At 39.3% G+C, this 53207-nt stretch carries 38 protein-coding genes, 1 pseudogene and 1 riboswitch (1 of these 40 cut by a window edge); of the genes and pseudogenes, 23 read left to right on the top strand and 16 right to left on the bottom strand.

Annotated features, from left to right (window positions below; all coding sequences use genetic code 11):
* Positions 1 to 739: 739 nt before the first annotated feature.
* Positions 740 to 3964, top strand: coding sequence for an NACHT domain-containing protein (locus tag HH214_RS21395; RefSeq protein ID WP_169610991.1), 3225 nt, complete (start codon positions 740 to 742; stop codon positions 3962 to 3964).
* A 359-nt stretch (positions 3965 to 4323) separates the two neighbouring features.
* On the opposite strand, the gene HH214_RS21390 is transcribed toward HH214_RS21395, so the two are convergent.
* Positions 4324 to 5028: a hypothetical protein gene (locus tag HH214_RS21390; RefSeq protein WP_169610990.1), complete on the bottom strand. Its 705-nt coding sequence runs from the start codon at positions 5026 to 5028 to the stop codon at positions 4324 to 4326.
* 298 nt (positions 5029 to 5326) lie between these two features.
* Between HH214_RS21390 and HH214_RS21385 the strand changes: the two genes are divergently transcribed.
* The 5 genes from HH214_RS21385 to HH214_RS21365 all read left to right on the top strand — a co-directional run bounded on the left by HH214_RS21385 (position 5327) and on the right by HH214_RS21365 (position 8447).
* Positions 5327 to 5596: a helix-turn-helix domain-containing protein gene (locus tag HH214_RS21385; RefSeq protein ID WP_169611251.1), complete on the top strand. Its 270-nt coding sequence runs from the start codon at positions 5327 to 5329 to the stop codon at positions 5594 to 5596.
* Between the two features lie 17 nt (positions 5597 to 5613).
* Positions 5614 to 5904: a hypothetical protein gene (locus HH214_RS21380; protein ID WP_169610989.1), complete on the top strand. Its 291-nt coding sequence runs from the start codon at positions 5614 to 5616 to the stop codon at positions 5902 to 5904.
* Between the two features lie 385 nt (positions 5905 to 6289).
* The gene (locus tag HH214_RS21375; RefSeq protein ID WP_169610988.1) at positions 6290 to 6841 is read left to right on the top strand and encodes a BfmA/BtgA family mobilization protein; all 552 of its coding nucleotides are present in this window, start codon (positions 6290 to 6292) and stop codon (positions 6839 to 6841) included.
* Positions 6842 to 6880: 39 nt separating this feature from the next.
* Positions 6881 to 7858 (top strand): DUF5712 family protein, encoded by a 978-nt coding sequence (locus HH214_RS21370; RefSeq protein WP_169610987.1) that lies wholly within the window; start codon positions 6881 to 6883, stop codon positions 7856 to 7858.
* A 205-nt stretch (positions 7859 to 8063) separates the two neighbouring features.
* Positions 8064 to 8447: a hypothetical protein gene (locus HH214_RS21365; RefSeq protein ID WP_169610986.1), complete on the top strand. Its 384-nt coding sequence runs from the start codon at positions 8064 to 8066 to the stop codon at positions 8445 to 8447.
* 156 nt (positions 8448 to 8603) lie between these two features.
* On the opposite strand, the gene HH214_RS21360 is transcribed toward HH214_RS21365, so the two are convergent.
* A complete protein-coding gene (locus tag HH214_RS21360) occupies positions 8604 to 8966 on the bottom strand; it encodes an RNA recognition motif domain-containing protein (protein ID WP_169610985.1) in 363 nt (120 codons plus the stop codon).
* A 9-nt stretch (positions 8967 to 8975) separates the two neighbouring features.
* Positions 8976 to 9362, bottom strand: a complete 387-nt coding sequence (locus HH214_RS21355; protein ID WP_169610984.1) for a helix-turn-helix domain-containing protein — start codon at positions 9360 to 9362, stop codon at positions 8976 to 8978.
* A gap of 230 nt (positions 9363 to 9592) precedes the next feature.
* Here HH214_RS21355 and HH214_RS21350 point away from each other — a divergent pair, with 230 nt between their 5' ends.
* Positions 9593 to 11113 carry a HEPN domain-containing protein gene (locus HH214_RS21350; protein ID WP_169610983.1) on the top strand — a complete coding sequence of 507 codons (1521 nt, stop codon included), beginning with the start codon at positions 9593 to 9595 and terminating at the stop codon, positions 11111 to 11113.
* A 177-nt stretch (positions 11114 to 11290) separates the two neighbouring features.
* On the opposite strand, the gene HH214_RS21345 is transcribed toward HH214_RS21350, so the two are convergent.
* Together HH214_RS21345 and HH214_RS21340 are read right to left on the bottom strand one after the other, a co-directional pair.
* Complete coding sequence (locus HH214_RS21345; RefSeq protein ID WP_169610982.1) at positions 11291 to 11950, bottom strand: DUF6624 domain-containing protein; 660 nt, start codon at positions 11948 to 11950, stop codon at positions 11291 to 11293.
* Between the two features lie 1001 nt (positions 11951 to 12951).
* Positions 12952 to 13113: a hypothetical protein gene (locus HH214_RS21340; protein WP_169610981.1), complete on the bottom strand. Its 162-nt coding sequence runs from the start codon at positions 13111 to 13113 to the stop codon at positions 12952 to 12954.
* Positions 13114 to 13234: 121 nt separating this feature from the next.
* Here HH214_RS21340 and HH214_RS21335 point away from each other — a divergent pair, with 121 nt between their 5' ends.
* Positions 13235 to 14197 carry a hypothetical protein gene (locus HH214_RS21335; protein WP_169610980.1) on the top strand — a complete coding sequence of 321 codons (963 nt, stop codon included), beginning with the start codon at positions 13235 to 13237 and terminating at the stop codon, positions 14195 to 14197.
* Between the two features lie 23 nt (positions 14198 to 14220).
* Here HH214_RS21335 and HH214_RS21330 read toward each other — a convergent pair whose 3' ends face one another.
* Together HH214_RS21330 and HH214_RS21325 are read right to left on the bottom strand one after the other, a co-directional pair.
* The gene (locus tag HH214_RS21330; protein WP_169610979.1) at positions 14221 to 14646 is read right to left on the bottom strand and encodes a hypothetical protein; all 426 of its coding nucleotides are present in this window, start codon (positions 14644 to 14646) and stop codon (positions 14221 to 14223) included.
* Entirely contained in the window at positions 14633 to 15394 is a 762-nt protein-coding gene (locus HH214_RS21325; protein WP_169610978.1) for a hypothetical protein, read from the bottom strand. Before HH214_RS21325 ends, HH214_RS21330 begins: the two co-directional genes overlap by 14 nt.
* Positions 15395 to 15408: 14 nt before the next feature.
* Between HH214_RS21325 and HH214_RS21320 the strand changes: the two genes are divergently transcribed.
* Positions 15409 to 15600, top strand: coding sequence for an NAD(P)-dependent oxidoreductase (locus HH214_RS21320; RefSeq protein WP_169610977.1), 192 nt, complete (start codon positions 15409 to 15411; stop codon positions 15598 to 15600).
* Between the two features lie 32 nt (positions 15601 to 15632).
* Positions 15633 to 15973: pseudogene (locus HH214_RS22365) on the top strand (NAD(P)-dependent oxidoreductase).
* On the opposite strand, the gene HH214_RS21305 reads toward HH214_RS22365, so the two are convergent.
* On the bottom strand, positions 15966 to 17858 hold the full coding sequence (locus HH214_RS21305; RefSeq protein WP_169610976.1) for a hypothetical protein: 1893 nt from the start codon (positions 17856 to 17858) through the stop codon (positions 15966 to 15968). The pseudogene HH214_RS22365 and the gene HH214_RS21305 sit on opposite strands and share 8 nt — an antisense overlap.
* A 642-nt stretch (positions 17859 to 18500) precedes the next feature.
* Between HH214_RS21305 and HH214_RS21300 the strand changes: the two genes are divergently transcribed.
* The 8 genes from HH214_RS21300 (at position 18501) to HH214_RS21265 (ending at position 32471) form a co-directional block, all read left to right on the top strand.
* A complete protein-coding gene (locus tag HH214_RS21300) occupies positions 18501 to 20525 on the top strand; it encodes a hypothetical protein (RefSeq protein WP_169610975.1) in 2025 nt (674 codons plus the stop codon).
* 1332 nt (positions 20526 to 21857) lie between these two features.
* Positions 21858 to 23678 (top strand): glycoside hydrolase family 30 beta sandwich domain-containing protein, encoded by a 1821-nt coding sequence (locus HH214_RS21295; protein WP_169610974.1) that lies wholly within the window; start codon positions 21858 to 21860, stop codon positions 23676 to 23678.
* 65 nt (positions 23679 to 23743) lie between these two features.
* A complete protein-coding gene (locus HH214_RS21290; RefSeq protein WP_169610973.1) occupies positions 23744 to 24640 on the top strand; it encodes an omptin family outer membrane protease in 897 nt (298 codons plus the stop codon).
* A gap of 565 nt (positions 24641 to 25205) precedes the next feature.
* Entirely contained in the window at positions 25206 to 25841 is a 636-nt protein-coding gene (locus HH214_RS22190; RefSeq protein WP_248282169.1) for a sensor histidine kinase, read from the top strand.
* Complete coding sequence (locus tag HH214_RS21280; RefSeq protein WP_169610971.1) at positions 25822 to 26580, top strand: LytR/AlgR family response regulator transcription factor; 759 nt, start codon at positions 25822 to 25824, stop codon at positions 26578 to 26580. Before HH214_RS22190 ends, HH214_RS21280 begins: the two co-directional genes overlap by 20 nt.
* Before the next feature lie 360 nt (positions 26581 to 26940).
* On the top strand, positions 26941 to 28272 hold the full coding sequence (locus tag HH214_RS21275; protein WP_169610970.1) for a TolC family protein: 1332 nt from the start codon (positions 26941 to 26943) through the stop codon (positions 28270 to 28272).
* A gap of 8 nt (positions 28273 to 28280) precedes the next feature.
* The gene (locus tag HH214_RS21270) at positions 28281 to 29339 is read left to right on the top strand and encodes an efflux RND transporter periplasmic adaptor subunit (RefSeq protein ID WP_169610969.1); all 1059 of its coding nucleotides are present in this window, start codon (positions 28281 to 28283) and stop codon (positions 29337 to 29339) included.
* Positions 29340 to 29351: 12 nt separating this feature from the next.
* On the top strand, positions 29352 to 32471 hold the full coding sequence (locus tag HH214_RS21265; RefSeq protein ID WP_169610968.1) for an efflux RND transporter permease subunit: 3120 nt from the start codon (positions 29352 to 29354) through the stop codon (positions 32469 to 32471).
* Positions 32472 to 32621: 150 nt separating this feature from the next.
* Here HH214_RS21265 and HH214_RS21260 read toward each other — a convergent pair whose 3' ends face one another.
* Positions 32622 to 34856 carry an ATP-binding protein gene (locus tag HH214_RS21260; protein WP_169610967.1) on the bottom strand — a complete coding sequence of 745 codons (2235 nt, stop codon included), beginning with the start codon at positions 34854 to 34856 and terminating at the stop codon, positions 32622 to 32624.
* A gap of 326 nt (positions 34857 to 35182) precedes the next feature.
* Between HH214_RS21260 and HH214_RS21255 the strand changes: the two genes are divergently transcribed.
* Positions 35183 to 37000 carry a glycoside hydrolase family 15 protein gene (locus HH214_RS21255; protein ID WP_169610966.1) on the top strand — a complete coding sequence of 606 codons (1818 nt, stop codon included), beginning with the start codon at positions 35183 to 35185 and terminating at the stop codon, positions 36998 to 37000.
* Positions 37001 to 37302: 302 nt separating this feature from the next.
* Here HH214_RS21255 and HH214_RS21250 read toward each other — a convergent pair whose 3' ends face one another.
* Both HH214_RS21250 and HH214_RS21245 read right to left on the bottom strand, forming a co-directional pair.
* Entirely contained in the window at positions 37303 to 37587 is a 285-nt protein-coding gene (locus HH214_RS21250) for a hypothetical protein (protein ID WP_169610965.1), read from the bottom strand.
* A gap of 73 nt (positions 37588 to 37660) precedes the next feature.
* Positions 37661 to 37948, bottom strand: coding sequence for a hypothetical protein (locus HH214_RS21245; RefSeq protein WP_169610964.1), 288 nt, complete (start codon positions 37946 to 37948; stop codon positions 37661 to 37663).
* A 285-nt stretch (positions 37949 to 38233) separates the two neighbouring features.
* Between HH214_RS21245 and HH214_RS21240 the strand changes: the two genes are divergently transcribed.
* Entirely contained in the window at positions 38234 to 39766 is a 1533-nt protein-coding gene (locus HH214_RS21240) for a DEAD/DEAH box helicase (RefSeq protein ID WP_169610963.1), read from the top strand.
* Positions 39767 to 39928: 162 nt separating this feature from the next.
* Here the strand turns inward: HH214_RS21240 and glgP are convergent, their stop codons facing one another.
* Complete coding sequence (gene glgP / locus HH214_RS21235) at positions 39929 to 41584, bottom strand: alpha-glucan family phosphorylase (RefSeq protein WP_169610962.1); 1656 nt, start codon at positions 41582 to 41584, stop codon at positions 39929 to 39931.
* 506 nt (positions 41585 to 42090) lie between these two features.
* A complete protein-coding gene (locus HH214_RS21230) occupies positions 42091 to 43008 on the bottom strand; it encodes a bestrophin family protein (protein ID WP_169610961.1) in 918 nt (305 codons plus the stop codon).
* Between the two features lie 230 nt (positions 43009 to 43238).
* Between HH214_RS21230 and HH214_RS21225 the strand changes: the two genes are divergently transcribed.
* A complete protein-coding gene (locus HH214_RS21225; protein WP_169610960.1) occupies positions 43239 to 45881 on the top strand; it encodes a PAS domain-containing protein in 2643 nt (880 codons plus the stop codon).
* A gap of 39 nt (positions 45882 to 45920) precedes the next feature.
* Here HH214_RS21225 and HH214_RS21220 read toward each other — a convergent pair whose 3' ends face one another.
* The 3 genes from HH214_RS21220 to HH214_RS21210 form a co-directional block, all read right to left on the bottom strand.
* Entirely contained in the window at positions 45921 to 46310 is a 390-nt protein-coding gene (locus HH214_RS21220; RefSeq protein ID WP_169610959.1) for a DoxX family protein, read from the bottom strand.
* A 118-nt stretch (positions 46311 to 46428) separates the two neighbouring features.
* The gene (gene metE / locus HH214_RS21215) at positions 46429 to 48735 is read right to left on the bottom strand and encodes a 5-methyltetrahydropteroyltriglutamate--homocysteine S-methyltransferase (protein WP_169611248.1); all 2307 of its coding nucleotides are present in this window, start codon (positions 48733 to 48735) and stop codon (positions 46429 to 46431) included.
* A gap of 182 nt (positions 48736 to 48917) precedes the next feature.
* A riboswitch (cobalamin riboswitch) is annotated at positions 48918 to 49160 on the bottom strand.
* 175 nt (positions 49161 to 49335) lie between these two features.
* Positions 49336 to 50517, bottom strand: a complete 1182-nt coding sequence (locus HH214_RS21210) for a metallophosphoesterase (protein ID WP_169610958.1) — start codon at positions 50515 to 50517, stop codon at positions 49336 to 49338.
* Between the two features lie 323 nt (positions 50518 to 50840).
* On the opposite strand from HH214_RS21210, the gene HH214_RS21205 reads away from it, so the two are divergent.
* On the top strand, positions 50841 to 51290 hold the full coding sequence (locus tag HH214_RS21205) for a pyridoxamine 5'-phosphate oxidase family protein (RefSeq protein WP_169610957.1): 450 nt from the start codon (positions 50841 to 50843) through the stop codon (positions 51288 to 51290).
* A 260-nt stretch (positions 51291 to 51550) separates the two neighbouring features.
* Positions 51551 to 53207, top strand: partial view of a heavy metal translocating P-type ATPase gene (locus HH214_RS21200; protein ID WP_169610956.1) — the 5' portion only. The gene runs 743 nt beyond the window's last position; 1657 of the gene's 2400 nt are visible here — the first part of the coding sequence; its start codon is at positions 51551 to 51553; its stop codon lies beyond the right edge, outside the window.

Below are 53207 nucleotides of genomic sequence, written 5' to 3'. Positions count from 1 at the left end.
AAAAAGGTCAAGTAGACGGAACTGTCCCCAACAAAATTCATTATGCCTACTGATTGGGAGTGCTAGCTAACCCGCAAATGCTATACAATGGATGCATGAGAGAGGGATAATTGCGTTTGTCAAATATTACCATTAGCGAAATAACCTCTTGTGAATTACTTAAATGTCCATCATAAACACGTAACAGGCAGCTTTAAAAAACTAAGAAGCTAGATTAGAATTTAGGATTTTTATATTTAGTTTACAGTAAATTGAGAAGCGCTCGTGCTGGAAACATCCATCATGCCTTCTTTAGCGCACATGCCAGTTGAGTATATTCAATAACTTGTCGATAGGTAGTACTTTCATGGGTGTCGCCATCTATATATTATGAGGTGTTCCTTATTTGTAATAAATTTACAATGAAAAATATATAAGTTGCAACAACTGTAAATTAAACCTATCACAATGGGCATACTGGATTTTACCGAGAGAGTGAAAGCTATTGAATTTATATCTACTAGACACTTAATCCTTAAATCATTTTTCGCAAGAATATGAATCAAATACAAAGTGTAATATTAACGAAGTTGATCATCAAGGGCGTTTGACAGTACAACGGTGACGATCAACTATCAATTAGACCCGTCTACCAGTTAGCGCAATATAAAAATGAATGCCAAATAAGATAGATATATATATTGGATCCCCGGTTGTCCACGTATCGGAGCGAGTATGCCTGCAATACATTGTAACACTCTTGGAAGCCTTACAGGTCAACGCTGTTTTGTTGGCAAACTTTCACATTAAATCGGTGCAGGTCGATTTGATAATTGGACTTGAAAATAGGCTTATCGTTGTTGAGATTAAAGGTGGCCATTTGGAGTTACAAGGTGATTACAACGGTAATTGGCAAATAAAAACACCAACCGGCGAGTGGAAACCGACTCGCAATTATTACGAGCAGGCCCTCACTGCAAAGCATGTTGTCAGAGATGCTTTAACTTTGATTACGCATCATAACATTGGCTACCCAGAAGCTCTTTTGCTTTTTTCGCCTCAGCTGAACAAAAACTCTAAGATTGTCAGTGGCGACCACAAAGTCAGTGTTAAAAATCTCCAAGACATAAAAGATTTTACCCCTTTTAAAAAAAACTTTGGCTCAACTTTGGAAAGTTGTCGTCAGTTGGCCGATAGGCTTAGTTTAGAAGCTGTTGAAGGTGTAAACTGGGCAATTAGTCCTGCTTATAAGCAGATTGAACAACAGCTTAGGAATTACGGAAAATTATATCGTTTATCCTATAGCGAAAATTTAGACAGTTTTATAGATTTCCAGTTTCGCTACAAAGAGGAAAATCTATCAATAAGTCAAATTAACTCAATTCACTTCTTTCAACATAACTTGCATATTGTTGGCCCATCTGGATGTGGAAAGTCAATGTTAGCACAAAAAATGGGCGAAATTGCGCTAAATTTTCGAATAATACCGATTTATTTACAGGCTTTACACTTCGAACGTCAGTTAGGTCCGATGATAGATGAGGAAGTTAAGTTGCTTGGCTATAACTCTGCGGCTAATTTGCTGAAAGACCGAGAACAATTAAACTATGATATTGTCCTAATACTTGACGGTATCAACGAATGTTCTGCTGTTCAACGGGCACAGCTAGTCCGCTGTGTGAAAATCATGTGTGAACGATTCCTAATCCGCACAATGATAATTAGTCAAGAGAATGATCCCCTCATCGCATCACTAAAATGCAATGTTTTCGAAGTTCAGTTGCCAAATCACGAATTGAAGAAAAAAATTGCTGGTAATGTAGTTGACCATGATACCTTAACATTGATCGAGCCGCTTCTTGAGATCGTTGAAACTGGCCTGGAGGCTCGTGTTGCGGGTGAACTGGGAAAAGAAGGGGCTAGTGCATTAAGCCGGTTCGGGTTATTCGACCTTTTTACTCGAAAAAAACTAGGTGGAAATTCAGCCGACGGAATCCTGGCATTAGACACACTTGCTGCCTACTTATTTGATCAATTAGCGTCTAGTACAACTGAACGCATTGTTGAGCGAGTTTTCTTGGAGGCGGGAATAAATAGTTCGATCATTGATGAATTAATAGATTCTGGCATACTTCGCCGCTATACAGACCGCTTAAGTTTTAGGCACGAAATTTTTTTAAATAATTATATTGCGGAAAGCATCGTGCGATTTTCTAAGAATCAACGTGATGCTGTTTTAAAAGCACTTTCCTCGCCAGTTAATTTCAATCGTAAAACACTGATTCTCGGTGCTGTAGATGACACTCAAATTTTGGCTCTAATACTTCTTGAGGTTGTTGATAAAGAACTGATTGCAGCTTGCTTTTTAGGTGAGTGCGGGAGATTTGCGCAACAATGGGTGAAAAATCAATTCATTTCAATATTTGATGGAATTAAAAATGAAATTAATGACTTTGAATTTGACGAAAAAAACAAAGGGTTATGGAACACAAAAATTAAACAAGAAACATTAACTTCTTGGAATCAGAGTAATTTAGCATTTATAGAGGCAGTTCCAATACTCTTTGAGAATGGGTATTTCTTTAACGATGTTTGGCCCTTGTTATCTCAACTTGACCAGCGGAATCTTGATGCACTGCCTACAATGTTCACTACTGAAATGAAAGGGCGAGATAAGCAGGATGTGATTGACGGTATTTTCGCTTGTATGTACCTTTCTTTGACCGGAAGTCCAGCTTTGGCTATTACACGGATTGTAAAGGTTCTGCACAATTTTCACTCATTTAACAACAACAAAAAATTTCTAATTCCTATCCGAGAATATTTGCGCAAAGAACCTACTCAGTCTTTCGGGCAAATTTATATCGCAACTTCTTTTTTTAAGTTAGGCGAAGATACCAAATTACTCTATCCCTACATTTTTTCAATTCTGAGTCAAAAATGGTGGGTAGCACCATACCACTTGAAACTAGATATATGCTGGTCTGTCGGTTATTGTTGGAGCAATGAATTGCAACGACTTGAACTGATCGATGCCGTTAACGAACTTGCCTCACATTACAGCTCCTTGCCCACAACTATCTTTGAGGCTTTACAAGCGTTAGGAGCGACAGAAGCTGACGAGGTAAACTATGAGCAAGTTACAAAAAAAGAAATTGAAAACTGCTTAGCTAACCTTGATGATGCGGAATACTGGCCGATGGCATATGCTGTTTATTACAAACAATTTGATCATCCTTACGGCAAATCTTATAGAATTCAACTTGATTCGCTTGAAGAGAGTGAGCTAAAAGCCATATTATTGATGGCTTTAAAAGGTAGTACTTATGACATTTTCGCCAGTGGTTTGGTGTCCAAGTTGAGTACGTTCGGCACAGTGAATGATTGCTTTTATTTGGAGAAGTTTAGAATGCCACCCGAAGAGCTTAATGGTTTCGCGCAAGAGCGGTCAGACCTTTTTTTCATTACACATGTAGTCATGGGTCAAATGGGCTATCAAATTACTAGTCTATTAGGGACATATGAAAGTGAGTTAGCAAACACCCTATCTGGAATTGCCGAGTGTGTATATAACCTTAATTCAATTAATTTGAATATAGTCGAACGTGTAAAAAGATGCCAAATAGCAATTAACTTTCTAAAAAGAGGTGATTCAAAGTATGTGGTCGACGGAATTTATTGGGCTGATTGGGCGATTAGGAGTTATAAACTGAACGATTCGACGAATGCATATCTACAGTTAGGGCTACCTGAAATGACCGCATTCTTTTGTCGCAAAGCCCTTAGTAATCCTGGGATTCAAAAGTCCATATTATTTAGTTGGGATGCACCTGAGGAAATTTTGCAACATGCGATCTATATGCTAGAATCAATTGGCGAAATTACCGATATAGCACGACTAAAAGAGTTTGTCAATCATCCAAAGTTGGGCAGATTGGCTATTGAGGCAATACAAAAGCTCGAACGTGTTAATACTTTTATGTAATTTTATGAATATTCAAATTGATTTTGTATTCCTTAGTCGATGAAGCACTTTTTTACCAAACCGCTGACTATTATTCCACGATTGATAAATATTGGGGGAATACCCTATTAACACCATAAGATTTTGCTCCCCTATTCGTTCAACCAGTGAAGATCTTGGTATTTGTAAAGCCCTATATAATTTAAATGTGTAGAAATTAAATAATCCTAATTCTAACTAATACATTAATCAGGCACTTTTTCATCAGCGGCATAGGTTGTAAAAATTATCAAATTTATTTTGCAATTTATTTTAATAATTAATTGCATTTGATTCCGGCTCCGTCCAAAAACCAGGCCAGCGCGAGGCTAAATCTTGCCCTATAATTTTCGTCTGTAATGTGGCCAGTTGTCAACCTGCTTAATCAGTATATTCGACGGTAAATCAGAGAAATGCTCTTCTACATAAACCTTAAAAACCTGAACCGTTTCCAGGTTGTACCATTCCATTGCGGTAAGGCAAAGCTCCGGCCAATTCTTAATGTGCAGCATAAAACTATACATTTGCACGTAAGGGGGAGCATCCTCAAAAGCACCGTCAATTAGTTCTTGATATAACGCTTTATCAAGCGTATTTTGCAGTTCTGTCATCAGGTCATAGGTAATCACATGCTTCGTTCCCCACTTAATGAGCTCAGCCATATTAGGTAGCTTTTTATCTTCAAAGAAAACGTATAAGTAATCTATGAACTCTACTTCCATAGCCTCACAAATGTCCCGGCTGAAGTAGGCGTACAACTTCCTGAAAGCTTCAAGGGAGAAGTCATCCTCCAGCTTACCAATGACGAACCTGATTACATCTTCTTCTTTTTTAGTAGCTAATGCTACATCCGGGCCTTTGGTACTACCATCAGGCAGCATAACTGCGAACCGTGGCTTTGTGAACAGCTCAAAATAATAGCTTTTGAAAAAGATGGTTTTACGCTCATAAGTCACCTGCACATATAGCGGATAAGTTGGCTGCCCATGGAAGTTTACCTCCTTAAGGCGGTCATTGAGGTAAGTTTTAAAACTGACTTTTTTCACTTTTTATAAAAATATTTTTCATGACATTTTGAGGGCTTCTGCTATCCTCCATTTTACTTTGGGTCAAATACCTGCAATTAGATTCAATCGAAGGATATCAAAATGAATGCTGGCTACAGCAAGCAGCAAAAGTTCAAACTTAATCATTTGTTTTGATATATTTTATACTATCAAAACAATGGTGTAAATTAGCTTATAATCAAGGTGGATGCGCCTTTGCACGGAGCAACAGTTGCTAATGTGCTAGGAGAAAAGCAACCCTACTATTTTATTATGCAAGATCACAAAGCTATGAATGATGACGTTAAACGAGTTAATTACAAAAGAAGATTTAAAGGCCTTCAAAGCCGAACTGTTGGAAGAGATGAAGAGCATACTTTCTCCTGTTAAAGCGCAGAGAAAGCAGTGGATCAAAAGTCAGGAAGTGCGCACGCTTTTAGACATTTCGCCCGGCACCCTGCAAAACCTGCGGGTAAACGGCACACTGACTTATACCAAGATCGGAGGTATCCTGTATTATAAGCAGGAAGATATCCAGAAGCTGCTGGACGGAAAGGGAAAGCCATGAGCCAGCTAAGTCCCATCATGGCATTCTATGGCAAAGCGCGGTTTGACGTGCGCCTGTTGCCCACGCATCAGAGCCTGTACCTGGCCCTGTTTTTTTTATGGCGGCAGAGCGGCAGTGCGGACCTGTTTACCATCAGCCGCAGGGAGCTGATGCCATTGGCCAGGTTGCAGTCTGTTGCCACTTATCACAAGTGCATCCGAGAGCTTAAAGCTTTCGGCTACATCGAGTACCAGCCGACTTACAACTACTATAAAGGCAGTCAGGTCAGTCTGCTATTAGGTGAGGAAAGGTGTGTTGATGTGGAGTAATAGTTATTTATATATCCATGTAGCTATGTATCTACTAGCAATGAGCAGACCCATCTCCCGGATAAGAAGCACGTTAATATGATGATGGAAAGCAATTCTTCGGTACTTTTTTTCATGGGTTTCCAGGGAGCCGTCCGCCATTTGGCGGCGGCACTCATACCCAAACGCGTCCTTTTCTTCTGGAAGAAAAGGAGCAAGCGGAAGTTGGGCAGAGCCCTACTTTGCTTGCCCTACGCTTCGCTACGGGGGTTTTGCGTATCCTCCGGGGATACTTTAGGGCGTTACTGCCAATCAGGGAAAGGAAAACAGGATACTTCTGGGTATCCTGTATATCAGTATATCGGCACAGCTGTGTAAACAGCTCATCAGTTTAAAAAGATTTACAATGGAAGACATCAATGTAAGATCAGTGAGATACCCTATTTTAGTTGATCAGAAGTTTGAAAAGATAGCCGTTAAACTTGGCCGCACGAAGCGCCAGGTCTTTATCCAGATGGTAGACTATTTTTACAAAAGCAAGAAAGACCCAATAGACTTGAATGATGAACTCCTCAAGAATGCACTGATAAAGAACCACCAGCAGTATATCGGCTTTATCAAAAGTCAGGAAAACATGCTGCTCATCCCTATCAAAACAGAAATGGACAGGGTGTCCGTCTCACAAGGAAAGATCATCGAACGCTTTAATACCCAAATAATCAAAGCTAATACCGACCTGCTGAATAACCAAAATATCCATGATCAAAAGCTTACTGCAATAGGAGTAAACATGGAAGCAGTACAGAAAGCGCTTAAAAGCAAAGAAGCCCTTAAGTCGCAGTTCCTATATATCCTGGACAGCTATATCAAGTCCCGCGATGCGTTTGGGATGATGACATCGGCCAGGGATAAAGAAGAACTGATCACAGCTACAAAAGCGCAGATCGGTTTATTATAATGGTTATTGAATTTCTTACTGTAGGGGTTACGGGGCAAAATGTTTATCAATATCACGGACAACAAGGAAGCTGCCAATAAAGGCAGCAGCGGCGGGCTGGTGCATTACCTCGAAAAGGAGAACCGGCTTGATTTTAAAGGGCAGCAGCCGGAATACTGGTTCAATGGACAAGGGCTCAGGATCGAACCTTACGAGGTCAAAGCAAAGATCGATGGTAATGTTGCCAAGCTGGGCAGAGACGATGCCAAGTTCTTCCTGGTCAATATTAGTCCTAGCCAGAAAGAGATTGCTTTTCTGATTGAGCAGTACGGTGAGGATGGTGCCAGGGAGCAAATGAAAGGGTTTGCCATTAGGGTGATGGATGCCTACGCGCAGAACTTCAACCGGGGCGGGGTTAACAGCCATGATGACCTGGTATGGTTCGCCAAGCTGGAAAACCATCGTTATTACAGCTACAAAGACCCGGAGGTGGGGCAAGGGTTGAAACAGCGCGGTGAACGAAAGGAAGGCGAACAAATGCATGTTCAGGTCATTGTCAGCCGTAAGGATGCCACGAATAAGATAAAGCTTAGCCCGATGAACACCTCCCGGGGAAAGAACGCGGAGCACTCCAGGAAGATGGGCCAGTTTGACCGGGTGGCTTTCAAGCAGAGCGGTGAGACACTTTTTGATAGTTTGTTTTCGTTCGACCGGCAGCTTAAAGACACCATGGCCTATGCCAATGTACAGAAGAACGGCGACCTGGCGGAGCGGGAGCAGGTGGGCGTATTAAATTCAGGTGCGTCGCAGAATAAAGAGGGTAGGTCGGACGCAAGCGAACTTGCCGAGGGTGTTGCTGAAGGGTTGTTGAAGGCTACCGGCGACATGCTGGCAACAGTAGGCAAGACAGCGGCTAGTTTTATAGAGGCAACGCTGGAACCGCTGTACATGCCGGGGGCGAATATCGTTCCTGATCATGACGACGGGCAAAGGAAAAAAAGAAAGAAAAAGTCCCTAGGGCAGCAGTACAGGCGTTAACTACGTAGCTATATAGCTACAGAGCAGCATAGCGCTATAGCGACAGGGCAGTATAGCTAAGCGTCACCCTGGGCTGGACCTGCGGGAAGCAAAAACAGGCAAGGACCAGCCAGCGGTAGCTGGTTGCCCTGCCTTATTACCAAAGCATATATTACACAAGTTGCATATTTTTGAGTTATACAATATTACAAGAAGGGTTATCATCATGGAAGTCGTACTGGACCAGCAGCAAAAGCCGCAAGGCGTTTTCTTAACGCTATTGGAGTGGGAACAGTTGCGCCATGGAATCAACAAGGCCAGTGAGCATTACAAGCTTATGGACAAACTTAGTGAAAAGGATATCTTTGCGATGGACGACCAAGAGTTCAAAGCCCACCTGGAACCAGTAATTACGGAAGCCGTACAAGCTTCACTTGACCAGGGGCTGTACTTTTCCTATTCCGCTGGTATTAAAGAAGACCCTGCCATGTTCATCCATGAATATAAAGATGGCAAAAGGGTGCTCATCAGGGTTGATGCAGCTAACGGTAGGGAAGAATATATCAAAGACCTGCAAAGCATGCTGCATTTCATGGTAAGTGAAAAGTAGGCAATAAAGAAGGGTCCGGGGCCAAAGACTCCACTGCGTCCGGCGCTAAGCACGCCGATCTCCGTTGCACCTTTAGCCTCGGACCAGAAGGCAGCCGTAAAATTTGCTACGCTCATAATACCGCTGCTTTGTTGTGAAAAAAATAGCAAAGCTGATTTACTGAAGTGGTCGCCGGAGTCGCTTAGCCCTAACAGGATTCGTAGGCGACTGTTGCATATTTCTAGAGTAGGAACCGGTTCGTGGCCGGAATCTTGACGTTATTGCAGGATTTACAGGCTGGTCTACATTAATCTTAACGGTTAGTTCCCGGCCTTCAAGTTCAAGCCCGTCCAAAGCGGCACTGGCCTTAACGGCACCCTCATCGGTAAGCATTTCGACAAAGGCATAGCCCTTGCAAATCCGGGTCTTTTTGTCGCGAACAATTTTAATCGTGGAGATGTCGCCAGATGGCGCAATCATTTGAGCCAGTTCAAGCTCAGTGCTTTCAAGGGGAAAGCCACTGACAAATAGCTTGACCATAGTATAACTTTATTTAGAATTTCTAAGTAGTTCAACCTTTTCGCGTTCGCTGGCTAAAAGGCGCTCTAATAGTTCTACTTTCTCATCGTATAGTTCGACAATTTTATCAATCGGGTTGAAAGTACAATGATGCCTGAAGTCGCCTGTGCTGCTATCATGGAAGCTATTAAAGTAATTAAATACAGCTTCCTCGCTAAAATTTTTAACGGCATCGGCTGGTACACCCAAAGCTTTTGCGATTTTATCTAGCACCTCATCCTCTATCTTTTCACTTTTCTCAATGTTGGAAACGGTTTGCTGGGTAACGCCCAAGTCGATTGCCAATGCTTCCTGCTTGATCCCTTTAAGTTCCCTGATACGTGCAATTTTGCGTCCGATGTGTAGTGTCTCTGCCATGATGGGTCAAATGTATAAATAAGTAAACAATGTGAAAAGGAGCTTAAGTTACACTGTAGCCTGTTTATGTAAATATAGCCATTAAAGCGTGTTTTGTAAAGCACAAATCGTTGCTTGTTATTCATAAAGGCTTGTTTGTATACTACAATGCACCTTTGTGATATACCACCGTTTCTCTGTTCAACTTTGTTTCAGCCGGTCAATGCAGGCCGCTGGTAAATGGCAAAGCAATGTACATAGGAACTTACGCCCCCTGGGAGAATGCGCCGAAACTGTTAAGGCACGATGAGATGATCAATCCGCTTAAGGTGGTTATCGACTTTTTTGAAATTGATGATATGGAAGGTCATGCCAAACACCTCAAGCAATGGCGTGACTACGCCGTAAGATTGGAGTACTATGTAAACGAGCGTAATGGCCCGGGCATGCTGCTTTACGTCTGGGAGGAACATGTTCGGCTGATGGAAGCCATGTTCCTGCTCTGGCATGAGCACCGCAATATTGTTTACAGGTATAAGCCGCCGACCGCTGAGCAGTTGGCCGAAGAACGAAGTACCTGGGATTACTTTCCAATGAACCTTGACGATAGCTGGCTGGCTAACCCATACCTGGTTATCCAAAAGTTCTTTGAGACCTACGATCTGGCTGTTTACCGCGATCACCTATATGAATGGCTGCATATGGCATTGACCCGGACGGAAAACCGCGACCCCGATTTGGATGCCGAAGAAGTAATCACAGTGTATGAAAACATCTTGGAGCTGTATGCGGCGGCATGGATTATTTGCCAGCGCAACAGTGACCGTCCGCACCTGAAAAGAAAAAAGGTGGACATATCGGTTCCATCCGGAATTCCTAAGCTGGCCACTAGCGAACCATTGGAACATCTCAATATTGCAGAGCAGGTAAGAGAAGCTTCAGAAATTGAAAACAAGATATTAACTCCGCTTTATCCAAAACCCAGCCCTGCGGGCGCTTTAGGATTGCAGAAGCTAAAGGAGGCCATTTTGGAAGGTTATCCTGCCGTTCAGCTCATCGTGTATTTAGGTTGCCACGCCGAGCCGTTTACCTACTACCTGCTGTTACTAATATCTGAGGAAGAAAAGACTGAAGAAGGACAATTGTGCAACGCCATAGAAGGGCACCTGCAAAGGCTTGCCCATACTCACATTATCCTGCACAAAGCTTCCAGTGCCAAAACAAGTCTAATAAAGGGAAGCCGGTTTTGGAACATGGCCTTAAGCCAGGGCCACTTAGTCTATCAGTCTAATAGTTTACAACTTGAGCAAACCGTTACCATCACGAAAGAGGTGCTTGTAGAGCGTGCGCATTTTCATTGGAACTATTGGGGCCAGCAAGGACACGAACTACTCAAAGGAGCAGCATTTTACCATGAGGGCGGCAATTATCGCCAGGCCGCCTTCCTGCTGCATAAAGCTACTGAGACTATACTTAAAGCGGTTATTCAAGCCGTTTTAGGTTACCGCATTCAGATGCACAACATCTCGCGGTTACTACGGCTGACCCTGCTTTTCACGGAAAGCATGAAAGACGTATTCCAGTTAGATACTCCGTCAGGAGTGAAAGACTTCACTTTTCTAAAGAACGCTTATGCACAGGCACACTACAGCAAATCTTTCGATCCTGACCAAGCAACCATTGCCGCCTTGAATGATAAAATAACCCTGCTTTACAGCAAAGCTGAAGCAGTTTATCAGTGCTACCTGCAACAACTTGAGGAAAACTTATAAACAACGATTACCGGCATTTACGACAGTTAGGCAAAGGCAGCATTATTTCTTACGCTGCATTTGCCTAACTGATTTTCTTCTTTATTGCCAGCAATTGCGGAAATTATTTATTGTACACAGTTTCAGCCCGAACCCGCAGGAAGTTTGCCTATATGATTGCGTTACTACAACGTATTTTTACATCACAATTTCATCCAGCCTTATTACTTTATATTTTACATCAAGGTTTGCTGCATTGTCTTCTACGGTATCTTTAAAACCTGCTTTTTTGCGGAGTGCATTTACTCGTTTTGGGTCTTTTATTGGCCATACTATCCACTCGTTCTTTTGTGTAGCTTTCAAAGTACGCATACTCATTTGGCTACCGTATACCTGCTCTTGGTTGTTATTCATCAGGTAGCGGTCAAGCAGCATGGCGTATAGACGGAAAGTCAATTCATGTGCCTCAGCAGCTTTTTTAATTACTGGGATATAATTATCAATCTTTTTACTATGCTGTATAACATACCAAGCTGCCTCACTGGTACTATCTCCGACTAGGCTTTTACCTGGATAGCCGTAACGATTAAATATAGCTTCAACAAAAACGGTGTTAGCAGAATCGATATTTTTTTGCAGCTTACTGTAATAATTAATAGCCTGACTGCTGCTTATTCCTAAACTTTTTGTTATGGCAGTGACCTTATCAGGAGTCATTAACCAGGTTAAAGTATCGCGGTACTTTTGGTCTAGAATCATCACGCTATCCAGTTGCTTTTTTAAAGTGGAATTAAAGGGGTTTTGTGCCTGTGCAATGAGGCCGGTAAAGCACAATAAAGTGATGAGTAGGGATTTCATAACAAATAATTTATTTAAAACTAACATCTTAGTTTTAAGATTATTGTTTTGCGGGAATATTGTTACAAATTATAAACAGCTGATATATAATCATGATCATAGACGATAGTCAACAGCTTTTCTTAAGCGTGTTAACTAATTGCATTTTTCCTGGAAGTCGCCTAAAAAAGTACTATATGACTTGGTACTCATTTTGCACCACACTTTTTGATACACCCAGTGTTTTGCCTCTGCTATAAATATGCCTACAAATGAAAGACACCAATCAGCAAGGCAGGCCTCTCCATTTCGTCACGCGCTAACGCGCTATAGTTCGCTACGCGGCCAACTTTGTTTTTAAGTACTATAGGAGTGAAACTCACTGTGTTCGTAGCACACCTGCTATTTGGGACGCAAAAAAAGCTAATGTACCGCTTATGCAAGGGTAGGTACCGCATCAAGACCTCAGTGATTCAATAAAAAAGGTTGCAATGATTTGTTTTTCAGCGGCACTTTTGCATTTAAGACTTCTTAAACCACATTCTCGTAATTTTTCATCTTATCGCAGCCACAAAGGTCAGTTCCATTCAGAACCTGTAAAGGGTATATAAACAGCTCTGTTCGCTACGCTGCCTTCGCTGCCCTTTACAGAACCTGCCTGGAAGCTGCCGAAGTTGTTTAAGCATTAAGATACCGGAATGCTAAGCGTAAACTATGTAATTTAAATTAGTAGCACTGCCGGTTAAATACTACAAAATTCCGGCGATTACTTTATTGCACAGGATTTAAGATTTAATCATCTTAATTTTCCTCATTGGAATGGCAATTAAATTCATTACTTAACGGCCAATATATAAGGATAACATCCAAAGGCTGCACCTCCACTAGTTGTTGCGCTGGAACTGATCTGCGTGTTAAAAATAAGCGCCAAAAGAAAGCACTAATAAAACTGAAGCGGCTAACGAATTACGCGGCCAAAGGCGTTTATGCTGTTTCACACCCTGCTCTTGTTCTAGGTTCGCTCAAACCTTGTCAAACGTATGCAGACGTTCGGCTTCACCCATTAATTCTGAGCCTTGTTCCGTAAAATCCAGGTACCAGGTTTCTATTAAAGCGATTTCTTCTACACTGGCGGTGCCGGCTTTATACTTATTTAAAAGAATCGTGATGTCTTTTTCTTCCATATATAATAGTAAAACAAACTGTAGATATGGAGCGGGGTATTCAGAATTAAAACAAATTTAATTATTTGTTAATGCGTACACATTTTATCGTGCTTTACCTGAAAACATTAACTTAGGTGCAATGAAACCTATCTTAATTTTCCTTGCAGGACTGTGTTTTTTCACTTTATCACAAGCACAAACAATTCAAAAAGATAAATCCGCGGCAAATTCAGCAGTGGTAAGCATCAAACAAACTGATAGCCTTAACCTGGAAATTGAAAAAAAAGAGATCCAGCTCAATCAAAAATTACAGGATGCTACGCAAACGATTAATTATCTAAATTCTGTCATTGGCAGTTTTGGGCAAATATTGACTATCCTCGGCATCTTTATCGCTGTCGTGGCGCTCGCGTTACCGATTATTATGTATCAGTTTGGTATCAAGCCATCACAACGCGCACTCAAAGAACTGGAATCTAATATCGATTCCAGGTTATCGGCCTATCTTAAAGAAACCCGTAACAAAACGATCAATCAGGCCTTGGACGATATGGAACATGGTAATCTGGAAAAGAAAAACCAGGCCATCGCTTATTTATCTATAACTCACCCCGAAGGCTTATCCGATCAGCAACGCTTTAAAATTTATTCCCTTCTTGTAAAAGGTAGTGATCTGCCCGCCGTGAGAACAAACCTCGGGTTCATCCTGGGGACAACTAAAAATGAATATGCCGACCTGATTTTTAAAAACCAGGTTATGCTTAAAGATCCGGTATTAAAAGCTATGGCCTACATGTATTACAGTAAGACCGGTTTTTTGAATTATCGTGAAACGATTGCGGAATTAATTAATTCAGCCGAAAAGCCTATTGAAAAATTTGTCACCTTAATCACCATGCTGGGCCAGCATTCTCATCAGGATGTTCTCACTTTAATAAACGATGAAAAATTACTTGACCTGATCGCTTTAAGTGAAATGGACAATGTTATGCAACACGCCATTTTCGTACTCGAACACCAAAAATTAACAAAAGAGCAAATTGAGCAGTCTTATTTGCAGCAAAAGAGCGATCAGATCGCCAGTGGCAATAGCATACTGTAAGGAAAAAGTAAAACGATGACCCGTTAGTGATCGCTATCAGAAGTTTGGGATTGAACCTCAACTTCTTCGGTCAGCTTTTTCATGGCGCGCAAAGCTGCATTCAGGGTCTTTAAATATTTCAGGTGCTTTCCCTGGGTCTGCGTCTGATGATTAGCGAACTGTATCAGATTAATGTTCATGACCCGCAGTGTAATCACGCTCTCCGTCCAGCTCCAAACTTTCGTATCAGCCGCTGGCCACAGGATATGAGAGGTATTATGTGCTAAGAAAGCGGTGTATTGTTCTGGGGTAACTTCAAATGCATCTAACGCCTGCTCCCGGCTCATCAGCCCGCGCTCCTCCGCATGGCGCACGCTGGCGCACTGCCGTTCCAGCTCATAATCAGCGTCAGCGAACAGTTCCTCACCGATATAAGCACTTTCCGTAAGACGATATTTATTGAGAGACATATTTGTTAAAGTTAGTCATTTCCGATTCATTTGTCAAGTCGATCTGTCCATGCCATGAACTTGCCTTCAATACCGACTTCATATAGCTTATCCTTGCCCAATACTCTAAGGGAAACGGCTGATCCACAAAATTGTTGTAATGGTCATCATAGTAACCCTGAATCACCGAGAATCGTTCAGTTGTAAGCTCACGCTTCGCCCGCGCCAATATCTTATCCACCTCGTCACGCCGGGTTGCCTTAAAACCAACCCTTGCCCATACATAGCCGCCGTCTTCCAGCGTCGCATGAACCAAGATCTTCCGTATATTCATCGCCACATAAAGGTCGAACCAAGACTTCAATATTTTTATTCCCGTACCCTGATGCCGGTGCTGTTCCGGTATGGTGAAATAATCATGGTGAACAACAACCCCCTGTTCCGTGCAACGGAAAGTACGGGAAAGACAAACGCCTGTTTTTTCAACGAAAGCATCCTTTGAGCCAAAGTAAAAATTAATGTGTGGTGGCGGGTCAGTAAGCGTCCATTTGCGTGTAATCGCTGTAATAGCCATCGGCCCTAATAGCGCATCGGCCTGGGCTGACACCTCGGTAGGGTTAAAGCCGGGGAAATTCTTTTCAAGGAAAGCTTTAACATCAAGCCCATTTTCGACTTTAACTACAAAACCAGGTATTTCCATCAATAGTGAAACAGGATGAATAAAGAAACAAAGATGCCTAATTTCACACATATTACCACCGAAAGCCATAACTTTAAAACCGGGTGCTGGCAAACCACCGTGGCCACCGACCTCAAAGGCAAAACCGTCGGCATCATGGCTTAGGCCGGGTAGGCCAAAAGTTAGCCCCCTATGCCAAAGCATTCGACATGAAAGTGATCGCTTGGAGTGAATACCTAGCCACCGAAAAAGCCGCCGAACACGGCGCTGTACTCGTAATTAAAAAAAGCTCCTAAAATGGTCGGACTTCGTAACACTGCACCTCGTATTGAGTGACGGCTCCCGCAACACCATCGGTCAAGCCGAACTGGCACTCGTGAAATCATCCGCCTATCTTATCAATACCTCACTTGGCCCGCTCGTTAATGAAACCGCATTAATCGAAACCTTAAGAACAAGAAAATCGCTGGCGTAGCATTAGACGTTTATGATACCGAACCGCTACCAGCCGATTACCCTCTGCGAAAGCTGGATACTATATTGGCCACACCACACGTAGGCTACGTTACGGAAGATATTTACCGAGTGTTTTATGGTGATACGGTCAAGGTAATTGAGGAACTGTTGCGTGAAAGATTGACTTTGATTTATGGAAATGACTTTATCTAACATCTTTAATGATGTAGCCTTTTTTATCTAAGTCTTTTGTGAATTTCTCCTTAAATCCAAAATGACTTAAAGCGGTCGACACAGCTTGTAACACATCCTCATCCTTAATTTTATACTCCGGCATCCATTCTTGGATATAGCCTAGATATCGTTCTAAGAGCAAATAGGTTTCCTTTTGAGTATCACTGGCATCGTCTTTAACGTAAGCTTGCAGGTGATCGAACTTAGCTATGATTGATAACAACGCTTTTTTATTACCAGCATCCTCTGTAAAACGGGCCATCGTATGATAAGCGATTGCTTTGACGATATTAATTACATAAGCATTAAGCTTACCATTTCTAAATAAATACTCGAAAACGTCCAACTCATATTGCAAGGGTACTTGGCTTTTAATATAAATCAACTCCTGTGTCGTCCCGTGCCCAAACGGGTAAACGCTTGATGTTATCTCGCTATCTGTTAAAGTGATAAACTTTTGAAAAAGCGAAACCAAGTAAGAACCATTTCTTTGAAGGAGGTGCACCACCGTATTTCGGGTATTTTTTGAACTGACTATTTCAGCGTTAAGAACTCCAAAAAACAGTGCTATTTCCTTATATAAAAAAAGCTTTTTATAAGTAAATACCAGTTCAAAGATGTTGTTGAGTTCATAATAAGTGGAACCAACAAAAAAACTGTTCTTGTCGGTCGGAAAACGCTCACCTTTAGGATAGTCGTATTTGACCGCTGGAAAATAAACGTCGATTACTAACGTCCACCATTTACGCAAAGTACTGATAATGGTTTCGCTTACTCCGTCTTCATTAAATTGTAGCGCTTTTAAAAAGAATTCTTTCATAACTACCATGAAGAGAATACCATCGTAATGATGGTCGGACTGTTGAGTCGGATTAAAATCTTTAAAATTCCGTATGTAAAATTCTTCTAATTCAAGCTGAAAATGAATGATCATCAGAGCCGCATTTTCGTTTCGCTCTTTAATAGCAACTGGGAATAGATTCCGGGTAAGCTCGTTGAGTTTATGGTAAAACTTGTCAGGATGAATTTCCTGTTGGACCGGGTAATCAGCATGCATTTTTTTCAAATGATCTAGGCAACCTTTCTTTATGGATACGATAGTTGTGCGGTCAAAATCTTTTATCGCCGCGGTACCGATTTCTATCAACAACGTAATGGGGTCGCGTTGCAGGTGTGCGTTCTCATTACCGTCTTTCCATAAGATATTGACGTGATAACTGATAGACCAATCCCCGTTAAACTGGCTGATCAATTGCCGGATATTGTCACGGTTTTGAGAAGAACGCAACAATAAAATCAACGTAGGTATGATTGATAAAACCAGAACTACCGAAACTATAATGGAAAAAATAAATAAACTATCACCATAGGCATCCCTCGCAGCACCTTCTTTTAAATAACCGCAGGTATAAATCAGTAACATCATATCCCCGATAAAAAGGGTGAAAATGAACTTGATGTACTTGCTAGTAAAAAACTGCACAAATGCGAACCGCCCAAAGTATTTATAGAACACATTGAACGAGAGTACGATAAAGGAAAATACGATACCAACAAAGATGCTGACCGTTCGTAGGGTATTCTCAGAAATATATAACTCTGTTGCTAAGCTGGGAATTGCAAAATAGTAACCGGATTTATTTAGGGTAGTATTAAGAATAGTAACAACAAAAGCTAAACTTAAAAGCACCCAATAATTTAGAAAAATAAATTCCTTAACCCGCCATTGGTGATTCAATCGAAATTGCATGCGGTAGAATTGTCTTATAAAAAAACGCCAAACCAATAATGGCAACCAAATTAATCCCTTAATGATTTTATTTTTTAGAGGTTCATTTGGTTCAGTGTTTTCCTCACTTTTCATTCAGTGATCATTTAGGATTATGCTATAAACATACAGAAAACAATACAAATAATGTGAAGTAGCAATTTCCCAAATCTTTCTAACCTGAAAGGTAAGCCAACTTTGCAGACGGTACCATCATATATCTAATAACGCTTCGCATCAAACAAAATGCGCCAATATAATCCGGCCTTTCCTCATAAGCCGTAAACAAATCATAACAAAGCGCAGCATCCTCACTTTAAGAATTCAGCATCACGCACCACCACATCAGGGCCATTCCTGCGCTTAATCCAGGCCCTGGCCTACTTCACTAAAAAAGCATTATTCGTTATCACCAAAAAAGCAAAATATATTTTTAAGCATGTCTGTAAAATGCCAATATTTTTAGCATAGCTTTGAAATCCGAAACTGAACAGAACATGCCCGATACTAAAAAAGATGTCATCAACTAGCTGCAAAAAGGCATCTTGCAATTGGAGGGTTACACGCCGGTATATGAAAGTATAGGGGAGATAGGTGGTTTAAGTCATTAGACTTTTGATAATTTGCTTCCAACGCAAAATGACTATGTTAAGTAAGCTAAAATGATGTCAGTGAGGTTTTATATATTTAACCAGTGTTACGGTTGTGTATTATAGCTTATCGAATAAATCAAAAAATATGATAGTGCCTGTTAAAAATATCGTCGAAACTGTTGATTTGACACCCAACGACGCATTTTTGCCATTATTTGAGTGTGTAGTTAATTCGATAATCAGTTTAATACAATCCCATCAGACTGATAAAGAAATTCAAATAAAAATAATTCGGGGAGATTATCCGCAACAATTGTTGTTTGGCAATAATATCAAAACTATCAATTCCATTATCATCACAGATAATGGCACGGGATTTAACACTGACAATTTTGAATCTTTTGAAACACCGTTTACAAAAATAAACAAAAAATACGGCTGTAAAGGTGTTGGGCGCTTCACCGTTCTTGCTGCTTTTAAATCCATCCACATAAAAAGCAATTATTTTCAAGATGAACAATGGATGTTCAGGGAGTTTAGCTGCGATTCAGAAAATGAAATCACGCCCATAAGCCTCCCGGAAATATCATCATCTAAAAAAGCTACCACCACTATAGAATTGTTAGACTGTTTTAATCCTATAATTAAAGATCGGACAGCAATAACTATTGAAGAAATATCCCGGAAATTAATGCAACATTGTTTGATATACTATCTAAGCAATGAGTTACCGAAAATAACAATACTTGATATTGAAGATAATACTGCCGAAGTAATTAATGATCTATTCTCTAAAGTTTCAAAAGAGAATGAACGTGAATTTAAGGTCGGTAATCATACGTTCAAAGCATACATAACTAAAGTTCCCAAAGAGAATAACAGGAAGAATCACTACATCTATTATTGTGCGAATTCTAGAGTGGTGCAATCCAAAAGTATAGGTAATATTAATGGGCTATTTAGCTACCCCATAAACCAAAACGGCCAGCTGTACTTTTTGGACGTTTATGTTGTGTCCGATTACCTTAACAAGAAAAACTACCAAACCCGTAATGGTTTCTCAATTTCCCCTGAAAAGCAGGACGGTTTGTTTGGTGGGTCTGAAATTTCGTTTGAAGAAATCGAAGCTGATTTATTAACTGTGTTAGAAGATGAATATGAGAGCCACGTAAAGGAATCATCACAAAGAAGTATAGCTGAAGTTCAAACCTATATCAGCTCAAAGGCATTGAGATACAATAGTTTGAGATATAAGCCTGAATTATTGAAAACCATACCTCCAAATTCTTCTGAGGATAAAATTGAAGAATATCTGCATAAAATCTCTTTTAACGCAAGGAGGAATATAGATAAGAAGCTTCAAGATTTCATCGAGAATAAACAAGTGAACGAAGATGCAATTCAGAAAATTAAACAAGATATTCAGGAAAAGACTGCCTATGATATTGATAGTTTAGCTGATTATATGATTCGACGTAGGGCGATCATAGAGTTATTTGATAAATTCCTTGAAGCAGACAACAATGGTAAATACCGGCTTGAAGAGGATATTCACAATATTATTTTCCCGATAGGTTTTACAAATGACGAGATCAGTTATGAATCTCATAATTTGTGGCTATTGGACGAAAGATTTGTCACTTATAAATTCATTGCTTCAGACAAATCAATAACCTCATTAAGTCAAAAGAAAAGCAGTAAAGAGCCAGATGTAATTTGTCTAAACGAAAAGCCGATCATGTTTGATAACCCGATTAGTTTCGGTGATAAAAGCAATGGTGAGGTCAACTCGATGGTTATATTCGAGTTTAAACGTCCCGGAGATGTTGCCCATCAAAAAAAGAAAAACGATTACCGTTGGGAGTTTTCCGAACTTATTGAGCCGTACTTCGACGATTTCCTGTATTCTGTAGACAAGAAAAATTACAAAGGCAAGCATGTGGTTGTGAAAAAAGAAACTCCAAAATTCGGGTTTATTATTCTTGACGTGATGCCGCCGCTGTTAGAGCAATTTAATACCGATAAGGGCTGGAATAAAACTCCATTTGGAACTTTCTATAAAATAGAACCTAATAAGAATTTACACATCGAAGTTATGACGTTTGCCAAGCTTATAGAATATGCTCGTAACAGACACATTCCATTTTTTGATAAACTATTCGGGAAGTAATACTAAGTTAGTGAGCTTTTTGTAAATTTCAACAAAACAATCAAGTACTACTTTTTTATACTTAAGCTAAAAAATCTGATGAGATCGAATAAAAAAAATGGTTCGAGAAGCGCACAGTTGGGTGGAGGCATTTTAGGCACACAATACTGGGCTTGAATCTAAACTTTGATAATTTAATCGAGATGCGACTGGTCTACAGTTTCGTCCCTAGTCTGGGTTCGAATTGTAATTAAATAAAATTCACTGGAAACCCATCAAATTAATGGTTAGATATTAATATTGGCTGTTTAATTTGTTTATATTTGAATTAAGATTTACGAAGGTAAAGGAAGTTGCGACATCTGTGGCGTTCAATTATCTCATGGTGCTTAAGTAGCTATAAATCAAACGTATACAGAGGCAGGTTCGAATCCCTCCCTCACCGCTGAAAAGATTCATTTAATTTATTTAAAGCCTTTAAGTAAAAACTTAAAGGCTTTTGTTATTTAGGATCAGTTTGGTAGTACAAACATGACCCAAAATCTTTTCTTATACAATACATCAGGTACACTGTTTAAAGTTGAAAATGTTGTGCTATAGTAAACTAACTATTTAGCACAGTAGCTTATCTAAAAGGGCGTTTAACCAATTACTCTCAAAGATGTCCAAATAGAACTGTTCTAAGTAAATTTTTAAAACCCTCAACAAAAAGCAGAAATTTATCAAGGCCCATAAATAAGCCCAAAGTTCATTAAAATGCTGTTTGATGTGATATGAAGGTCTTATTTATTCAAAAGGCAAATGCTTTAGCTGTCATTTAATCATTAAGAAACTAGATATAGCTGAGATGAAAAAGCAAAAAGATGAAAAAAGTTTATTAGGAAATAAGCGTATTAGTATTTCAATATAAATCTTTTGGGTATTTATGATATGTTATTCAAATACAGTTAATTGTGTTGAATTTTTAGCTTGGTATTTATGCGTTTTAATATTTATTACCACTTAAAATATTAGTGATTTACTTCATAAATGCACTTGATTTTCTCCTCTATATTTTGATAAGTTTGCTTTTAGTTAACAGCTAGCAACATCCTTTTTGCTTCTTTAACGGAACCAATTTTACCTATTAATTAACAAAAATGCGATATCAGCAGGCTGGCTAAGTTTGTTTGTACAATCATTACCTGCATTTCAAAATAACCTAATGTTGAATCTACAATCGTGTGGTTCGATATTCTGATTATTTAATTAATTATTTACCTAATCACCAGAAATCTATGACTTAAACAAAAGCAGTTCCTTTCTAACTAATCAGACCTACACATTAATTAACAACCAACTAAAAATCATTTTATGAGAAGAAAGCTTTATTTACTGTTTTCAATTACAACAGCGCTTTTAGCGTTGTATTCCTGTAAAAAAGATATCCATAGCTCACCAACCGGAACGGACGATAACAACTCAACTATTGCACGTGCCAACGAATCAGTGAGTATTTGGATGACTACCGGCGACCAAAGCAAGCTTTTGCAACAGCAAGGCAATGTAACTTTTGCTGCCGATGCGGGTACCAACAACACTACTATTACTGTAAACGAAGGCACTACCTACCAGGGTATTGATGGTTTTGGTTTTACATTAACTGAAGGTAGCGCCAAGTTAATCAGCGGCATGTCTGCTTCGGCACAAAGCTCTTTGCTTACTGAATTATTTAATGCATCAAGTGGCGTAGGATTATCTATTGTTCGTATTGGTATTGGTGCAACTGATTTAAGTGAATACTCATACTCTTATCGAGACGGAGCATCGTTCAGCTTATCTGGTCCAGACTTAACCTACACTATACCGATTTTAAAAAAGATATTGGCTATCAATTCAAGTATAAAAGTTTTAGCTACACCATGGTCGGCCCCGATGTGGATGAAAACTAATGGTTCTTTTACCGGTGGTACACTTAAAGCAGAAAATTATGAAAGTTACGGTCAGTATTGGCTGGATTACATGAATGCCATGAAGGCGCAAGGTATAACTATTTGGGCTATAACACCGCAAAATGAACCCTTAAATGCTAACAATGAACCTAGCATGACGCTTACTAAGGAAAATGAACTTGGATTAATTAATGATTACATAGGGCCTAAGTTGCGTGGAGCAGGATTTAATTGTAAAATTATATGCTATGATCACAACTGCGATAACACCGACTTTCCGACTTATGTAGCTAGCAATAGTTCTTATGTTGATGGTTCGGCGTTTCACTTGTATGCAGGTGATATATCAGCCTTAACTACAGTGAAAAATGCTACAGGTAAAAATGTATATTTTACAGAGCAATATACTGGATCTAACGGTAGCTTTGCGGGCGATTTATCCTGGCATGTTCAAAATGTTGTTATAGGTTCTATGAACAACTGGGCACGAACTGCTTTAGAATGGAATTTAGCCAGCGATCCTAATTCTGGGCCTCATACGGCTGGCGGAAGTACCAATTCTAAAGGTGCACTTACTATTAACGGTAGCTCAGTTACCCGAAATGTAGGTTATTACATCATTTCACATGCATCAAAGTTTGTTCGTCCTGATGCGGTACGTATTTCTTCAAACAACTCTGGTAGCATTCAAACAACTGCTTTCAAAAACAGTGATGGTACTAAGGTGTTATTGGCTTTAAATAATGGCTCATCAACCATATCTTTCAAAGTAAAATGGGGTAGCCAATCATTTACTTATTCCTTACCGGGTGGCGCAGTAGCTACATTCAAATGGTCGGGTACACAATCTTCTTCTTCATCAATACCTATCGGACAAAACGTTACCCTAAAAGGCATCAACAATTTATATGTAAGCAGTGAAAATGGTACTCAGGCTATGAACTGTAATCGATCATCAGCATCTGGCTGGGAAACTTTTACGGTGGTTGATGCCGGCAATGGTAAAATCGCGCTGCAATCGCAAGGTAAATATGTATCTTCAGAAAACGGTACACAAGCTATTACTTGTAATCGAACTTCCATAAGCGACTGGGAAAAGTTTGATTGGATGGTAAATGCAGATGGCAAAATATCGTTAAGAGGAAACAATGACAAATATGTATCTTCCGAAAATGGTACGCAAGCCATGACCTGCAATCGTACATCTATATCAGGATGGGAAGCTTTTGGGGTTAATCAATAAGTTTTTTTAAAATAATAGTTAATCAGCTTTAAAAAGTTTAAAGTTGATTAACCTTTTTGTTATCTATGAAAATACTTTTACCTGTTGTTGCTCTTATTTTAAGTTGGTCTTCTGTACAAGCACAAAGCGGGGTACCTTTAGTTGATTTAACACTAGCTGGCGGTTACGAGTCTGCTAACTTGCATTGGGCTATTGCTGGTAATGCAAATGGTCAGTCACCAAATATTTATTCTGAGCTTAAATGGCATTCGGTAAGTGGTACTTTGCTCAACCCTCAATTGCAAATTAATGTTACCAATAAATGGTTTTTAGCAGGTGAATATGCAAAATGCTTTGTTAAAGCAGGCCATGCTACTGATGCTGATTATGCTAATGATAACCGCGAGATGCAAACTTACAATGCGTTATTAGATAGTGATGAAGGCCATCTAATTGATTATCGTATTTATACAGGCTACCAAATTTTGTTATTGAATAAGTTTACATTATCTGCTTTTGCCGGATATACTACGAGTAAAGAATACTTGTTTTTGTTGCAACATGCAGAAGATGTTTCCGGCCAGAAAAATCTTCGTTCCATATACCAAACTCAATGGAAGGGTGGATTAATAGGTCTATCTGCTGTTTACCAAATTTTTTCTAAAGTGAATGTTCGAGGCATTTTAAGGTACAGCCAATTGAAATACCATGCTTCAGCCGACTGGAACTTAATAGATGCTTTCCAGCATCCCGTAAGCTTTGAGCAACATGCTAATGGCTTTGATTTAGGTGCATCTTTAACTTGCACCTACCAGTTTAATCATTATTTGTCTTTGTTTGTTACAGGAGCATACAGCAAGGCACAAACCGGAACTGGTGTTGATAATCTATATCTTGACTTTGGAAGTACTCGCACAACACAGCTCAATGGAGTAGATAAACAGCTTAAAAGTTTCATGTTGGGGACAACTGTGCATTTCTAAAAAGTTACTAGTCGTATAACGTGTAATTATTACTGTTCCCGACTTTTCTTTGGTAAACTATAGGTGCTATCAAGAATGTTCTTTAATAGCGAAAATGTACACTTCAAGCTCTAATTTGTACAGGTAACTTCTTGTATTTGCAGTACATCAAACTGAGTAGTTATTTTTGTGTATGTCTCAAGCTTATCAGCTAAAGTGGTGTTTTACGCTTATCGGAATTTTGGCAGTTGGTACTCTGCTGATGAGGTTTGGCGATTTTCAGCTGATTAATGTTTCACAATACGTTGTTTATACATTATCGCTAGCTTTTTATATTACAATATGTTGGTTCACTCATAGCTACTTTTTACTTCATAAACTGGCAAAAGTTAGTGGAAGTACGCGAGCACTAATTAGTATTATCTTTACTCTTTTAGTTGCTTTTATGCTAAGCTATTTGGTGGGCACCTATGTGCCGGCTCGCTTCTTGCTTCCTGAAATGGTGTTTAAAAAAACGCTTGCCGATTTTATTAAGCATGCAATTGGATCACTTTTTCTCAGTTTAATCTGTTATAGCGTGTTTAACATGATTTTTACTAATGAGATTCTGCAAAAAACAAAGTTGGAAAACGAGCAGTTCAAGCAAGCTCATCTACGTGCACAGCTTATTTCCTTACAGCAGCAAATTAGCCCCCATTTTTTATTTAATTCACTAAGTACTTTAAAAACCATCACGCACGAAAGTGACACTAAAAACTTTGTAGTACAGCTGTCCCATGTTTATCGTTACCTGCTCAATTTTAACAATCATCAGGTAACTAAACTTTCTGAAGAGCTGAAGTTTATCCGATCATACCTGTATATTCTTCATCAGCGTTTTGAAGGTTCACTTGATATTACTATTGAGGTACCCGACAATTACCACAATTGCTTGATTCCACCGTTATCTATTCAGCTTTTGGTTGAAAATGCAATAAAACATAACATCGTTTCGCCCGATATGCCGCTCGGTATTCTCATTCATGTAAATGATAAACAGGAACTTATTATTGAAAACACTCTTCAGCCTAAAAAATCTCCGGTTGAAAGTACCGGATTAGGTTTGCAAAATATCAATGATAGGTTTCGCTTGTTGTTTAACAAAGAAATCAACATTAATAAGGCTAATGGAACTTTCACGGTCATTTTACCACTAATTAGCTATGAACATTATTATCATTGAAGACGAGCTGCGCACGGCTAAAGACCTTAAGGCTACATTAGAGAACATTGATCCTGAAATTATTATTGTTGATATCCTGACGTCTGTTGCGGCTGCTATCAAGTGGTTTCGTGAGTACCCGGCTCCCGACCTTATTTTTTCTGACATACAGCTTGGTGATGGACTTAGCTTTGAAATATTTAAGGAAATAAAGATTGAAACACCTGTTGTTTTTTGTACAGCCTTTGACGAGTATGCTATCAATGCGTTTGAATCCAACAGCATAGATTACTTGTTAAAACCTATAGAGGAAGATATGGTGGAGCGAAGCTTGCAAAAGTTTAAACGTATCAAAGAACACTATTCTGGCAGTTCTTACACTACTAACCTGAATAAGGTTGTATTGCAATTGGATAATAAATACAAACAATCTTTTTTAATACATCATGGCGAAAAAATTACACCAGTAAAGGTTAATGAGCTTGCTTTTGTATATGCGGCCAACGGAATAGTTACCCTACATACGTTTGATAATCATGATTATGTTATGCAGTGTACCATTGATCAGATGGAATCCATGTTGAACCCACAAAATTTTTTTAGGGCTAATCGGCAGTTTATCCTTAACCGTAATGTAATTCAGAATATTGAACATTATTTCAATCGCAGATTAGTGGTTAAACTTCAATGTGCAACTCCTACAAAAATTATCATAAGTCGTCTTAAAGCTCAAGACTTTCTAAGCTGGTTAGAACAGTAATAATGCTTGTCTATCCTGTAAATTCTTTACTGTTTTAATAAATCAAATCGAAGCTTTTGCCAATACAAGTTTCTGCTTTTATTATGTATAAAGCGCTAAATTTTATATACATAGTGATCATGTGAGTATAGATGTTCGAAAAATTATAAGGTACGATGGTTAACATTTTAAAGCAATAACAACTTATTATAACACGCCACTTCAAACTTGCTTTTGCGCATTCCAAATCTTTATTTGTGCATTTCGTTCAATTAAGAAGCAACATAAACTCCTATTAATCTACTTTCGTATCAGGAATCGGCCGGCTAATCTCCATTATTCATATTAAAGGTTGTTCCTATGTGCTTTGTGCAATATTATATGAGAATAAAACTTTTTTTTACGCTTCTTGCCATTGTACCCCTATGCACTTCAGCGCAGTCCACTTGGACACTGAAATCATGCATTGAGTATGGCTTGAAAAACAATCGCAGCAACGTAGTATATGCCAATGAAAAAAAGGCGGCTGATGCTAGGGCAAAGGAGGCGTTAGCGGCCTATTTGCCTTCCGTAAGCTTAAATGGTGAACTTGATAATAACCTAAAGCCACAAGTAACGGTTATTCCGGCTGGTATATTCAGCCCTACAGATATTCGTGTAGCTTTCACCAAAAAGTTTAACACTACTGCTACTGCACAGCTGGATCAAACGCTTTATGACCAGTCATTACTTAATGGGCTTAAAGCAAACAAGTACAATAAACAGCAAGCTGAACTAAATCAGCAGCAAAATGATGAAAATATCATTTACAATATTAGTACAGCTTACTACCAAATTTTTGTTTACCGTGAACAACTGGCACTACAACGTAGCGATCAGGAGAACTACCGTAAACAGATGGAGATTCTTGGCTTGCAGGTAAAAAAGGGTGTTACGTTGCAAAAAGATCTGGATAAAGTTACGGTAGATTATAACAATTCGTTGTCGCAAACCCGGGTGGCTGAAAGTAACTTGGCACTTGCCGAAAATCAGCTCAAGTATGAGATGGGTTATCCTATATCAGGTAGCCTGCCCGTAGATAGTACTGCTGCCAGCACAGAGTTCAGTTTGGTTCCTATGGCAGATAGCGCTTCATTTTTAGCAAGTAAACGTACAGATTACAAACTGTCAGAACTGGATGTAAAGCTTTATTCCATAGATGAAAGTCGTATTAAGGCGGGTATTTACCCAAAACTAACGGCATTTGCCCGATATGGTTCAACCGGGTTTGCTAATTACCTGGGCCCGGCCTTATCAAACCAAATACCATTTGCAATTGTAGGCTTGAAGCTTAACTTTCCAATACTTGATTTTTTTAAGCGAAATGCGCAATATAATCAGGCTAAGTATAAACGATTAAATGCAGTTGAAACACTGAAGCTGAATGAAGGTAAATACCAGGTAGAGTTTGAAAATGCTCGTACCAAGCTGATTAAGCAGCAAGGTGATATTGATAACAACAAGCGAAATATTGAACTGGCAAAATCCGTGTTTGCAGTTACAAACTTACAATATCAAAAAGGTACAACTGACCTAACCGATTGGTTGAATTCACAGAATTCGTTGAAAGAAGCACAGAACAACTATCTTAATTCATTATATAATTTTCTGCTGGCCAGAATGGATCTTGAAAAAGCCGCAGGAACGTTAAAGACATTTTATTCTTCTCTATAAATCCTTACATGAAAAGTAAATACATTATTTGGCTGGTTGTTGTCATTCTTGTAGCACTGATAGCTTATAAGCTGGCGGTTAATAAAAAAGAAATCAACGAGAAAAACAAGCCAGTGCAGACAGGCAATGTTAAAATTCCGGTGAAAGTAGCAACAGCAGAAGAGCAAACACTGGAAATCAACATTATGAAGACTGGTAACCTGACTCCATTTAAAGAAGTAAAAGCGGTTGCGGCAACTGGTGGCACCTTACACAACTTACGCTTTAACCTTGGGGATCATGTACAGGCAGGGCAAGTGCTGACTTATACCGATACCCGTGCGCTACAGTTAGATGTTCAGAAAGCTCAAACTAATGCGTCCAAATTGCGTGGCGATTTAAATACTTATACTGAGTTGTTGCAAGGCAATGCGGCTACGCAAGAAAAAGTAAATGATATACGTCAGAATTATTTGGATGCCGTAAACCAGGTAAATCTGGCTAAAAAGAACTTGAGTGATGCAGTTATTAAAGCGCCTACAAGTGGAATTATTGCTGATAAGAAAGTGGAAGAAGGAATGGTAGTGAACGCCGGTGCTGAAATTGCAACTATTGTTAACCTTTCCAGAGCTAAAGTACAGGTAAATCTTACGGAAACAGAAGTGTACCAGATAGTACAGGGTCAGAAAGTAAAAATAACTACAGATGTTTATCCCGGTAAGGTGTTTAATGGAATTGTTTCTTTTATCAGTCCGCAGGCAGATCAAACCCACAACTATCTGGTAGAAATCCAAGTTGATAACACCCAAAAATCATTACTACGCTCAGGTACTTTTGTGTATGCTGATTTTTCCAGAACAACACACCAGCAGTTGCTGATGATACCCCGCGAAGCTCTTACCGAAAGTGTAAAGAATGCTTCCGTGTTTGTAGTTCAAGATGGTATAGTACATCTAAAAACCGTACAAACCGGTACCGAAACAAACGGCAAAATACAAGTAGTTAGTGGTTTGAATACAGGAGACCAAATAGTTACCTCCGGCCAGATTAATTTAAAAGACGGCAGTGCCGTTAGTGTATCTAAATAAGCAGATCAACTCATGTCGATAGCAGAAATTGCCGTTAAGCGGCCTTTACTTATCGTTGTAATATTCACCATACTGATTCTGTTTGGCATAGAATCATACTTTAGTTTAAATTACAACTTATTACCTAAACTGGATGTACCTACGGTGACAGTAAATACCGTTTATGCAGGTGCATCGGCAGTCGAGGTAGAAACTTCTGTAACCAAAAAGCTGGAGGATGCTTTTGCTTCGGTTGAAGGGCTTGATAAGATTAGCTCAACCTCACAGCAGGGGGTATCGCAAATTATCATACAATTTAAAAACGGAACAAACATTGATGAAGGTGAAGCTAACATACAACGTAAGGCCGATCAGGCACAAAATAACTTGCCAGACAATATTGATCGTCCGATAGTAAATAAAGTGAATTTGGAAGAAGCCCCCGTTATTAGGGCAGGGGTTACCTCCAAGCAGGCTTCTAAACAGTTATATGATTTTGTTGATAAACAACTTCGCCCAATATTACAGAACGTTGCAGGTGTAGGACAGGTGACCATCATTGGTGGTGATGAGCGCGAAATTCAAGTTAATATTGACCAAGGCAAGCTACAGGCTTATGGCATGAGCATAGCCGATGTAACTAATGCGGTAAATAATGCTAACCAGTCGTTTCCAGCAGGGAGTATTGAAACCCGTAACCAGCAGTTATCCATTCAGTACGATGCCAATGTAAACTCGCTTGATCAGATTCGCAATCTTATTGTAAGGCAGCAGCTGGGTGGTGGCAGTATTTACCTGAAAGATGTGGCTGAGGTGGTAGATGCTACCGCTAAAACTACAGCTATCAACCACATTAATGGGTTGCCATCTATCGGTATTCAAATCGTTAAGCAATCTGATGCCAATGCGGTAAATGTAAGTAAGCAGGTTAAGGCCGCTTTCGCGCAGATGGAAATGCAGTATACCAGTGAGGACCTGAAGTTTACTGTTTCGTCAGACCAATCCACTTACACCCTGAAGTCGGCAGATGCAGTAATGGAAGACTTGTTCTTGGCGGTAGTTATTGTAGGTGTGGTAATGATGGCTTTTTTGCACAGCTTTCGTAGTTCTATGTTTGTGATGGTGGCTTTACCATCTTCTATTATTCCCACCTTTATTGCTATGCACCTATTAGGTTTTTCACTGAACTTGATGACGCTGATGGCCATGTCGTTGGTGGTAGGTATCCTGGTGGATGACTCTATTGTGGTACTGGAAAATATATACCGGCACTTGGAAATGGGCTCAGACCGGGTAAAAGCTGCCATAGAAGGCCGTAGCGAAATCGGCTTTACAGCTATAGCCATTACATTAGTTGACGTAGTAGTGTTTTTGCCGCTAGCACTTGCTGGTGGAACAATTGGACAATTATTACGCGAGTTTTCTTTGGTAGTGGTATTCTCTACCCTGATGAGTTTATTCGTATCATTTACCATTACCCCGCTATTAGCTAGTAGATTCGGCAGGCTAGAAAAATTAGACCCTAATACCTTGTGGGGTAAATTGAACCTCGGTTTTGAACATGTTATTGATGTTACTACAGCTACATACGGTAGCTGGCTTCATGTGGTATTGCATAAAAAGCGTTGGCTACTTTCAGGTGTAATTCTGCTTATTATCGGCTCTTTTGCGTTGGTTGGTGCTGGCTTTGTTGGTGGTGCTTTTATTCCAAGCGGTGATCAGGGTGAGTTATTAATTAATCTAGAACTAGCTCCATCAGCCTCCATTTACCAAACTAACCAAATTACCCAGCAAGTAGAAAAAATGATTATGGCCAGGCCTGAAGTAGAAAAAGTATTTTCAAGTATTGGGTTTGTAAGTGGGGGCGTTGCGGGTGCTGGAAACAATGCTAACTTGGCAGAAATCACCGTTACGCTGGTTGATAAAGAACGCCGCAATATTACAGCCACTGATTTTGGAATTATGATGCAGCGTAAACTAAGTGCTGTAATTCCTGGCGTAAAAGTAACTGCATCGCCAACTTCTATTACTGGAACAGCCAACCAAGCACCAATCCAGATCGCTGTTAAGGGCGTAAACTTAAAAGATGTACGTTCGGTTGCTGAACAGTACGAGAAAGTTGTAGCCAGCGTACCCGGAACTCAGTTTGTTAAACTATCCGTAAAGGACCCTAAACCCCAGGTGGAAATTAAGCTAGATCGCGAGAAAATGACAGTTCTTGGCTTGAATGCAGCGCAGGTAGGCGGTGCTTTGCAGAATGCATTTAGCGGTAATGATAAAAGCAAGTTCAAGCAATCTGGAAATGAATACGACATCTTAATCAGCTTGGATGAATATAATCGGTCAAATATCAATAACGTAAGAAGCCTACCCTTTGTAAATGGCGACGGACAAAGTTTTGTACTCAGCCAGTTTGCAGAAGTAAAGCAGGGTATTGGCGAAAGCGTATTAGAGCGGAGCGACCGGTTAAATTCAATTACGGTAAATGCTAACGTTGCCGGCAGACCGAGTGGTACTATCGTATCTGACATCAAAACTAAGGCACAGCAAATCCAATTGCCCGAAGGTGTTTCTATCGAGTACTTGGGCGATGCCAAAAACCAGGCCGATGCTTTCGGAAGCTTAGGATTAGCGCTGATTACGGCAATCGTATTGGTGTACCTGGTTATGGTAGCTTTATATGAAAGTACAATTTATCCCTTTGTGGTATTGTTTTCTATACCGGTGGCCTTGATTGGAGCTTTACTAGCTTTAGCGTTGAGTATGGAAACACTCAATATTTTTTCAATAATTGGTGTGATTATGCTGTTAGGCTTAGTATCTAAAAATGCAATTCTGATAGTAGATTTTACTAACCACTTAAAAGAGCAGGGACGGCCTGTTGAAGAAGCTTTAGTTGAGGCTGGTAAAGAACGTTTACGCCCAATTTTGATGACTACATTGGCTATGATTTTGGGTATGTTGCCTATCGCATTGGCTAGTGGAGCCGGTTCTGAAATTAAGAACGGTATGGCTTGGGTAATTATTGGCGGTCTGACCAGCTCCATGATACTAACTCTTTTTGTAGTACCATCCATGTACCTGATTATAGAGAAGCTGAAAGGCAGATTTCAAAACAACAAGCAATCGAAAGCTAATTTGAGTACCATTTAATAAAAATCAACCTTCATATATATAGAAAGCCGGATAAGGTAGCACATCGACAGTTAAGCTACCTTATCCGGCTTTTATATGTTAAGCTGATTTTGTACGAAAATTACTTAATTTACAAGCAGGCTTGAAATTTTCAAATGTTTAAATACATTAGTTTAGCAGCTGTGCGGCCTCATACCTTTTAAAGCTTACATAAAAGTGGGAGCCTTTACCTGGTTCACTTTCCAACCAAATTTTGCCATGATGTTTTTCCAGTATGCGCCTAACAATAGCTAAACCTACGCCTGTACCCTCGAATGTATTAGCATCTTCAGCGCGGGAAAATAACTCAAAAATCTTTTCGTGTTCATAGTCAGGTATGCCTATGCCGTTATCCGCAACTTCATAAGTTATAATGTCGTCTTTGGTAGAACCACTTACCGTAACAACAGGTTGATCAGCGTTTTTAGAATATTTTACAGCATTGCTAAGCAAATTAGAAAATACCTGAAATATCATCATTTCCTCTCCTTGAATTTCAGGCGTGTTCCCAATATTCAATTCAAGGTTAGGGTTTTCGGAAGCAACAAGAAGATCATGGCGCAAGTCATCCAGCATTTTCAGCATATTAATAGCTTTAATCTGTATTTTAGATTGCCCTACACGAGAGTATTGCAAAACCTCTTCTATCATGGCTTGCATCTTGTCTGCGCCTTGTTGAATGCGCATTGCCATGTTTTTTATTTTAGGTTCTAAATCTGATTGCCTTCCAATAAGTTGTGAGTAGCTTTTAATTGTTGTTAGTGGATTTTTGAGATCATGTGAAATAGTATAGCTGAATGTATCTAATTCAGCGTAGGCTTCACGCAGCTTCTCGTTTAATACCCGCAGCTCGGTAGCTTTACGGCTAATGGCATAATTTACCTCATCACGTAATTGCTGAGCTGCTTTAATATCATCATTAGTCCAGGTTGGTGAAGTACCCGTAACTTGTTCTTTCCAAACTTCAAAAGAGGTACGCGGAGAAATGTGCAAAATGTTGTTAGCATCATATTCTCCCGGTTTCTGCGGATTACCGGCCCAATTTACTGTTGTGATTACTTCAGGCCGAAACCATATTAAATATTCTTTAAGTTCTTTTGATAATTTGCAAGCCAATAAGCCGCTGGCTACATCTTTATACTTTTCTGCTAAAGGATAAATTTGGGGCAGTTGGTTGGTTTCAAAAACGTCGTCTTGCATTTGATCGCCCAACCAGCTAATCAGTTGCTCTACGAAGCTTTCATCAGGTACCGAACCTATTATGCTTAATTTGTTTTCGTACAGTAAGGCCGCTCCGCCAGAAGATACAGTATCCTGCAAAGTTACTTCGTGCTTTAACAAAGCTTCTTCTACCGGTATATTTCTTAGCAGCAAACGGGTAATGCCCTCAATGGCATCTCTGCGTTTGTAGGTACTTTGCTGATCTTCTTCATGCTGCCTAAAGCTTAAAGCTGAGGAGAGAACTTGTCCCACAAGTCGGGCTGATTCACGCTGCTGGTAGTTGATAAACCGTGGCGTATAATTGTGACAAGCAACTAAACCCCATAACTCATTCTGATGTAATATGGATACGCTGAAACTAGAGGCAACACCCATATTTTTTAGATATTGAATATGAATAGGTGAAACTGCCCGTAATGCATTGCACGTCATATCCAAAGACTCTTGCACGTGTTCTGGTAAAGTAATAACTGCAGATGGCTCTTGCTGTACATCAGCAATTAAACGTGTTAGGTTTAGCTTATATAGTTCACGCGCTTGCTTCGGAATGTCAGAGGCAGGATAATGTAAGCCAATCCAAGATTCAAGGCTATTTTCTTTGTCCTCTGCCACAACTTCACCATGTCCATCTTTATGGAACTGGTAAACCATTACACGATCGTAGCAAATAATTTCCCGTATTTGCTTAGCTGCATTAGTTAATAATAAAGAAAGACTTTTGTCAGCCAGCATCTCAGATAAGGAACGGCCAACAGCCTGTTGTAAGTTACTTTGTAAATCTGAAATCTCCGGCTCAAATTCCAGTACATAGAAACTTGCACTTTGACTAAGTATCAAGTTAAATTCTTGCCCTTTTACCTCTACCGCATATGGGTTAGATGGTCTGAACTCATTTCTTCGCTTAGCAAAACCTATGGCTTGCCGGATAAAGCCCGGTTGTGCTTCCTGTAAGAACATTTCTAATGTTTCAATCTCTTTACCCAACAATGTGGCTGCTTCAGCACCAAGGAAGGAGTAAATGTTTTCGCTACAGAATGCAATTTTATAGCTTGAATTAACTGCAACCAAAAAGCCATGAGATTGAATTTTTCCAGGAATGTGAATCGGCTCGCGGTCACAGTTGGTCAGATCGACTTGAAACATATATTATTGAATGTGCTAATATTAAAAAGGGAAGCTTTAATGTAAAATTAATAGTATAAAATGTAAGATTGTCAGTTTACATGATAATACCAACGTTATAGGTTGATGTAAACTGTGCAGTATTTATTTTAAGTTTATGCCTATTGCGTTTTGCAATATTTATACCAATGCTGTAGCTTATTAGTTTGCATAAATAGTTTCTTTTTTTAAATTTTATACTTTAACCGCATACGTAAAAACGGTTAAATTTATAAAATAGTCTTGTAAAGATTATGCTACCCATTACTCATCGGGCAACAAGAAGTAATTTTTACTGTTAACCTTTAATGCAACATCAATTTCGACCCTATCAGCCTATTGAAAATTATGGTATTATAGGAGACCTAAAAACTGTAGCACTGGTATCTTTAAACGGTTCTATAGATTTTATGTCTTTCCCACGTTTTGATTCACCTACTATTTTTGCGTCCATGCTGGATGCTCAACAAGGCGGTTATTTCGGCATTGAGCCACAGATGAGTGACTTCAAGAGCAAGCAAATGTATCTGCCAGGTACCGCCATCCTATTAACCCGATTTTTTTCTGATGCTGGTATTGCAGAAATTATTGATTTCATGCCGCTAAATGTTGATGATAAAGATTGCACCAGTACAATCGTCAGAAAAGTAATCGCCATACGAGGATCAATCACTTTTAAAATGCATTGTTCACCTCGCTTTAAGTATGCGCAAAATGAGCATAAGAGCGAACTTAAAGGTGACCAAATCATATTTACTGCTCAAAATGATGGAAATGCCAAGCTGCGCCTGATAGCCGATGTGCCGTTGCAAATAGTGGATGAGGATGGTTATGCAGAGTTTACCATACATGAATCGAATACAGTTCATATAGTGTTAGAATCGGTAGAAGTAGGACAGGAGGATGCTTTTAAAGGAATAGGATATTATGCCAAACATGCTTATGAGCAAACCATTTTAGGCTGGCGTAAATGGGTGAGTAAATCAACTTACCGTGGACGATGGGGAGAGTTGATTTTCCGTTCGGCTATCACGCTGAAGCTGCTTACCTCACACCAGTTTGGCTCTGTTGTAGCAGCGGCAACTTTTGGTTTGCCTGAAGCTATTGGCGGTAACCGTAACTGGGATTACCGCTATACCTGGATCAGGGATGCGGCTTTCACTATGTATGCTTTTTTACGATTAGGCTTTTATGAAGAGGCAACTGATTTTTTACAATGGATACTGAAAGTAAGTAAAGAAAGCAAGTTGCAGCTTATTTATGGTATTGATGGCCATACCGATTTACATGAGAAAGAATTAGAGCATCTGGATGGTTACAAAGGTTCAAAACCAGTGAGGATAGGCAATGCCGCCAGAGATCAGTTGCAAATAGATATTTATGGCGAGTTGATAGACACCATTTACATTTACAATAAATCCTATAAGCCTATTACTTATGAGTTCTGGTCGGTAGTTTCACAGTTTGTGGAAGTAGTTATAGAAAGCTGGCGATTGCCCGATCATGGTATATGGGAGATCAGGAATGATAAAAAAGAATTTCTACATACCCGGCTGATGTGTTGGGTGGCTATGGATAGAGCTATTAAAATTGCAGAGCACCGTTCATTTCCGTTCCCGGAAATGGATTGGAAAAATACTCGCGATGAGATTTATAATGATATTTACCATAACTTTTGGAATGAGAATTTAAAAGCTTGGGTACAATACAAAGGAGCTAATGTGGTTGATGCAAGTGCTTTATTAATGCCTTTACTGCACTTTATTGCACCTAATGAACCACGGTGGTTATCTACTATGGAGGTAATTGATCAAAAACTCCGGCTCGATGTGCTGATTTACCGTTATCAAAATTCTATTGAAAAAATTGATGGTTTAGAAGGTGAGGAGGGTACCTTTAATATGTGTTCCTTCTGGTTTATTGAAGCGTTAGCCAAGAGTGGTCAGATAGATCGTGCTATAGAGAATTTTGAAAAAATGCGTGGCTATGCTAATCATCTCGGGTTATTTAGTGAAGAATTAAGTAGGTCAGGTGAACATTTGGGCAACTTTCCACAGGCGTTCACACATTTGGCTTTGATTAGCGCAGCATTGGAAGTAGATAAACAAGTAGGCCGCTTGCTGTAACTTATGAGTTTGAGGCAGTAAGCGTACAGTTTGATAATCTACTCGTTGTTAGTATACCTGCTGCCTCCTTTTTTTCTGAATACTAAAAATACAGCTACTGCAAGTATTATGATTACAGCAGGAATAGATATGATGAGTGACATAATATAAAAGATTATAAATGGAAACAGATACTCTGTTTATGGTTCAACATTGAATACACACTTCTGTTTGCTTGAATTACATTCTTTGCATTTGAATAATAAAAGTACACAAATAATGTGCGAGCCAGAGCGTTCGTTATTAAAGCTTAAGTTTTTTTACTATTTTTCGTCCTCTATATTATCCTCTTCACTGTCAATCACCATCTCTTTTTGGTTGTTGGTAATTGATAAAGTGATGAGGTGGATATCATCTGGCGAAAACTTTTCGTCACCTTCATAATGATATTTACCATTTTTAAATACTAAACGTCCTAAATTTTTACCCTTTTCAGAAAGGCTATAATTAGCATTCCGGCTTTTTGAACCTTTTGCTTGCTGTTCAGGTGTTACGTCTAACTCCCGTTTTATTCCCTCTTCTTCTAATACAATTTTATAGCTGTCCATATATAATAATTATTGTGCCTCTTTACTAATCTTGATAGTACTACTATTATTTACCAAGCAATTAGGTAAGAAGTTACTTCTTTTTTCTTTCTACAAACTTGTGAAAGGTGCTGGTTTCAGCATCCGCCTTCTTATCTTGGTAAAGTAGGTCTAAATTATTTTCATCAAAGTTTTCAAAAAATTCATCCCAAGTAATTTCTTCAAAGCTGTCGTTATGGCTATGTTCAGGAAAATGAATACGCAGTACGCCGGACTCTTCACTTTTACCTGTGTTTTTAATTTTGGCAGGTACACCACCGCGTTTTTCTGCCCATTGTTGTATTTTTTTGTGATCGTGTGTTGTTGCTGATTCGCTGCTCATACTATTTTTAATTATAGATTAAATTCTCCAACAACGTATTTTTGATTTTGGTTTTTTTCTATCAACAGAAACTTTGATTCATACACCACTCTAAATGGTAGTTTAAAAGCTTGCAGTTGAGTATTAAATTTTGAAAAAATTTAACCGTCTCACTTCATCAAGGTCGCATTTTAATAAATACAAATTGTAATAGATTTTGCATTCCGAATTCTTGTTTGGCTGTATTCTTGATTATAAAAATATGAATCCTAAAGTGATTCATATTTTTATAACGATACTGACAAGATGGATAATATTACTACCAATACTACAGAAAAACCTTTAACAGAACTTTACGACTATCAGCAAGCTGACATTAACACGTTGTTTAATAAGCTAGAGCAAGTGCCTGCTAATTACAAATTATTATATCAGTTACCTACCGGTGGCGGTAAAACGGTGATCTTTTCGGAAATTGCTAATCGGTTTTTAAATAAGTATGATGGAAAAGTAATCATCTTAACCCACCGTCAGGAACTGTGCAACCAAACCTCATCAACATTAAAAGGTTTGGGTATCAAAAACAAAGTAATTAATAGTGCAGTAAAAAAAGTTAGTAAAAAAGACCATTACCGCTGTTATGTAGCTATGGTTGAAACCTTGAACAATCGTATTAACGATGGATTGGTTGATACCAGCGAAATTGGACTAGTTATTATTGATGAAGCACATCACAACTCCTTTCAAAAACTTTTAGATAAGTTCGAGAATGCAAAAATCATCGGCGTTACTGCTACACCATACAGCTCGGATATAAGCTTGCCGATGCGTGAAACCTATAATGAGCTAGTCATTGGTGAAAGCATTGGCTCGCTGATTGAGCAAGGTTTTCTGGCTAAACCCACTGCTTGGCGTTATGATGTAGAATTAAATACTTTACAAAAAACAGCACATGGCGATTTTACCGTTAGCAGTTCGGATGAACTTTATGCCTCACCAGCTATGTTAGAACTGTTGTTGCATGCGTATGAAGAGCACTCCAAAAATAAAAAAACTTTAATTTTCAATAACGGTATTTTTGCTTCTAAAGCCGTGTGCCAGATGTTTAACGATGCTGGTTATCCTGCCCGGCATTTGGATAATGAAACTTCGGCAGAAGAAAGGGCAGAGATTTTAAACTGGCTCAAAAAAACCCGGGGCGCTATACTTACTTCTGTGTCTATTTTAACTACAGGCTTTGATGAGCCTACCGTACAAAGCGTAATCTTATATAGGGCAACTACTTCATTAACCTTATATCATCAAATGATAGGGCGTGGTTCCAGAAGATTGCCTCGAAAAAAGGATTTTACCATTATAGATTTAGGCAATAACGTTGACCGGTTCGGGGAATGGAATGCCTCGGTTGATTGGCAGTATATATTTGAACACCCGGAAGAATATTGTGAAAGTATTCATAGTCAGGTTAGTCATGATTCTCATACCATGCCGTCTGATATGCGTTCTAAGTTTCCGAACAGCTTGGAAATTTCTTTTGATATGCAGAAAGCCTATCATGATGCCGTTGAGGATAACAAGAAACATAGTACTGTCATAGCTGATTCTATACAGCAGCATGTGCTTATGTGTGCTGATAATAGCGATACGATTACTGATGCAATTGCACTTTCAGAAGAGCTAGACAAAGAGATTGTCTGGAGAGTAAAACAGTATGGCAAATGCTTAGGTAAAGTAACTAAAAACTATCTGGAATGGCTACAAGAAGATTATAAAAATAAACTCAAAAGCCAGATCCAAGAGATTATGACACAACGGGCAACGCAAAAGATTGCCGTTTGATAGTCAGGAATATAATATATTAGACAAAGGAAAAAGGTGTTACCTGTTTGTAGCATAACACCTTTTTGCTTTGGTCATTTAGTAAAATTAAGCAAGAAGGTAGATTTACTAAATGACCAAAAAGGAGTATATAAAAAGATACTCGTTATCATACACGAACAACTATGCAGTATGATAAAGCTTTTCATAGTATTCTTGAGCTAACCGGCTTGCTTCAAAAGTCGGGACAACATCAGTAGTTGCTTGCTTTAAAATATTTAACCATTCTGATTCATTTTGATAATACATCGGTAATACAATGTTTTCTAAACTATTCATTAGGTTCTGGTTTTCAATACTGTCCTTTTCTTGAACGGATAGTTCATCAGGTGCCGGTTGGATGAGAAAACAATTTTTACCACCTTGTGCAAACTCAGGTACCCAGCCATCAAGCATAGAAAGGTTTATGGCGCCATTCATAGCCGCACTCATACCGCTGGTGCCCGAAGCTTCTCGGTACATACGTGGATTGTTGAGCCATACATCTGCACCTTTTTTCAAGGCAGCTGATAATGCCAATTCATAGCCGGTAAGTACCGCACAATTCTTAAATGGTCGAGCGCGCTCGATAATGTGATTAAATAATGCAATACCTTCCATATCCTTAGGGTAAGGCTTGCCCGCCCATATAATTTGAACAGGGTATTGTGTATTGCTAATCAGGTGTATGAATCTATCCCAATCTTGCATTACCAAATCTGCCCTTTTGTAACCTGCAAAGCGCCTGGCCCAAACAATGGTAAGGACATTTTCATCAAATAGTTTACCGCATTGATCGGCTACTATCTTGAATAAGGACTTTTTCATTTCCTTTTTACGGCTAACGATTACATCATTACTGCCGGTAGCAATGGCATTGTCCAATATATCATCTTTCCAGTAATCTTTATTTTGAGCATTGGTAATTGCTGTAATTTCACATACGCCAACATTGTCACTCCACATTTGTCGAGCTATCTCGCCGTGCAATTGCGATACTGCATTAGCCTTGCGGGAAAACTTTAGTGCAGCCAATGTATAGTTAAAGTACTCACCATTTAAACCCAACAAAGATTTCACTTCATGTTCTTGCAGATGATAAAATAAAGACATCTCATGCAGTAAACTGTATAGGTGTGATTCATTTCCAGCCATCTCGGGCGTATGGGTGGTAAAAACTACTCTTTTTCGTACTTCATCCAAGCTCTTGAACTTATCATATAAATAAAAGTTAAGAGGCACGGCATGGCCTTCATTCATGTGGTAAACGTCGGGTGTTAGGCCTAACTTATCCAGCAGCATAGCGCCGCCTATACCTAAAACAATGCTTTGGGCAATACGGGTTTCTTCATTAGCATCATACAAATAGTGTGTAATGGATTTTGAAAGCTCATCATTCTCCGGAAGATCTGTACTGAGCAAAAATAAAGGAGCCGACCCAAAAGTTTCTGGTTTTAGCAACCATGCTTTTACATGTACAGGTGAACTGTGCACCTGCACTGTAAATACTAAACCAGTATCTTGCAAAAAGAAGTAATCTTTTTGTGTAAAATTCGGTTGCATGAAAGCCTTAGTATCCCTTCCTTGGTCGTAGTAGCCATACTTCCAAAGCATGCCTATGCCTACTAAGTTCTGTTTAAGTTGGTAAGCACTACGCAGGTGTGAACCCGCCAGAAAACCCAAACCACCGCTGTAAATTTTGAGCGACTGGTCGATGGCAAATTCCATTGAAAAGTATGCAGCTAATGTTTGGTATTGAAGGTCTGGCTCGTAGCTAAAAATGTCTTTTTTTGTAATCATTAATCGGGAGTGGAAGCAGGTAGGCTGCTATTAAAGTTTAGTGATTTTGCTTTTTATACGTCGGATGTTAGCACAAGTTAAGTTATATTTAAAACTTTACAACGGCTCATTTTAAAATGTAGTGTGTTGTATTATGCCTGTTACGCAACGAGATTTAACGTAAGAGATGATCTAATTATACTAAATACAGGTGCAAACATAAGGCATCTAAAGGCTAGTGGCTGATTTATATCAAACCGTGAAATGACCTGTATCATTAATTAAATGAGTTATATATTTCAATTTTACGGTAAGTAATCAAATCCAATTATGCTTTATTTTAAAAGATTTAAAGGCAAATACAATCAAATGGTTATTTCTTCACCATGCAACCATTCTACAGTACAAGTGTATGGTTATAAAGGGAAAAGTTACAAACCAGCTGATGGCGTAAAATACCTCAAGATTGACACTTGCCAGGATGAAGTTATTAAAAGACAATATGCTGTTTAACTCTAGCGGCTGTATTAATCAATAATATTGTTTTTACTTGTTGGTTGAAGAGGTAGAGGCTGTTCAACCATTTCAAGCAAAGTAGTTTCAATAGAAATACTCATAGCGTTTAATGCTAAATCATTAGCCTCCGTGCCAAAAGGGTCTTCTATCTCGTCGGCTATAGCCTCTAGGGCCACAAAGGTGTAGGCAATAAAAACTACTACCAATGGTGTAAACCAGCCCAAGCTATCTACAAAGCCAAAAGGTAACATCAAGCAATACAGGTAAACAGTACGATGCAGCAGAATGCTGTAAGTATAAGGTATTGGCGTTGATGCCAGCCTTTCACAACCACCAATTATATCTGAAAGCTTATTTAAGTTTTCATCCATTGCCGTTTGTTGTATAGAATCCATCTTCCCCTGAAGTTTAGCCTCTTTGATCCAACATCCAAGCTCTTTCAATATCATGATTGGCTTGTAGAGAGTTGCATTTATTCTCGCTGCTAACTCTTGAGGTAATCTTTGCTGTAAGTCGGCTGAGGCATCAGTGTTTCTTAACTGGTGTTTCAGTGCGTAAACTAAAGCTGTCAGGTAACGAACAAAGCTGATTACTTCTTCACTTTGTGCCGAATAGCTAGTTAATGTTATGGATTGGCGAACCAGCGAGCGGGTATCATTCAGCAAAGCGCCCCAAAGTTTGCGAGCTTCCCAAAAACGATCATAGCTGGCATTGTTCCGAAAACCTAAAAATAAAGCGAGTGCAATGCCAAATAAGGTAAAAGGCGTAGGGTTTAAAGGGACTTTATAATTGAATAAAGTTCCTTTAAAAAATACAATACCGATAGAAAGTAACAGAAGCAGGATTAAACGAGGTAATAATTTTGGAAGTACCGAACCTCTCCAGATAAATAACATACGAAACCAGCTTTCATTACCTTTCTTAATCATAGTGCTTGTATGGTTTTACAAATTAAACCATCTTCATTTAGTTAATATAAATATTACTTAGTGATACATGAATAAACTACAAAAATAATAACCTAGTTAGGAATACTAGTTGGCTTTGATGTTGATGTGATAAAAGCATACATTATGAATTATTTATATTATAATTTATGACGTAATTAAGTCTGAAAAAGGGCGTTATTAACATTATCTTTACAGGCTCTTTAAGGATTATGAACAATACTACGCTGCTTACTTGCAATCAGTTACTCAATATATTTTCTTCTTCGCATATTGCTACGGCCATATATACAACCGATGACTTGATTGTTGAAGCTGTTACCGATGCCATGTTGGCCTTTTGGGGTAAAGATCGATCAATAGTTGGTTTGCCATTGGCTATAGCTGTACCGGAACTGCAAGGGCAAGTTTTTATTGCACAATTACAATCGGTACTTAGAACAGGAAACACTTTTAACGGCACCAATGTACCTGCGGAATTATATGTAGATGACCGTTTACAGGTTAAGTATTATGATTATGAATACCGTGCCTTGCAAAATAGTGAGGGAGAAATATATTGTTTGTTGCACACCGCTACCGATGTAACTGAACGTGTATTGGGTTCCGAAGCAGTTGAAAAGGAACATCGGCAAAGCCTCATGTTAGAGCGTGAACAGGTTTTAAATGGCGAATTGTCTGCAGCTAATGAGGAGCTATTTTCCATCAATGAAGAGTTGCGGCAAACACAAGATAGTTTGCATGAGTTGAACATGGAACTTGAAAGTCGGGTGGCAAAACGGACAAGTGAATTGGCGGAGAGCGAAAGTAATCTTCGTTACATGATTGATGACGCACCCGTAGCTATTGCTGTATTCAAAGGACCTGATTTTATAGTTGAACAGGCAAATCAATATGTTTTAAAAATTTGGGGTAAGTCTGATGCGGTAATTGGCAAAACTATATACCAGGCACTTCCGGAAATTGAAGGGCAAAGCTTTTTCCCTGTTTTAAAACAGGTTTTTGAAAGTGGCGAAGCATTTTTGGGTAATGAAGCACCTGGCATTATGGAATACAACGGTGTACTGAAGCAGATTTATACCAACTTTGTATTTAAGCCTCTTAAAAACGAGAATGGGGTTACGCATAGCATCATGATTGTGGCTACTGAAGTAACTGAGCAAGTACATAACCGTTTAGCTATTGAGGCAGCCAAATACCGCTTTCAGGTTATGGTAAGCAATACACCGGTAGCCATGGCGATTCTTAGAGGACGAGAGCTGGTTATTGAACAAGCTAACCAGCCCATGCTGAACATATGGCGGCGTAACAGTGAGCAGGTAATTGGCTTTACCTTAACAGATGTTTTTCCTGAACTGGTTGATCAGCCAAACCCTGCACGCATGCGTAATGTATTTGAAACAAAGGAGCGAATAGCCTTACCTGAAACTCCGGTTACCTTGGCTGCAGTAGATGGCTCCTTGCATACACATTATGCTAAGTTCTCGTATGATCCCATACTGGATCAAAATGGTAATGTAGAATCATTGCTCGTTACTGTAATTGATATTACCGAACTAGTAGAAAGCCGGAATGACTTAGAATTTAGCAAAGCTGAATTACAGGAAACGACGGAAGAATTAGCCGCAACCAACGAAGAGCTAACCGTCATTAATGAAGAAATGATGGCTTCTAACGAGGAACTGGTAAGTACAAATGAAGAGCTGATTGCTATTCAAGATCAGCTCCAGCTCACAGTTCATGAATTAAAGGATAGTGAAGAGCGCTTCCGCTTTTTACTAAATGCTATGCCACAACAGGTTTGGACAGCAACGCCAGATGGAACTATAAACTATGTGAACCAATTAGCTAGCCAGCAACTGGGTTATGATTCGGAAGTTGCAGTTAGTTATGGCTGGCAAAAGTTTATTCATCCGGAGGATTTCAATAGAGCCGCCGAGTTATGGATGAAATCGCTAAAGACTGGTAAGGATTACACTGTTGAATTCCGCATACGATTTGCCGACGGGTCATACTACTGGCACTTGGGTAAAGCTGTGCCTTTAATTGAAAACGGCCAGATTAAGTTGTGGATCGGTACCAATACCAACATAGATTTGCAGAAAGCAAATGAGCAAAAGAAAGATGAATTCTTATCTATAGCTAGTCATGAGTTAAAAACGCCGCTCACCAGTATTAAAGCTTTTAATCAAATCATGCAACGCACGCGTGATACGGAAAAGCTGAGCAATTTCATGAGTAAATCATCCGAACACATCTTGCGTCTGGAAAAGCTCATTTCAGATTTATTGGATGTTACTAAACTGAATGCTGGTAAATTGGAATATCACATGCAGCCATTTAGCTTTAAGCAACTTTTAAAAGACAGCATTGAGAGTGTTCAGCATATATCGCCTTCTCATCAAATCATGTTAGAGAGTGCGGTAGAAATAACTTTTACCGGAGACCAATTCCGGTTGGAGCAGGTGATAAATAATTTTTTATCTAATGCAGTAAAATATTCGCCGAAAGGAGAGAAGGTGGTAGTAAAGAGCTGGCTAGACAATGACCACGTTACCGTTTCAGTGCAGGATTTTGGTATTGGTATTGACCAAGCACACATTGATAAATTGTTTGACCGTTATTATCGTGTAGATAACACAGCCATGCGTTTTGAAGGTTTAGGATTGGGCTTGTTTATATCGTCCGAAGTGCTTAAGCGTCATCAAGGTAGGTTCTGGATAGAAAGTGAGCCAGGAAAAGGTTCTACGTTCTATTTTAGTATACCGGTACTAACACCAAAAAACACGGTAAGCAATAGTATTCTGATAGATTTAAACCAGGATTTATCATCAGAAAATATCAGGCTAAATTAATCTGATATATTGAAGAGCAAATAAACCTAATAAGTAGGTTTATTTGCTTGTGCTTTTAAGTGCCCAATAAACAAGAGCTGGTTGAAACCATAATCTTGCAAATCGCTTTTTATCAGTGTTTAAACCAAAAGCACTACGATCATGAGTGTACTGTGCAATGTTGCCCGGGAAAACTGCTGCAAAAAACGCGGCCGCAACTTTGCCTACGGTTTCTCGATGCTTTTTAGGAGTGAATATCAAAGCACTACCTAATGCAATTTCAACAAAGCCAGAATATACTACGGTGTCATCTTTTTCTAAAGGTATCCAGTTAGGTACTTGCGCCTGAAATTCTTTGCGGGCAAAACTTAGGTGGCTAACGCCTGCAAATACCAGAGCTGATCCTAATAATATCCGGCTGGTATCTTTTAGTATTTCTTTATTGGTCATGTTAGCTATTTGTATACTTGAATAATTAACAAACACTATTCCACAACGGTAATTCTACACTTAGAAGTGTTATGATAAACAACAAAGCCTTGCTAATTAGTAGCAAGGCTTTGTTATTTTACAGTGTTTCTGGTTCAACTTGCTTTTCGCGAGCTTGTTTAGCTGCTGCAACCATGTTTTCCAAGGCGGCCTTTGTTTCAGGCCACTTACGGGTTTTTAAACCACAATCCGGATTTACCCAGATGTTTTCTGCAGGCAGCAGTGTTGCTGCCTTTTCTAGCAAGCTAACCATCTCTTCTGTGCTAGGTACACGTGGGGAGTGGATATCGTATACACCTGGGCCAATCTCATTCGGGTATTCGAAATCTGCAAAAGCTTCCAGCAGTTCCATTTGTGAACGCGACGTTTCGATGGTGATTACGTCAGCATCCATAGCCGCAATGTTTTCAATAATATCATTAAATTCACTGTAGCACATATGGGTATGAATCTGTGTTTCATTCTGCACACCACTGGCCGAAATACGGAAAGCCTTAATTGCCCAATCCAAGTAAGTTGGCCAGTTGGCTTTACGCAACGGTAATCCTTCACGAATAGCAGGCTCATCAATTTGAATAATGCCGATACCAGCTTGTTCAAGCGCTACTACTTCGTCACGTATAGCTAAGGCAATTTGGTTGGCAGTAACTGATCTTGGCTGATCGTCACGTACAAATGACCATTGTAATATGGTGATAGGTCCTGTTAGCATGCCTTTCATGTGCTTTTCAGTTTGTGCAGCAGCAAAGCTGCTCCAACGCACCGTCATATCTTTAGGGCGGCTTACATCACCGTAAATAACCGGTGGTTTTACACAGCGGCTACCATAACTTTGTACCCAGCCGTTTTGGGTGAACAAATAACCCTCTAATTGCTCGCCGAAATACTCTACCATATCATTACGCTCAAACTCGCCATGTACCAGAACATCCAAGCCAATTTCTTCCTGTAAGCGAATGGTATCTATAGTAGCTTGTTCAATAGCCTGCTCGTACTCTGCTTGTGTAATCTCGCCCTTTTTTAACTTAGCTCTTAGCTTGCGTATATCATCTGTTTGCGGGAAAGAACCAATTGTTGTAGTTGGAAATAAAGGTAGTTGAAAACGCTTTTGTTGTAATTGTTGGCGTATAGCAAAGGCACTCCCTCTTTGAGCATCCGTATCAGTAATATCAGCCACGCGTTGCTTCACCACTTCTTTATGCACTAATTTTGATGAGCTGCGAGTATCAAGAGCTTGCTGATTAGCTTGTAATGAAGTTGTATTTCCTTGGCTGATATCGAATAACTCTTTTACTTCTGTTAACTTTTGTTTGGCAAACGCCATCCAGTTTTTCAAACCGTAATCCAATTGGGTTTCCAGATCAAGATCATAAGGAGAATGTAATAAAGAACAAGATGGCGCAATCATGATCCTGTCGCTTCCAATAGCAGCAGTTGCTTGGTTAACCAATTCTAACGATTGCTGATAATTATTTTTCCAAACATTACGACCATCTACTACGCCTAACGATAATGATAATCTTTCAGGAATTAGTGCCAGTACTTCATCCAACTGACCAGGAGCACGTACTAAATCAATATGCAAGGCTGCTATAGGTAAATTAACTGCCAGATGAGTATTATCCAGCAATGCATCAAAGTATGTAGCTACCAAAATTTTGATGCCGCTAATACGATTGCTGATGGCTTGGTACGCATAGGCAAATGCTTCTTTCTCTTTCTTGCTTAGGTCTAACGCTAAATAAGGTTCATCAAGCTGCACCCATTCGGCACCTAATGCTTTCAGCCGGTTGATGATTTCTACATAAACCGGAACCAGCTTTTTGATAAGATCAATCCGTTCAAATCCTTCTTCTTTTTCTTTACCCAAAAGCAGGTAAGATACCGGACCAATAATTACGGGTTTAGCTGCTTTGCCGCAGTACTGATGTGCGTAGTTAAACTCGGCATAAAGCTTTTCTGAAAATACACGAAACTCTTGGTTAGCTGTAAACTCAGGCACAATGTAGTGGTAGTTGGTATCAAACCATTTGGTCATTTCCATGGCTGTAACATCCAGCCCATCTTTCTGGTAGCCACGAGCCATAGCAAAATAGAGGTCAAGCTCGTCATTTTCTTTTACGCTAGATACTACCTGAGTGTAACGGGTAGGTATGACACCTAATAGCAAGCTCATGTCCAGTACCTGATCATAGTAACTGAAATCATTACATGGAATCAGGTCAATGCCGGCATCTATCTGTAACTGCCAGTTTTCTTCTTTGATTTTCCGGGCAACTTGGTGTAGTTCGCCTTTGTCAATTTTGCCTGCCCAGTATTGTTCACAGGCTTTTTTTAATTGTCGGTGGCTGCCCACTCTGGGGTAGCCGAGGTTGTTTTTAAGCATACGCATAAAACTTTTGGTTAAACATTAATAGATAATTAATGCTCCTTACGTTTTTGGTACACTTTCGGGAAAATAGGGTAGAAATAAACAATAGAAAGCCAGTACAATCGGGCGCAACTCTTCCCTTGTGTTCATGACATTCATGTTTGTCCATGGACTACTGCTTCAATCGCGAAAGCATCGGTCTTAAAACAGCATAGGCAAGTCTCCTGGCTCGTTTTCCATTAAGCGCCTTCCCATAAGCTAATAGCTAACAGTGGCATGTGCTTAACAGTAATGAATGCTGATAGCAGTTTGGAAAATTAAATTACCTCATGCTATTTGCTATTCATTGTAAAACTTACAGTTGCGCGACAGCCCGTGATTTGCACACGGTTCCTTCTTCGTTCCGACTCTCGCCGAAAACCTTTGCTGCTGGAAGATTTATTCTTGTAAAGAACGTTAGCACAAAGATAACAGATTGCAATATCATTTTAACTAATCATTTAACAGGAACACAATAATCTATCTTCGGTAAATACAAGCTTGTACTTAAATTTAATGCTTAGTTATACATGAGGTTGGTAATTTAACTTGTTACGTATAAGTGGATTGTGATATTCATTTAATGTGTTTCTTTTTTAATGTAATCACTGTAATTTCTGGCCAGATACCTACGCGACCTTTAAAACCTAAAAAGCCAAAACCCCGGTTTACATACAGGTATTGGTTGTTTTGTTTGTATAACCCAGCCCAGTTCCGGTAAATATATTTCGCCGGGCTCCATTTCAAACCTAAAAACTCGATACCGAACTGCATACCATGTGTGTGCCCAGCCAGTGTTAAATGAACCGGTTGATGGTGCTTTAGTGTAACCGCTTCCCAATGGGTAGGATCATGAGAGAGGAGTATTTTAAAGGCACTGTCTGCTACATTTGCGGTGGCCTTTTTCAAATCACCATATTGATGAAAGCCTTTACCCCAGTTTTCTACGCCTACTAATGTTATAGCTTGTCCGTCTTTTTTAATCTGTGTAGCTTCATTCAGGAGCAAATTGAAACCAATTTCCTCGTGTATTTTTTTAAGCTGGTTTAGGTTAGCTTGTTTATCACCAAGGTTTTCCCATTGTACATAATCGCCATAATCATGGTTGCCTAACACCGAGTATTTACCATAGGATGCCTGAAGTTTGGCAAAAGCAGGGATCCATCGGTCCATTTCAGAAGCTTTGTTGTTTACCAAATCGCCTGTAAATAAAATGATGTCACTCTTTTGTGCATTAACTAAGGCTAATCCTTTTCCTACACCTTTTTCGCTGGTAAAACTTCCCGAATGTATATCTGAAAGCTGGGTAATGGTAAAACCATCAAATGCATCCGGCAAGTCGTCAAACTCCAACGTTTCACGAAGTACTTGGTAATGATGTCGTCCTTGCGTAAGACCAAAAAGTAAAGCGAAGAACGGGATAGCAGCAATAACTACTGTTGTTAAACTAACCCAATAACTTCTTGGCGGAAAGCCACGAAATAGTCTGGTAATATCTTCCAACAATAGCACGGTTGAACCAAATATTTTGGGTACAACAGCCAGTAACATCAATGCCATTAACACCGAAACTAACCGAGGGTGCTGACGCATACGTTGCCCACGGCTTACGTAAAAAATACCACCAACCAGTATCAGGTCGATTAGCCAATAACCATATACTATAAGAGCATTGTTGGATAGAGTATGAACAGCTTGGAAAAAGTAAAGATCAGTTAAAATCCAAATAAGTGTAATATAAGCAATACGTTGTTTCATATAAATACGTGCATGCAAGTGCAGTAGTTAAAGACGGATGAACCCTATAAATATTTTAAACTTAAATTAAATAGGACCTGCTAATTACATTAGGTGTGATTTGTATATTGTATAATATTACTTAACTTATTAATATATAATTACTTAAATATATTATGTGAATCTGATAAGTAAATTCGTATGATGGTTATCATACGGTATTGTGATTAAGAACATTCTTTAAACAACAGAAAACGATCAAATTTAATTAGCAATACAGAACAGGGTTTACTGGCTTATATAGTTAGCAAATCCTGTTCAATTAATAATTAAATGGAGAAAACATGTTAAGAACACTTAATGATACCGAAATTCAAGAAGTTTTAAAAAGTAACTTTCTGGCACGTATTGGTTGTACCGACGGAACTAAAGTTTATGTAGTACCTATTCATTACCATTATGAAGAGAATGCCGTTTTATGTTACTCACTGGAGGGTTTGAAAATTGATTTGATGCGCAAACATACATCTGTTTGTTTGGAAGTGGATGAAATCAGAGACGCAAATCATTGGAGGTGTGTAGTAATTAACGGTAGATACGAAGAGATAACTAATGAAAATGAGCTAGGAGATTTGAGACCTCGCTACACTGAATACTTGATTAGACAACGGGTAAGCCTTCCTTCCGAGTCGCCGAATGCTGATCAGCTTGAATCTACTGATTTGCATTCAAACACTGCACAGGTTTTCTTCAGAATAAAGTATGAATCGATTTCTGGACGAGCAGATGATTAATTGTTAAATTAATTTAAAATAGGTAGTTATAACGACTAACTCTTTTTATAATTTAGCTTGTGAAATGGTTCTGTTCCAAGTTACTTAAACTTTTTAAAGCATCCTTAAAAATGCTATTAATATATTAAAAAGCTTAAGAAACGATAAACGTTATTAAGTGAGCTGTAATGTAAATATGATCTTAGTCATATTTTTACTTAACTGGCATCATTCCCCATTTTTAGAATTAGGCTGATTTTTGATTAAGTAAATTCTTAAAGATGGGCGTACATACCCTTACACAAGTTGACTGCTACCATTGTGGCAATGAATGCAACGAAACACATTACGAACTGGATGATAAAAGCTTTTGTTGCTTAGGCTGCAAAGGGGTTTATCAGGTACTTTCGCAAAGCGGTTTATGCAATTACTATACTTATAATGACCACCCCGGAGCAAACCGCGCCAGCGTAGACAAACGCTTTGAGTTTTTAGATGAGCCTTCCATTATCGGTGATTTGATTGATTATGCCGATGATCGAATTGTTATTGCTACCTTATACATACCGTACATGCATTGCAGTTCATGCATATGGTTGTTAGAGCAGTTAAACAGAATTAATCCAGCTATATATTACAGCCGGGTAGATTTCCTGAAAAAGCAATTAAATGTGCGCTTTAATAAAAGCGACATCAGCTTACGGCAGGTAGTAGAATTGCTGTACGATATTGGTTACGAACCTTTAATCAGCCTGCAGGATGTAGTAAAAAAACAGATTACCGGCAAAAAAGATAATCTGGTTAAAAAAATAGCACTTGCCGGATTTTGCTTTGGTAATGTGATGCTTATGAGTTTTCCGGAGTACCTAGGTTTATCCGGTCAGGAGCAAACGTTCCGGCAGTTTTTCGGCTGGTTGAATATCTTGTTTTCACTGCCAGTAGTATTTTATAGCGGAACTGAATACTTCACCTCTGCCTGGAACAATCTTCGCAATCGGATACTAAATATCGATTTTCCCTTAGCTCTTGGTATTGCCGTTTTATTTGTACGTACCCTGGCAGAAATTTTAACACATACTGGATCAGGCTTTGCCGATACTTTATGCGGATTGGTGTTTTTTCTGCTGGTTGGTAAATTCGTACAACGCAAAACTTATTACCACATTTCTTTCGAGCGTGACTACCGGTCATTTTTCCCGGTGGCAGTGCAGGTGTTGGAAGAAAACCAAGAAGAAAAAAGAGAACGCCCTGTGCCATTATCAGAGTTGAAGGTAGGTCAGCGCATACGTATCAGGCACAATGAAATTATTCCTGCTGATGCTATTTTGCTGCAAGGAGATGCTTTGATTGACTTTAGTTTCGTTACTGGCGAAGCTATTCCTGTAAGCCGTATTGCCGGAGAAATTATTTATGCAGGTGGCCGACAAACCGGTGGTGCACTTGAATTGGAAGTTATTAAACCTGTATCGCAAAGCTATTTAACTCAACTTTGGAATAACGAAGCTTTTACCCGCTTGCCAGATAATCGGATGCAAACTTTCAGTGAAAAAGTTAGTCGCTATTTTTCTGTGGCTTTGCTGGTGGTTGCTTTAGGTGCACTGTTGTTCTGGCTGCCTACAGATGTTAGCCGGGCTGTATCGGCGTTTACTGCGGTACTTATTGTAGCGTGCCCGTGCGCACTAGCATTAAGTACACCATTTACCATGTCGGCCGCCTTGAGTGTTTTTGATCGCAACTTCTTTTACCTGAAAAATACGGCTGTAGTAGAGCAACTTGCCCGTATAAATATGCTGGTACTGGATAAAACCGGTACTATTACTACTGGTGCAGATACCACTGTTAGTTTACACGGCGAATTAACCGACTTGGAAAAAAATATGGTTTATAGCTTGTGTGGTAATTCCAGTCACCCGCTTAGTCGGCAAATTTGCCGGATGT

It is taken from the genome of Mucilaginibacter robiniae, assembly GCF_012849215.1.
Classification (GTDB): domain Bacteria; phylum Bacteroidota; class Bacteroidia; order Sphingobacteriales; family Sphingobacteriaceae; genus Mucilaginibacter; species Mucilaginibacter robiniae.
Note: the sequence above shows the minus strand (reverse complement) of the source record. Positions and strands in the feature narration are given on the sequence as shown.

Coding starts and splice junctions, on each gene's coding strand:
- HH214_RS21245 (WP_169610964.1), bottom strand. CDS start 37,948: ATGAGCAGCGAATCAGCAACAACACACGATCACAAAAAAATACAACAA.
- HH214_RS21370 (WP_169610987.1), top strand. CDS start 6,881: ATGTTTATCAATATCACGGACAACAAGGAAGCTGCCAATAAAGGCAGC.
- HH214_RS21290 (WP_169610973.1), top strand. CDS start 23,744: ATGAAAATACTTTTACCTGTTGTTGCTCTTATTTTAAGTTGGTCTTCT.
- HH214_RS22190 (WP_248282169.1), top strand. CDS start 25,206: ATGATTTTTACTAATGAGATTCTGCAAAAAACAAAGTTGGAAAACGAG.
- HH214_RS21280 (WP_169610971.1), top strand. CDS start 25,822: ATGAACATTATTATCATTGAAGACGAGCTGCGCACGGCTAAAGACCTT.
- HH214_RS21255 (WP_169610966.1), top strand. CDS start 35,183: ATGCAACATCAATTTCGACCCTATCAGCCTATTGAAAATTATGGTATT.
- HH214_RS21305 (WP_169610976.1), bottom strand. CDS start 17,858: ATGAAAAGTGAGGAAAACACTGAACCAAATGAACCTCTAAAAAATAAA.
- glgP (WP_169610962.1), bottom strand. CDS start 41,584: ATGATTACAAAAAAAGACATTTTTAGCTACGAGCCAGACCTTCAATAC.
- HH214_RS21325 (WP_169610978.1), bottom strand. CDS start 15,394: ATGGCTTTCGGTGGTAATATGTGTGAAATTAGGCATCTTTGTTTCTTT.
- HH214_RS21275 (WP_169610970.1), top strand. CDS start 26,941: ATGAGAATAAAACTTTTTTTTACGCTTCTTGCCATTGTACCCCTATGC.
- HH214_RS21340 (WP_169610981.1), bottom strand. CDS start 13,113: ATGGAAGAAAAAGACATCACGATTCTTTTAAATAAGTATAAAGCCGGC.
- HH214_RS21300 (WP_169610975.1), top strand. CDS start 18,501: ATGATAGTGCCTGTTAAAAATATCGTCGAAACTGTTGATTTGACACCC.
- HH214_RS21345 (WP_169610982.1), bottom strand. CDS start 11,950: ATGAAATCCCTACTCATCACTTTATTGTGCTTTACCGGCCTCATTGCA.
- HH214_RS21295 (WP_169610974.1), top strand. CDS start 21,858: ATGAGAAGAAAGCTTTATTTACTGTTTTCAATTACAACAGCGCTTTTA.
- HH214_RS21335 (WP_169610980.1), top strand. CDS start 13,235: ATGAAACCTATCTTAATTTTCCTTGCAGGACTGTGTTTTTTCACTTTA.
- HH214_RS21360 (WP_169610985.1), bottom strand. CDS start 8,966: ATGGTCAAGCTATTTGTCAGTGGCTTTCCCCTTGAAAGCACTGAGCTT.
- metE (WP_169611248.1), bottom strand. CDS start 48,735: ATGCTTAAAAACAACCTCGGCTACCCCAGAGTGGGCAGCCACCGACAA.
- HH214_RS21350 (WP_169610983.1), top strand. CDS start 9,593: ATGTACATAGGAACTTACGCCCCCTGGGAGAATGCGCCGAAACTGTTA.
- HH214_RS21385 (WP_169611251.1), top strand. CDS start 5,327: ATGACGTTAAACGAGTTAATTACAAAAGAAGATTTAAAGGCCTTCAAA.
- HH214_RS21210 (WP_169610958.1), bottom strand. CDS start 50,517: ATGAAACAACGTATTGCTTATATTACACTTATTTGGATTTTAACTGAT.
- HH214_RS21220 (WP_169610959.1), bottom strand. CDS start 46,310: ATGACCAATAAAGAAATACTAAAAGATACCAGCCGGATATTATTAGGA.
- HH214_RS21355 (WP_169610984.1), bottom strand. CDS start 9,362: ATGGCAGAGACACTACACATCGGACGCAAAATTGCACGTATCAGGGAA.
- HH214_RS21365 (WP_169610986.1), top strand. CDS start 8,064: ATGGAAGTCGTACTGGACCAGCAGCAAAAGCCGCAAGGCGTTTTCTTA.
- HH214_RS21230 (WP_169610961.1), bottom strand. CDS start 43,008: ATGATTAAGAAAGGTAATGAAAGCTGGTTTCGTATGTTATTTATCTGG.
- HH214_RS21330 (WP_169610979.1), bottom strand. CDS start 14,646: ATGTCTCTCAATAAATATCGTCTTACGGAAAGTGCTTATATCGGTGAG.
- HH214_RS21205 (WP_169610957.1), top strand. CDS start 50,841: ATGTTAAGAACACTTAATGATACCGAAATTCAAGAAGTTTTAAAAAGT.
- HH214_RS21270 (WP_169610969.1), top strand. CDS start 28,281: ATGAAAAGTAAATACATTATTTGGCTGGTTGTTGTCATTCTTGTAGCA.
- HH214_RS21265 (WP_169610968.1), top strand. CDS start 29,352: ATGTCGATAGCAGAAATTGCCGTTAAGCGGCCTTTACTTATCGTTGTA.
- HH214_RS21260 (WP_169610967.1), bottom strand. CDS start 34,856: ATGTTTCAAGTCGATCTGACCAACTGTGACCGCGAGCCGATTCACATT.
- HH214_RS21240 (WP_169610963.1), top strand. CDS start 38,234: ATGGATAATATTACTACCAATACTACAGAAAAACCTTTAACAGAACTT.
- HH214_RS21375 (WP_169610988.1), top strand. CDS start 6,290: ATGGAAGACATCAATGTAAGATCAGTGAGATACCCTATTTTAGTTGAT.
- HH214_RS21380 (WP_169610989.1), top strand. CDS start 5,614: ATGGCATTCTATGGCAAAGCGCGGTTTGACGTGCGCCTGTTGCCCACG.
- HH214_RS21250 (WP_169610965.1), bottom strand. CDS start 37,587: ATGGACAGCTATAAAATTGTATTAGAAGAAGAGGGAATAAAACGGGAG.
- HH214_RS21225 (WP_169610960.1), top strand. CDS start 43,239: ATGAACAATACTACGCTGCTTACTTGCAATCAGTTACTCAATATATTT.